Annotated in this window: 45 protein-coding genes, 2 tRNA genes, 1 pseudogene and 1 riboswitch (1 of these 49 running past the window's edge); of the genes and pseudogenes, 27 read left to right on the forward strand and 21 right to left on the reverse strand. The window is 70.8% G+C overall.

The genetic code is table 11. The features are described from left to right. Nucleotides 1–274: 274 nt before the first annotated feature. The 7 genes from ACWCXB_RS19235 to ACWCXB_RS19265 all read right to left on the reverse strand — a co-directional run bounded on the left by ACWCXB_RS19235 (nt 275) and on the right by ACWCXB_RS19265 (nt 5,834). Entirely contained in the window at nt 275–943 is a 669-nt protein-coding gene (locus ACWCXB_RS19235) for an LPXTG cell wall anchor domain-containing protein (RefSeq protein ID WP_450724342.1), read from the reverse strand. 171 nt (nt 944–1,114) lie between these two features. After that, nucleotides 1,115–1,585 (reverse strand): hypothetical protein, encoded by a 471-nt coding sequence (locus tag ACWCXB_RS19240; RefSeq protein WP_450724344.1) that lies wholly within the window; start codon nt 1,583–1,585, stop codon nt 1,115–1,117. Nucleotides 1,586–1,650: 65 nt separating this feature from the next. Next, nucleotides 1,651–2,247 carry an aminoacyl-tRNA hydrolase gene (gene pth / locus ACWCXB_RS19245; protein ID WP_450724574.1) on the reverse strand — a complete coding sequence of 199 codons (597 nt, stop codon included), beginning with the start codon at nt 2,245–2,247 and terminating at the stop codon, nt 1,651–1,653. 86 nt (nt 2,248–2,333) lie between these two features. Continuing rightward, complete coding sequence (locus ACWCXB_RS19250) at nt 2,334–2,936, reverse strand: 50S ribosomal protein L25/general stress protein Ctc (RefSeq protein WP_450724346.1); 603 nt, start codon at nt 2,934–2,936, stop codon at nt 2,334–2,336. A 167-nt stretch (nt 2,937–3,103) separates the two neighbouring features. Further along, nucleotides 3,104–4,078 (reverse strand): ribose-phosphate diphosphokinase, encoded by a 975-nt coding sequence (locus ACWCXB_RS19255; protein ID WP_450724348.1) that lies wholly within the window; start codon nt 4,076–4,078, stop codon nt 3,104–3,106. 117 nt (nt 4,079–4,195) lie between these two features. Continuing rightward, nucleotides 4,196–5,644, reverse strand: a complete 1,449-nt coding sequence (gene glmU, locus ACWCXB_RS19260; protein WP_450724349.1) for a bifunctional UDP-N-acetylglucosamine diphosphorylase/glucosamine-1-phosphate N-acetyltransferase GlmU — start codon at nt 5,642–5,644, stop codon at nt 4,196–4,198. A gap of 115 nt (nt 5,645–5,759) precedes the next feature. Beyond that, a tRNA-Gln gene (locus ACWCXB_RS19265) sits at nt 5,760–5,834 on the reverse strand. A gap of 318 nt (nt 5,835–6,152) precedes the next feature. On the opposite strand from ACWCXB_RS19265, the gene ACWCXB_RS19270 reads away from it, so the two are divergent. Beyond that, entirely contained in the window at nt 6,153–7,475 is a 1,323-nt protein-coding gene (locus ACWCXB_RS19270) for a sensor histidine kinase (protein WP_450724576.1), read from the forward strand. Nucleotides 7,476–7,510: 35 nt separating this feature from the next. Here ACWCXB_RS19270 and ACWCXB_RS19275 read toward each other — a convergent pair whose 3' ends face one another. Together ACWCXB_RS19275 and ACWCXB_RS19280 are read right to left on the reverse strand one after the other, a co-directional pair. Further along, on the reverse strand, nt 7,511–7,999 hold the full coding sequence (locus ACWCXB_RS19275; RefSeq protein ID WP_450724351.1) for an SUKH-3 domain-containing protein: 489 nt from the start codon (nt 7,997–7,999) through the stop codon (nt 7,511–7,513). Nucleotides 8,000–8,007: 8 nt separating this feature from the next. Beyond that, complete coding sequence (locus ACWCXB_RS19280) at nt 8,008–8,511, reverse strand: YwqJ-related putative deaminase (RefSeq protein ID WP_450724353.1); 504 nt, start codon at nt 8,509–8,511, stop codon at nt 8,008–8,010. A 274-nt stretch (nt 8,512–8,785) separates the two neighbouring features. Here ACWCXB_RS19280 and ACWCXB_RS19285 point away from each other — a divergent pair, with 274 nt between their 5' ends. Both ACWCXB_RS19285 and ACWCXB_RS19290 read left to right on the forward strand, forming a co-directional pair. Further along, complete coding sequence (locus tag ACWCXB_RS19285) at nt 8,786–9,763, forward strand: SMI1/KNR4 family protein (protein WP_450724355.1); 978 nt, start codon at nt 8,786–8,788, stop codon at nt 9,761–9,763. An 8-nt stretch (nt 9,764–9,771) separates the two neighbouring features. Further along, nucleotides 9,772–12,486 carry an SUKH-4 family immunity protein gene (locus tag ACWCXB_RS19290; RefSeq protein ID WP_450724578.1) on the forward strand — a complete coding sequence of 905 codons (2,715 nt, stop codon included), beginning with the start codon at nt 9,772–9,774 and terminating at the stop codon, nt 12,484–12,486. Between the two features lie 406 nt (nt 12,487–12,892). Here ACWCXB_RS19290 and ACWCXB_RS19295 read toward each other — a convergent pair whose 3' ends face one another. The 3 genes from ACWCXB_RS19295 to ACWCXB_RS19305 form a co-directional block, all read right to left on the reverse strand. Next, complete coding sequence (locus ACWCXB_RS19295) at nt 12,893–14,512, reverse strand: sodium/solute symporter (protein WP_450724357.1); 1,620 nt, start codon at nt 14,510–14,512, stop codon at nt 12,893–12,895. Further along, a complete protein-coding gene (locus ACWCXB_RS19300) occupies nt 14,509–15,018 on the reverse strand; it encodes a DUF485 domain-containing protein (protein ID WP_450724359.1) in 510 nt (169 codons plus the stop codon). Before ACWCXB_RS19300 ends, ACWCXB_RS19295 begins: the two co-directional genes overlap by 4 nt. A gap of 285 nt (nt 15,019–15,303) precedes the next feature. Further along, nucleotides 15,304–16,932 (reverse strand): MFS transporter, encoded by a 1,629-nt coding sequence (locus tag ACWCXB_RS19305; RefSeq protein WP_450724361.1) that lies wholly within the window; start codon nt 16,930–16,932, stop codon nt 15,304–15,306. Between the two features lie 371 nt (nt 16,933–17,303). On the opposite strand from ACWCXB_RS19305, the gene ACWCXB_RS19310 reads away from it, so the two are divergent. The 5 genes and pseudogenes from ACWCXB_RS19310 to ACWCXB_RS19330 all read left to right on the forward strand — a co-directional run bounded on the left by ACWCXB_RS19310 (nt 17,304) and on the right by ACWCXB_RS19330 (nt 25,900). Continuing rightward, nucleotides 17,304–18,092 carry an ABC transporter ATP-binding protein gene (locus ACWCXB_RS19310; RefSeq protein WP_450724363.1) on the forward strand — a complete coding sequence of 263 codons (789 nt, stop codon included), beginning with the start codon at nt 17,304–17,306 and terminating at the stop codon, nt 18,090–18,092. Beyond that, a complete protein-coding gene (locus ACWCXB_RS19315) occupies nt 18,089–20,662 on the forward strand; it encodes an ABC transporter permease (RefSeq protein WP_450724365.1) in 2,574 nt (857 codons plus the stop codon). Before ACWCXB_RS19310 ends, ACWCXB_RS19315 begins: the two co-directional genes overlap by 4 nt. A 220-nt stretch (nt 20,663–20,882) precedes the next feature. Further along, complete coding sequence (gene mfd, locus ACWCXB_RS19320; protein ID WP_450724367.1) at nt 20,883–24,455, forward strand: transcription-repair coupling factor; 3,573 nt, start codon at nt 20,883–20,885, stop codon at nt 24,453–24,455. A 51-nt stretch (nt 24,456–24,506) separates the two neighbouring features. Further along, nucleotides 24,507–25,106: pseudogene (locus ACWCXB_RS19325) on the forward strand (SCO6745 family protein); the annotation flags it as partial. A 26-nt stretch (nt 25,107–25,132) separates the two neighbouring features. Then, nucleotides 25,133–25,900 carry an HNH endonuclease family protein gene (locus tag ACWCXB_RS19330; protein ID WP_450724369.1) on the forward strand — a complete coding sequence of 256 codons (768 nt, stop codon included), beginning with the start codon at nt 25,133–25,135 and terminating at the stop codon, nt 25,898–25,900. Between the two features lie 29 nt (nt 25,901–25,929). Here the strand turns inward: ACWCXB_RS19330 and ACWCXB_RS19335 are convergent, their stop codons facing one another. After that, nucleotides 25,930–26,592 carry a response regulator gene (locus ACWCXB_RS19335; protein WP_450724371.1) on the reverse strand — a complete coding sequence of 221 codons (663 nt, stop codon included), beginning with the start codon at nt 26,590–26,592 and terminating at the stop codon, nt 25,930–25,932. A gap of 241 nt (nt 26,593–26,833) precedes the next feature. Then, nucleotides 26,834–27,436, reverse strand: coding sequence for a Type-2Aa cytolytic delta-endotoxin (locus ACWCXB_RS19340; RefSeq protein ID WP_450724373.1), 603 nt, complete (start codon nt 27,434–27,436; stop codon nt 26,834–26,836). Between the two features lie 104 nt (nt 27,437–27,540). On the opposite strand from ACWCXB_RS19340, the gene ACWCXB_RS19345 reads away from it, so the two are divergent. Continuing rightward, a complete protein-coding gene (locus ACWCXB_RS19345; RefSeq protein ID WP_450724375.1) occupies nt 27,541–28,305 on the forward strand; it encodes an N-acetyltransferase in 765 nt (254 codons plus the stop codon). An 84-nt stretch (nt 28,306–28,389) separates the two neighbouring features. Here the strand turns inward: ACWCXB_RS19345 and ACWCXB_RS19350 are convergent, their stop codons facing one another. After that, the gene (locus ACWCXB_RS19350) at nt 28,390–29,151 is read right to left on the reverse strand and encodes a hypothetical protein (protein WP_450724377.1); all 762 of its coding nucleotides are present in this window, start codon (nt 29,149–29,151) and stop codon (nt 28,390–28,392) included. A 106-nt stretch (nt 29,152–29,257) separates the two neighbouring features. Further along, on the reverse strand, nt 29,258–30,079 hold the full coding sequence (locus ACWCXB_RS19355; protein WP_450724379.1) for a DUF4190 domain-containing protein: 822 nt from the start codon (nt 30,077–30,079) through the stop codon (nt 29,258–29,260). Between the two features lie 274 nt (nt 30,080–30,353). On the opposite strand from ACWCXB_RS19355, the gene ACWCXB_RS19360 reads away from it, so the two are divergent. The 3 genes from ACWCXB_RS19360 to ACWCXB_RS19370 all read left to right on the forward strand — a co-directional run bounded on the left by ACWCXB_RS19360 (nt 30,354) and on the right by ACWCXB_RS19370 (nt 34,664). Further along, nucleotides 30,354–32,405 carry an N-6 DNA methylase gene (locus tag ACWCXB_RS19360; protein WP_450724381.1) on the forward strand — a complete coding sequence of 684 codons (2,052 nt, stop codon included), beginning with the start codon at nt 30,354–30,356 and terminating at the stop codon, nt 32,403–32,405. Nucleotides 32,406–32,514: 109 nt separating this feature from the next. Further along, nucleotides 32,515–33,138 (forward strand): hypothetical protein, encoded by a 624-nt coding sequence (locus ACWCXB_RS19365; protein ID WP_450724383.1) that lies wholly within the window; start codon nt 32,515–32,517, stop codon nt 33,136–33,138. Next, entirely contained in the window at nt 33,135–34,664 is a 1,530-nt protein-coding gene (locus ACWCXB_RS19370; protein WP_450724385.1) for a serine/threonine-protein kinase, read from the forward strand. The genes ACWCXB_RS19365 and ACWCXB_RS19370 overlap by 4 nt, the downstream gene beginning before the upstream one ends. A 28-nt stretch (nt 34,665–34,692) precedes the next feature. Here the strand turns inward: ACWCXB_RS19370 and ACWCXB_RS19375 are convergent, their stop codons facing one another. Then, nucleotides 34,693–35,586 (reverse strand): class I SAM-dependent methyltransferase, encoded by an 894-nt coding sequence (locus ACWCXB_RS19375; protein WP_450724387.1) that lies wholly within the window; start codon nt 35,584–35,586, stop codon nt 34,693–34,695. A 22-nt stretch (nt 35,587–35,608) separates the two neighbouring features. Continuing rightward, nucleotides 35,609–38,152: a YfhO family protein gene (locus ACWCXB_RS19380; protein ID WP_450724389.1), complete on the reverse strand. Its 2,544-nt coding sequence runs from the start codon at nt 38,150–38,152 to the stop codon at nt 35,609–35,611. Between the two features lie 124 nt (nt 38,153–38,276). Between ACWCXB_RS19380 and ACWCXB_RS19385 the strand changes: the two genes are divergently transcribed. Both ACWCXB_RS19385 and ACWCXB_RS19390 read left to right on the forward strand, forming a co-directional pair. After that, nucleotides 38,277–39,260, forward strand: coding sequence for a glycosyltransferase family 2 protein (locus tag ACWCXB_RS19385; RefSeq protein ID WP_450724391.1), 984 nt, complete (start codon nt 38,277–38,279; stop codon nt 39,258–39,260). Continuing rightward, nucleotides 39,257–39,712, forward strand: coding sequence for a GtrA family protein (locus ACWCXB_RS19390; RefSeq protein ID WP_450724393.1), 456 nt, complete (start codon nt 39,257–39,259; stop codon nt 39,710–39,712). The genes ACWCXB_RS19385 and ACWCXB_RS19390 overlap by 4 nt, the downstream gene beginning before the upstream one ends. Here ACWCXB_RS19390 and ACWCXB_RS19395 read toward each other — a convergent pair. Beyond that, nucleotides 39,690–40,262 carry a DUF4230 domain-containing protein gene (locus ACWCXB_RS19395; protein WP_450724580.1) on the reverse strand — a complete coding sequence of 191 codons (573 nt, stop codon included), beginning with the start codon at nt 40,260–40,262 and terminating at the stop codon, nt 39,690–39,692. The genes ACWCXB_RS19390 and ACWCXB_RS19395 overlap by 23 nt on opposite strands. A 376-nt stretch (nt 40,263–40,638) precedes the next feature. Here ACWCXB_RS19395 and ACWCXB_RS19400 point away from each other — a divergent pair, with 376 nt between their 5' ends. From ACWCXB_RS19400 to ACWCXB_RS19450, 11 genes are all read left to right on the forward strand, one after another. Then, complete coding sequence (locus ACWCXB_RS19400; protein WP_450724395.1) at nt 40,639–41,292, forward strand: SurA N-terminal domain-containing protein; 654 nt, start codon at nt 40,639–40,641, stop codon at nt 41,290–41,292. 30 nt (nt 41,293–41,322) lie between these two features. Next, nucleotides 41,323–42,339 carry a nucleoside triphosphate pyrophosphohydrolase gene (locus tag ACWCXB_RS19405; protein ID WP_450724397.1) on the forward strand — a complete coding sequence of 339 codons (1,017 nt, stop codon included), beginning with the start codon at nt 41,323–41,325 and terminating at the stop codon, nt 42,337–42,339. Beyond that, entirely contained in the window at nt 42,336–43,580 is a 1,245-nt protein-coding gene (locus ACWCXB_RS19410) for a cytochrome P450 family protein (protein ID WP_450724399.1), read from the forward strand. Before ACWCXB_RS19405 ends, ACWCXB_RS19410 begins: the two co-directional genes overlap by 4 nt. Nucleotides 43,581–43,729: 149 nt before the next feature. Further along, on the forward strand, nt 43,730–44,692 hold the full coding sequence (locus ACWCXB_RS19415; RefSeq protein ID WP_450724401.1) for a transglycosylase family protein: 963 nt from the start codon (nt 43,730–43,732) through the stop codon (nt 44,690–44,692). A 281-nt stretch (nt 44,693–44,973) separates the two neighbouring features. Then, nucleotides 44,974–45,140, forward strand: a riboswitch (cyclic di-AMP (ydaO/yuaA leader). Between the two features lie 4 nt (nt 45,141–45,144). Further along, nucleotides 45,145–45,807 (forward strand): transglycosylase family protein, encoded by a 663-nt coding sequence (locus ACWCXB_RS19420; RefSeq protein WP_450724403.1) that lies wholly within the window; start codon nt 45,145–45,147, stop codon nt 45,805–45,807. A 360-nt stretch (nt 45,808–46,167) separates the two neighbouring features. After that, nucleotides 46,168–47,454, forward strand: a complete 1,287-nt coding sequence (eno, locus tag ACWCXB_RS19425) for a phosphopyruvate hydratase (RefSeq protein WP_450724405.1) — start codon at nt 46,168–46,170, stop codon at nt 47,452–47,454. Nucleotides 47,455–47,533: 79 nt separating this feature from the next. Continuing rightward, nucleotides 47,534–47,998: an FtsB family cell division protein gene (locus ACWCXB_RS19430; protein WP_450724407.1), complete on the forward strand. Its 465-nt coding sequence runs from the start codon at nt 47,534–47,536 to the stop codon at nt 47,996–47,998. A 43-nt stretch (nt 47,999–48,041) separates the two neighbouring features. Then, complete coding sequence (locus tag ACWCXB_RS19435) at nt 48,042–48,569, forward strand: DUF501 domain-containing protein (RefSeq protein WP_450724409.1); 528 nt, start codon at nt 48,042–48,044, stop codon at nt 48,567–48,569. Between the two features lie 111 nt (nt 48,570–48,680). After that, nucleotides 48,681–49,595, forward strand: coding sequence for a Ppx/GppA phosphatase family protein (locus tag ACWCXB_RS19440; RefSeq protein WP_450724411.1), 915 nt, complete (start codon nt 48,681–48,683; stop codon nt 49,593–49,595). A 358-nt stretch (nt 49,596–49,953) separates the two neighbouring features. Further along, nucleotides 49,954–51,333: an NAD(P)/FAD-dependent oxidoreductase gene (locus ACWCXB_RS19445; protein WP_450724413.1), complete on the forward strand. Its 1,380-nt coding sequence runs from the start codon at nt 49,954–49,956 to the stop codon at nt 51,331–51,333. A gap of 259 nt (nt 51,334–51,592) precedes the next feature. Continuing rightward, nucleotides 51,593–52,927, forward strand: coding sequence for a class I SAM-dependent methyltransferase (locus ACWCXB_RS19450; protein WP_450724415.1), 1,335 nt, complete (start codon nt 51,593–51,595; stop codon nt 52,925–52,927). Nucleotides 52,928–52,997: 70 nt separating this feature from the next. On the opposite strand, the gene ACWCXB_RS19455 is transcribed toward ACWCXB_RS19450, so the two are convergent. Together ACWCXB_RS19455 and ACWCXB_RS19460 are read right to left on the reverse strand one after the other, a co-directional pair. After that, the gene (locus tag ACWCXB_RS19455) at nt 52,998–55,532 is read right to left on the reverse strand and encodes an ABC transporter permease (RefSeq protein ID WP_450724417.1); all 2,535 of its coding nucleotides are present in this window, start codon (nt 55,530–55,532) and stop codon (nt 52,998–53,000) included. Between the two features lie 50 nt (nt 55,533–55,582). Continuing rightward, nucleotides 55,583–56,353: an ABC transporter ATP-binding protein gene (locus tag ACWCXB_RS19460; RefSeq protein WP_450724419.1), complete on the reverse strand. Its 771-nt coding sequence runs from the start codon at nt 56,351–56,353 to the stop codon at nt 55,583–55,585. A gap of 377 nt (nt 56,354–56,730) precedes the next feature. On the opposite strand from ACWCXB_RS19460, the gene ACWCXB_RS19465 reads away from it, so the two are divergent. Continuing rightward, nucleotides 56,731–56,812 (forward strand) — tRNA-Leu (locus ACWCXB_RS19465). Nucleotides 56,813–57,159: 347 nt separating this feature from the next. Continuing rightward, nucleotides 57,160–57,671, forward strand: partial view of a Bax inhibitor-1/YccA family protein gene (locus tag ACWCXB_RS19470; RefSeq protein WP_450724421.1) — the 5' portion only. Its footprint extends 376 nt past the window's final position; the window shows 512 of its 888 coding nt (coding positions 1–512); its start codon is at nt 57,160–57,162; its stop codon lies beyond the right edge, outside the window.

The raw sequence follows: 57,671 nt of genomic DNA on the forward strand, positions 1-57,671 counted from the left end.
GCACCCTGGAGGACGCCCAGCGCGACAAGCTCGAACTCGTCTGCCGCACCGGCACCTTGCGGTGCCGGGCAGCGGCGTTGTGTGAAGGAGCTTCCGTGGCTGCGCCCCGGCCCCCTGCGCCCTGCGGCGGGGCTGCGCCCCTGCGGCGGCGCTTCGTGTTCGGGGGTTCGAGGGCGTGCCCTCGGTCCTCTGTGGCGCGCGGCGGGGGTATGCCTGGGGACCGCTTCAGGGCCCGGGGGCCCGGGGGGGCTTGCCCCGGACCCCCGACCTGGCGTCAGTGCTGCCGCTGAGCCTTGCGGCGGCGCATGACGAGGTAGCCGCCCGCGCCGAGGAGCGCGGCCGCAGTCGCCGAGAGGGCGCCAACGGGTGCGCTCGAACCGGTCTCGGCGAGGTCTCCGGAAGCACCGTTCACCGACGGGGACGTGGCCGGGGTCGGCTGCGTACCCGCGGGCGCGGTGGCGGCGGGACCGGACGGCTCGTCCGAAGGCTTCTCGCCCGGCTTGTCACTGGGCTTGTCACCAGGCTTGTCGTCCTCGGACTCGCAGTCCGTCCAGAAGACCTTGTGCTTGGCGCTGCCGTGCTCGTTGTCAAAGTTCCAGAACAGCTTGTACTGGCCGTCCGGGAGGTTCATGTCCTCGGTGCGTTCGTGACCGGAGCCGTCGAGCGTCAGCGAGCCGGTCTTGACGGTCGTGCCCTTGGGCAGATCGTTGTTGGCCCAGGCGTCGATGTGCCACTCGACCTTCTGGGCACCGTCGAACTTGAATCCGTCGAGGTAGAAGGTGCAGACCTTGGGCTCGTTCTTGAGGAGCTCCTCGCCGGTCTCGGCGTCGTGGATCTTCGCCGTGCCGTTGTCGCCGGGAGGCGTGGCGTGCGCGGAAGGAGCGAACAGCAGCGCGGAGGCCGCTGCCGTCACCACCGCGCCGGAAGTGATGAGCATGCGCATGGGCAGTCCAACGTGGGAGAGGGGAGGCCGTGGGGGGCGGCTCAGCTTCCTGTCGACCCCGCCGCACCGTCAATACACGCGGTGACTCATCCGTACCAAGCGTTACCACTTGCCCCAATGGTCCCCATAACGATCGGGTGACTGCACCGCCCCGGCGGGGCCTCCGGCGGATCACAGCGCGAAGAACGCCCCCAGCAGCAACGCCCCGCCCGCCGCCGCGGTGCCCCACGCGATACGCGTCCACCGCAGCCCGCCGCCGATGACACACGCGGCCAGAAGGAGCGCGCCGCCGAGGGGGACCCAGGCGTGGAGCGCGCCCGACCAGCCCGTGCGGACCACCTCGTCGGTGCCGGGCTTGACCACGACGGACAGCTTCGCGCCCTTGGTGACGGCGACGGAACGCTCGATCGTCATACCCGCGCGGGACGCCTCGGGGCCCTCCGGGTCGTACGGGCCCGTACACGTCTCCTCGCCGCAGCTGGCGACGGTGAGCGTGCCGTGCTCGCGGCCCTTCTCGAGCAGGACGTGCTGGGCCGTGGACCAGGAGGACCAGGCTCCGGCGACGAGCAGGAGCAGGGCCACCAGCACCATGGCGACACGGCGGCCGTGGTCGAGCATCCGGCCGGAGGAGTTCCGCTTCATGGGGCGCGATCCTTCGGCAAGCGACCGCGCTGGGTCAACCTCAGGCCAGCGCTACGGGGGGCTTGTCAGGAGTTGTACGCACTCTGCGCGCGCTCCAGCCCCTCAGTCACCAGACACTCCACCGCATCCGCCGCCCGGTCCACGAAATAGTCGAGCTCCTTGCGCTCCGCCGCCGAGAAGTCCCTCAGCACGAAATCGGCGACCTGCATCCGGCCCGGCGGCCGGCCGATCCCGAAGCGCAACCGGTGATAATCCGGGCCCATCGCCTTCGTCATCGACTTCAGCCCGTTGTGCCCGTTGTCACCGCCACCCAGCTTCAGCCGCATCGTGCCGTAGTCGATGTCCAGCTCGTCATGGATCGCAACGATGTTCGCCGTCGGCACCTTGTAGAAGTCCCGCAGCGCCGTCACAGGGCCACCGGACAGATTCATGTACGACATGGGCTTCACGAGAATCATCCGGCGGTTCCCGGGACCCGGAGCGCCGATCCGGCCCTCGACGACCTGCGCCTGCGCCTTCGTCGCCCGCTTGAACTTCCCGCCGATCCGCTCGGCGAGCAGATCCGCCACCATGAACCCGACATTGTGCCGGTTCGCCGCATAATCCGGCCCGGGATTGCCGAGACCCACGACGAGCCAGGGGGCGGTCGCGTCCGTCGTCATCTGCTGCATGTCTCCTTCATAGCGCCACCGCCCCCCGCACCGGGCGGTGCGGGGGGCGGTGGCGAGTCGAACGGCTACCGGGAGGATCAGGCCTCGGCGGCGACCTCTTCGCCCTCGGCCTCGCCCTCGCCCTCGGCGGCCGGCTCCTCGGCCTGCGCGGCCAGAACCTGAAGGACGACAGCGTCGTCCTCGACAGCCAGGGTCACACCGTCGGGAAGCGCGACATCCTTCGCCAGGACGGAGGCGCCGGCCACCAGGCCCTCGACGGAGACGGTGAACGCCTCGGGGATGTGCGTGGCCTCGGCCTCGACCGGAAGCGCGTTCAGGACGTGCTCCAGCAGGTTGCCACCCGGGGCCAGCTCGCCCTCGGCGTGGACCGGAACCTCGACGCTGACCTTCTCGCCGCGCTTCACGAGAAGCAGGTCGACGTGCTCCAGGAAGCCCTTCAGCGGGTCACGCTGCACGGCCTTCGGGATCGCCAGCTCCTTCTTGCCCTCGATCTCCAGCGCCAGCAGGACGTTCGGGGTACGCAGCGCAAGCAGCAGCTCGTGGCCCGGCAGCGTGACGTGGATCGGGTCGACACCGTGGCCGTACAGAACACCCGGAACCTTGCTGTCACGGCGGATGCGGCGCGCGGCACCCTTACCGAACTCGGTGCGGGCCTCAGCGGCGAGCTTCACCTCGGACATAAGCACTCCTCGTATGCAGAAACGAACAATGGCCGTCACCCGGCCACGACTGGCCTGCTACGAAGAGCGCGTCGATAACGGACCGCCGTACCGAAAACAGGTACGGCCTCCCTCGCCGAGCAACCCGATGAGTCTACCCGGAGGGAGGCCGCAGCCTAAATCGATCTCTACTGCTCCTCGAACAGGCTCGTCACCGAGCCGTCCTCGAACACCTCGCGCACCGCGCGCGCGATCGTCGGAGCGATCGACAGGACCGTGATCTTGTCCAGCTCCAGATTGTTCGGATCCGGCAGCGTGTTCGTGAACACGAACTCGCTCACCTTCGAGTTCTTCAACCGGTCCGCCGCCGGGCCGGACAGCACACCGTGCGTCGCCGTCACGATGACGTCCTCCGCACCGTGGGCGAACAGCGCATCAGCGGCCGCGCAGATCGTGCCACCCGTGTCGATCATGTCGTCGACCAGAACACACACCCGGCCCTCGACATTGCCGACGACCTCATGGACGGTGACCTGGTTCGCCACGTCCTTGTCACGGCGCTTGTGCACGATCGCCAGCGGCGCGTCCAGCCGGTCGCACCAGCGGTCGGCGACCCGAACCCGGCCGGCGTCCGGGGACACCACCGTCAGCTTCGAACGGTCCACCTTCGCGCCCACATAGTCCGCAAGCAGCGGCAGCGCGAACAGATGATCCACCGGGCCGTCGAAGAAGCCCTGGATCTGGTCCGTGTGCAGATCGACCGTCAGGATCCGGTCCGCACCGGCGGTCTTCATCAGATCCGCCACCAGACGCGCCGAGATCGGCTCACGACCACGGTGCTTCTTGTCCTGCCGGGCATAACCGTAGAACGGAAGGATCACGGTGATGCTCCGGGCCGAGGCCCGCTTCAGAGCATCGATCATGATCAACTGTTCCATGATCCACTTGTTGATCGGAGCCGTGTGGCTCTGGATCAGGAAGCAGTCGGCGCCGCGCGCCGACTCCTGGAAACGAACGTAGATCTCACCGTTGGCGAAATCGAATGCCTTGGTCGGCACCAGGCCGACACCCAACTGGGATGCGACCTCCTCGGCCAGCTCGGGGTGGGCGCGGCCGGAGAAGAGCATCAGCTTCTTCTCGCCGGTCGTCTTGATCCCGGTCACAGCACTGTCTCCTCAGACGTGTAGCTCTGCTGCTGATCCGCCCGTCCCTTGTGCGGCGAGCCAGCCGAATCATGTGCACGTATCACGGTACGCCGAGAATGACGCACCCGTTTCCGGTCAGCCCTCGTCGTCGACCAGCTTCCCCGCCTCCGCAGCAGCCTGCGCCGCCGCACTCCCCGGACGCTTCCGAGCCACCCAACCGTCGATATTCCGCTGCTGGCCACGGGCCACAGCGAGCGAACCCGGCGGCACGTCCTTCGTGATGACGGAGCCCGCCGCGGTGTACGCGCCGTCCCCGACTGTGACAGGAGCAACAAACATGTTGTCCGAGCCCGTCTTGCAGTGCGACCCGATCGTGGTGTGGTGCTTCGACTCCCCGTCGTAGTTCACGAAGACACTCGCCGCGCCGATGTTCGTGTAGTCGCCGATCGTCGCATCACCGACATACGACAGGTGCGGGACCTTCGTCCCCTCCCCGATCGTCGCGTTCTTCATCTCCACGTACGTACCGGCCTTCGCCTTCAGACCGAGCTTCGTACCCGGGCGCAGATAGGCGTACGGACCGACCGACGCCGACTCGCCGATCACCGCGCTGTCGGCGACCGTGTTGTCCACGCGGGCACCCTTGCAGACCGTCGTGTCCTTCAGTCGCGTGTTCGGACCCACCTCGGCGTCCTCCGCGATGTGCGTCGCCCCCAGCAGCTGCGTACCCGGATGGATCACCGCGTCCCGCTCGAACGTGACCGTCACGTCGACCAGCACCGACGCCGGATCGACGACCGTCACGCCCGCCATCATCGCCCGCTCGAGCAGTCGCTCGTTCAGCAGCCTGCGCGCCTCGGCGAGCTGCACACGGTTGTTGATCCCGAGGATCTCCCGGTGATCGCCCGCGACGGACGCCCCCACGCGATGACCGGCCTCACGCAGGATCCCCAGCACATCCGTGAGGTACTCCTCACCCTGGCTGTTGTCCGTACGCACCTTCCCCAGCGCATCCGCGAGCAGCTGCCCGTCGAACGCGAACACACCCGAGTTGATCTCCTTGATCGCCCGCTCGGCCTCGGTCGCGTCCTTGTGCTCCACGATCGCGGTCACCGCACCACTCGCGGCATCGCGCACGATCCGCCCGTACCCGGTCGAGTCCGGGACCTCGGCCGTCAGCACGGTCACGGCATTGCCGTCGGCGGCGTGCGTCGCGGCGAGCGCGGTCAGCGTCTCACCGGAGAGAAGAGGAGTGTCCCCGCAGACGACCACGACCGTGCCGTCGGGAGCCTGCCCCAGCTCCTCGAGACCCATCCGCACGGCGTGACCCGTACCGTTCTGCTCGGCCTGGAACGCGGTGCGCGTACCGGCGTAGTGCGCGGCGAGATGCTCCTTGACCTGCTCACTCGCATGCCCGACGACCACGACGAGCTGCTCGGGCTCCAGCTCACGGGCGGCGGACACGACATGCCCGACGAGCGAGCGCCCGGCGATCTCGTGCAGAACCTTGGGGGTCTTCGACTTCATGCGGGTGCCCTCACCCGCTGCGAGAACGACGACGGCGGCCGGGCGGTTGGCGCTCACGGGAATGCCCTTCGGCTTCGATGCTTCGGGTGGGGGACACCCGAAGGATACCGGCACGTTTCAGGGGTGAAATGAGGGCGGGTCCTGACCGTGAAGGTCAGGACCCGGAAAGTAGTGGCTCCCCCGCCAGGACTCGAACCCGGACATAAGGCACCAAAAGCCTCAGTGCTGCCAATTACACCACAGGGGATGAAACCCGGCGAAAACGGACACTTGGTCAGTCCACCGGACCGGCACCCAACACTATGCCGTACCAAGCCCCTTCCATGCGACGGTAGATCGGCGCTCTTGGTGACGTGGATGACGACGAGGCAGCCCTGGTAGGCCTCCGCCGTGTTCCTGCGCTTGGTCCTGGGTTGTGCCGCTTGGGTGCTGTCTTCCGGGACGTGGAGGCGTCGACCCCCTGTCGGCTCGGCCCGGAAGCCGCAGGTTGCCTTCGCGCTGGATGACGCTTCGTGCTGCTGAAGTCACCGGAAAATCGTTCGCGCGCTTCCGTAGTCTGGGAGACATGACCACAACGGGGGCACACCAGGACTCTGCGGGCGACAGCGCCCGCTCCTGGCTGTGGTGGGGGCGGCGGCGCAGTGCGGTGTTGGACGTGGGGCTCGGTCTCGTGTCCGCGGTGGAGTGTGCGCTGGAGGGGGTCGGGTTCGCGGACACCTCGGCGTTGCCGGTGCCGCTGGGGGTGGTGTTCGGGCTGATCGCCGGGTCGGTGCTGGTGTTGCGCCGGCGGTGGCCGGCGAGCGTGGTGCTGGTCTCGATCGCGATCACGCCGGCCGAGATGGGCTTCCTGATGGGGATCGTGGGGCTGTACACGCTCGCGGCCTCGGAGGTGCCTCGGCGGATCACGGCTGCGCTGGCGGGGATGTCCCTGGTGGGGACGTTGATCGTGACGTTCGTGCGGACCCGGCAGGATGTGGCGTCGGCGGACTTCGATCCGGGGCCGTGGTACGTGCCGGTCGTGTCGCTCGTGATGTCGATCGGGCTGACCGCGCCGCCGGTGCTGCTCGGGCTCTATGTGGGGGCGCGGCGGCGGCTGATGGAGAGTCTGCGGGAGCGTGCGGTCAGTCTGGAGCAGGAGCTGTCGCTGCTGGCGGATCGGGCGGAGCAGCAGGCGCAGTGGGCGCGTACGGAGGAGCGGACGCGGATCGCGCGTGAGATGCATGACGTCGTGGCGCATCGGGTGAGCCTGATGGTGGTGCATGCGGCGGCGTTGCAGGCGGTGGCGTTGAAGGATCCGCAGAAGGCGGTGAAGAACGCGGCGCTGGTCGGTGACATGGGTCGTCAGGCGTTGACCGAGCTGCGGGAGATGCTCGGTGTGCTGCGGGCGGGTGAGGACGTGGTGGCGTCGCGGGTGGCGGAGCCGGTGCCGTTGGCGGCGGTCGGGGCGGCTGCGGCTGCGGCTGCTGCGGCGGCTGCGGAGGACGGGCCGTCGCTGGCGGATCTGGAGCTGTTGGTGGAGCAGTCCCGGCAGGCGGGGATGGTCGTCGAGCTGATGGTGCACGGTGAGGCTCAGGTGTACCGGCCGGAGGTGGAGCAGACGGCGTACCGGGTGGTTCAGGAGGCGCTGACGAACGTCCACAAGCATGCGGCGGGTGCCAGGACGTGGGTGCGGGTGGCGCATCGTGGTGCCGAGATCGCGATGCAGGTGGAGAACGGTCCCTCGGATCGTGGTGCGTCGGATGCGGGTCTTCCGAGCGGGGGCAATGGTCTGGTGGGTATGCGGGAGCGCGTCTCCGCGCTGGGTGGTGTCTTCGTGTCGGGGCCGACGGACGCGGGGGGTTTCCGGGTGTCGGCGGTGCTGCCGATGGATGCGCCGGCCGTGTCGTGACGTGAGTCCGGCGGGTCGGTGGATGGCGGTGTGGCTCAGTCCGTTGTCAGGCGGGTCGGCCGGCTGCCGGTGATGAGGGTGGTGAGGGCCTGGTCGACGTTCGGGCCGAGGTACCAGTCGCCGGTGTGGTCGAGGCTGTAGACGCGGCCTTCGGTGTCGATGGCCAGTACCGCCTGTGCGTCGCCTTCCTCGCCGAGCGGGGTGATCTCGGTGTCGAGGGCGCGGCCGAGGTCGCCGAGGGTGCGGGCGAGGTGGAGGCCGGCGAGGGGGTCGAAGTGGAGGTTGGCGGGGGCGATCTCGCGGCCGGATCCCTGTGGGGTGATGCGGAGGGCGCCGAACTCGGCCCAGGCTTCGACGGCGGCGGGGAAGACGGCGTGGCGGTGGCCGCCGGGGGATTCGTGGGCGCGGAGCGCGTCGGCCCAGTGTTCGGCCTGCTTGATGTCCCAGCGGCCGGGTTGCCAGCCGGCCTCGCGCAGTGCGGCGTCGACGGCGACGGAGAAGCGTGTGGTGTGGTGCTCGTTCACGGTCCGGTTCAGCCGTTCTGGGTCGGGTCGACGGTGCGTACGCCGAAGTGGGCGAGCATCGCGGCGCAGGAGCGGCAGGGTGTGGCGTAGCTGCCGTGGAGGGGGTCGCCGTCCTCGCGGATGCGGCGGGCGGTGAGTTTGGCGTGCTTGAGGGAGCGGCGGGCTTCGCCGTGGGTGAGGGGTTTGCGCTGGGCTCGTTTGGAGCGGGCGTTGTCCGTCGATGTGAGGTGGCGGGAGAGCAGGATCGCCTCGGCGCAGCGGCCGGTGAACCGTTCGCGCTGGCCGCTGGTGAGGGTGTCGAGGAAGTCCTGGACGAGGGGGTGGAGTGCGGGTGGCTGGTCGGTCTTTCCGGCGGTGCAGGTGTGGGTTTCGCCGCGTACGGAGAGTGCTGCTGCCACGGTTGGCAGGATTCCGTCGCGCCGGAAGCGCAGTGTGGGCGCGTGGCCGGTGGCGTCCGCGCTGCTCCAGCTGAGCCGGGGATCGCCGGTTGTGCCTGATGGTGCGGTGTGCATCGTGCTGTGTCCCTCCCGTGCCCGCGGCGTCGACCGCTGCTGTGCACGCCCCCGAGTTGAAGGGACAGCCTGCCAAATGGGACGCCTGGTGTGGAAGCGGGGTGACTGAAACGTGTGCCTGTGTCGGTCGTGCTTCGGCTGAGGGTTACACGAAGGTGACGGTTCGTTACGGAAGCGGAAGGGTTGCGCCCGGGGCGGTACGGGGGCGGTACCGCCTGTTGCGGCACCGCATAGGCTGTGGTCAACCAGCCAGACGCAGCAGGGGGCTACCGCCATGACGACAGGTCGGCTCGGGCAGCAAGCCGCGCCACCGAACGCGGCCTACGCCGGGCAGGTCGTGCACTTCCCGGACCCGGTCCGGGCCGCTCGGCACCCCATGGGGGTGCGGGTGGATGAACACGGCTATCCGGACTTTTCGGCGTATGCGCGTGCCGCCGCGGAGATTGCCGAGCCCCCGGGGGGTTTCGGTGTCGACGAACTGCGGCTCACCGACTATGTGTCGGCGAACGCCGCGCTGGCCGCCGGTGGCCATGAGTTGTGGGACACGATCCCGGCGGTGGCGACGCCGCACGGCTGGACGTGGCACCACGTGGCGGGCGGCCGCCGGCTGGAGCTGGTGCCGGTCGAGGTGAAGGCGCTGCTGCGGCATCACGCCGGGCTGGCGACGGCCGCGGTCGACCACGCCAAGCGCGGTACGCGTCCGCTGCAGGAGACCCGGCCTGCGCACTTCGGTCTGCCCAAGGGTGCGGTGTCGGTGTCCGAGCAGCAACTGCTGGGCGTGGAGGAGGATTTGGGGTATCGCCTGCCGGGTGCGTACCGGTCCTTCCTGAAGGCGGCCGGTGGGTGCGCGCCGGTGGGTGCGGCGTTGGACGCCGAGTTGGGGCTGCTGATCGACCAGCCGTTCTTCACGGTGCGCGAGGAGGCGGCGGTCAATGACCTGGTGTACGTCAACAAGTGTCTGCGGGACCATTTGACGAAGGACTATCTGGGCGTCGGTTTCGTCCAGGGCGGACTGCTGGCGGTGAAAGTGCGCGGCGGTGGGGCCGGGTCGGTGTGGTTCTGTGCGTATGACGACGCGCGGGACCAGGACGGCTGGTCGGTGAACGAGCGGGTGGAGCGGCTGCTGCTGCCGTGCGGTGAGGACTTCGACGCGTTTCTGACGCGTCTCGCGGGCAATCCGCCGGAGCTGGAGACGGTGGCGAACCTGATGGTGGACGGCGGCTTCGCGCGTGCTGTTCCGGTGGGGGAGTGAGCTTCTCGATGGTGACGTTCGCGCAGGCGCAGGAGCGCGCGGAAGAGTGGGTCAACGGTGATGTGCCCGCGTACCAGCATCGCGAGGTGCGGGTGCGGGAGTTCGAGCTGGGCTTCGTCGTGTGGGCGGAGGACCGTGCGGACGGGCCGACGTCGGACGGTGGTCGTCAGCGGCTGGTCATCGCCCGGGACAGCGGGGAGGCCACGCTGTGGCCGGGGCTGCCGGTGGGTGAGGTGATCCGGCGGTACGAGGAGGAGTACGGCACTCCGGACGCGGGGGCGGCTCCGGCCGCGGCGCCGCCGCAGCGGATCGACCTGAACCAGACGTCGTTCCTGCTGAGCCCGCCGGAGTGGCTGCAGGACGCGGCGGACAAGTTGGGCATCCCGAACCAGCGTGCGGATGCGGGTGCGGGCTCGTCGGGTGCGGGTGCGGGTGTCGGTGCGCCTGCGGCCGCGGCTGGGCAGGGTGCTCCGGGTGACGGTGCGTCTGCTTCGGCGGGCGCTGCTCAGGAATCCGGCGCGGGGCAGCCCGCTTCGGGTTCCGGCTGGTCGCAGGGTGGGCCCGGCGGGTCGACCGGTGGGCGTGGTTCGCATGTCGGTGGCGACGCGTGGCCGGGCTCGGCCGCGGCCGCCGCGGCGGGGGCTCCGCAGGGTTCTGCTGCCGGTGGTCCGTCGCTGGGCGCCCCTGCCGGTCCGGATGCGCCCGCCGCCGGCTCCGGTGCCGACTGGCCGGCCGCCGGAGGCCACGGGGGCTACGAGCCCACCGCGTCGGACGGTGTGCCGGCGAGGTCCGGTGGGCCCGGTGGGGCCACTCCCTGGGCCGGGACCGACACGAACGGTGCGTCGGGGGACGGCTCCGTGCCGCTGCCGGCGACCGTGTTCGCGCCGCCGCTGTCGGGGACGGACGACGACGACACCCCGCCGCCGTCGGTGGGTGCGGACGCGCCGACCGCGTTGATGTCGGGCGGCAGCCAGCTGCCGCAGACCGCGGTGGCCCCAGCGGTGGACCCGCAGCCGGGCCCGGCACAGGCCTCCGGGCCACAGCCGCCCGCCGCGCCCGCAGCTCCCTCTGCACCCGGCCGGCCGAGCGCCGGAGACATCGCCGACGCCGCGACCAGCAAGGCCGCGGTGCCGCCGCGTGGGCGTTCTGCGCGCGGGAGCGGCCCGACGACTCCGCCGCCGCCCGCCCCGCCCGGTGTCCCCGGCGCGAGGCCGGGTGCTCCGGGCGCCCCTGGTGCTCCGGCGGGCGGTTACGTACCGACGCAGATGGTGTCGCAGCTCGGCCCGGACGGACCGCAGCCGCCGGCTCCGCCGCACCAGGCGGCGACGATGCTCGCCAACCCCGGTCCGGGCGGCCCGGGTTCGCCTCAGCCCCCGCAGCCTCCGGCCCCGCCCGCGGCGCCGGGTGCCCCGGGCACGCCTCCGGGCGGTGTCCACCATGCCGCCACGATGCTGGCGAACCCGAGCCCGAACCCGGGCCCGGGCCCGAACCAGGGCGGCCCCGGCGCGCCCCAGCCCCCGGGCCCGCCCGGCGCGCCGGGCGCCCCTGGCGCCCCGGGCGGCACTCCGGGTACGCCCCCGGGCGGTGTCCACCACGCCGCCACGATGCTGGCCGGTCCCGGCCCGGTGCCCCCGCCGCAGGCGCCTCCGGGTGCCCCCGGTCCCGTACCGCAGCCGCAGCCGCAGCCGCAGCCGCCACAGGTCCCGCAGCCGCCGGCGTACGGCTATCCGCAGCAGCCGCCCGCCGGTGTCCCGGTCGTCGGCCCCGGCTACCAGGCCGTGCTGCGCTACCGCGCGCCCGACGGTTCCGAGCAGCAGCTCATCCGCCGCTCGGCGCCGGGCACCCCGCATCCGGAGTGGCAGATCTTCCATGAGCTGCGCGGGATGAACGTGCCCAGCGACCAGGTGCTGGAGCTGCACACCGAGCTCGAGTCCTGCGAACTGCCGGGCGGTTACTGCGCCCGGATGATCCGGGAGACGTGGCCCCAGGCGCGGATCACCAACATCGCCCCGTACGGCAAGGACCATGCGAGCCGGCAGGGCGGGATGCAGCAACTGCTCACCCATCAGGGCGAGTTGCACCAGGTCGCGGACGGCCCGGCGCGCCCTGCGCCGGTGCGTGCGCCGCTGCCGCCGGTCCAGCCGGCCCCGCCGATCCCCCCGGAGGGGATCGCCCAGGAGCTGGTGGGTTCCTTCGGGCCGCAGGGCATCTGCCGGTTCGACCAGCGGGCGGTGTCCCGCCAGGGCGTGCCGGAGGTCGTGGCGCGCACGCTGGTGTGGGCGGGGCTGCCGGCCGACTTCGGCCCGTTCTTCTGGGCGCAGCCGGCCCAGCCGGTGGTGCCGACACTGGCGGAGCTTGCCGCTCAGCGGCAGGTGCAGCCCGCATCGGACGCGGGCTCGTATCTGGTCGTGGGCAGCGACTTCGGCAAGGCGATCTGTGTCCAGTACGGCACGGCCCAGATCGTGGCGGTCCCGGTCGAGGGAGGCCCGGGCGGGCAGCCGGTGGCGCCGCAGTTCGTGAACAGCGGCCTCCCGGAGTTCACGCGCTGCCTCGCCCTGCTCGGACGGATGTGGCGCCTGCGCTTCGGCCTGAACCCGGAGCAGGCCGGCCGCTGGACGGTCGACTTCCAGGCCCAGCTCGCGGCCCTCGACCCGGCGGCACTGTCGTCGCCGGAGAGCTGGTGGTCGGTGCTGCTCGAGCAGATGTGGGACGGGCTGCTGTAGCGCGGTCCGCCATACGCGAAGGGGCGCCCGGTCCGCATCGCGGACCGGGCGCCCCGGTGCGTCGGGGCCGGGCCCGGCGCACCCCGCCACGGGCGACGGCGCGCCTGCGGCGGGCTTCTTCCCCACCCCGCCCCTTCCCGAACTGGGGGCTTCGCCCCCAGACCCCGTTCCGGGGGCTCCGCCCCCGAGCCCCCGGCGCCTCGAACTCCCCCTACGCCCTGCGGGCGTGGGGGGACCCCAGCGAGGCGGAGTTTCGGGGCTCCGTCCCGGACCCCGACCCCTACGCCCTGACGGGCGTGGGGGAAGCGCAGCAGGGCTCCTTTGGAGCCGTCCGGCGATCGAGGACGGACACGCGGGCCGCCCGGACGGACCGGGCAGGCTTCAGGGGGTCCGGGGCGTACGCCTCTTACGCGCCCCGCGTCGGGGCCGGGGCGCCCGCCAGGATCGTCGGTTCGACGGACGCGTAGTGCTCGCGCTGGGCCGCGGCCTCGCGTGCGTCGCGTGCGGACAGGAACGTGCCCAGCCAGCCGGCCAGGAAGCCCAGCGGGACCGAGACGAGGCCCGTGGTGGTGAACGGGAACCAGTTGAAGTCGTGTCCGGGGAAGACCGACTGGGGGGACCCGGAGACCAGGTTGCTGCCCGTCATCAGGACGATCGCGCTGATCGTGCCCACGATGAGCGTGCTGAGCAGGCCCGTGCGGGTGTAGCGGCGCCAGAACATGCTGTAGACGAGGGCGGGGGCGACCGCCGATGCGCCGATGCAGAAGGACAGGGTGACCATCGCCTGGAGGTTCCAGTGCCGGGCGAACGCCGCGAGGGTGATCGCGACGAGGCCGACGCCTGCCGCGGCGCCCCGGGCGACGGCCATCTCCGTGGAGTGCTGCAGCCTGGTACGGCGCAGCCCGTGGGCGATGAGGTCGTGGGCCAGGGTGTTGGCGCAGGCGAGGGTGATCCCGGCGACCGAGGCGAGCAGGGTGAGGAAGACCGCCGTCGTCACCGTCGTGAACAGCAGGCTTTCGACGGCGCTCGTGTCCGCGCCGAACACGGCCTGACTGACCAGCAGGAATGCGGTCTTGCCCTGGGGATCGCCCGCGACGAGGCCCTTGTGCCCGACGATCGCGGCCGCTCCGAAGCCGATGACGGCGATCAGTAGGCAGGTCACGACGACGGTCGAGACCGCCCAGGACATCGAGCGCCGCACGGCGGTGGCGTTGCGCGAGCTGAACACGCGCATGGTGATGTGCGGCAGCACCGCGGCACCGAGCACGACCGTCAACTGGGCGCTGATCATGTCCAGTTCGTCGCCGCCGAACTGCAGCCCGGAGGCGAGGTACGCGTCTCCGGCCCCGCTGCCCTTCTTGGCCGCGTCCAGCAGCGCGGGCAGGCTGAAGTCGAAGCGGTCCAGGATCAGTACGGAGATGACGGTCGCGGCGCCGAGCAGGACGACGGTCTTGACGATCTGGATGAAGGCGGTGCCCTTCATGCCGCCGATCGCCGCGTACGCGATCATCAGCACGCCGAGGAACACGATGGCCCCGGTCTTGAAGCCGTCCGCGTCGAAGCCGAGGACGAAGGCGAGCAGATCGCCCGCGCCCGCGAGCTGGAAGATCACCAGCGGCAGCAGCGCGGCCAGCGTGACCGCGGCTGCGGTGATCCGCACGGCAGGGCCCGGGGAGCGGCGGGTGAGGACGTCGCCCATCGTGAACCGGCCCGCGTTCCGCAGCGGTTCGGCGAGCAGGAACATCATCAGGACCAGGGAGAGCACGGTGCTCAGGGCGAGCGTGAGTCCGTCGTAGCCGACGAGGGAGATCACGCCGATGGTGGAGAGCACGGTCGCCGCGGAGATGTAGTCGCCGGCGATGGCGAGACCGCTCTGCACGGGGGAGAGGGAGCGGTAGCCGGTGTAGAACTCGCCGAGGTCGTCCCGGTCGGGTCCGGTCATCACGCACAGCAGCAGCGTCACCGTGATGACCGCGATGAACGCGACGAACGACATCGTCTGGGCGTCGGAGCTGAAGCCGGTCATGCGCGCATGCCTCCCGTGGAGCGCTGCCATCCGGAGAGCCCGGGGCGGCTCTGGCGAACCTGGCGGGACGCGGCCGCCTCCGCGGCCTCCGCCGCCTGTTCGGCGTGGAGCCGGATCGCCGCGGCGAGGGGGTCGACACGGCGGCGTGCGATCCGCTCGTAGACCGCGATCGCGGCGAGCGTCACGGGCAGCTGGCAGAGCCCCAGGAACACTCCTGCGGTGAGGCCGCCGCTGAGCTCGCCGGTCATCAGCCCGGGGGCGTAGCCGGAGAGGACGAGGAAGAGGGTGAAGTAGCCGAGCGCGGTGAGGGTCGCGACGCGGCGGAGTCTGCGGTAGCCCGAGCGGAGGCGTGGCAGGTCGCCGTCGTAGGCGAGGCCGGGGGCGGCGGCGTGGGTGAAGTCGTCGGTGAAGTCGTGGGCGGCCGACGGCGGCACCGGCGGTGGGGGCGCGTGCCAGGGCTGCCGGGCGGAGTGGGGTGGTTCGGGGAATACGTGGTCGTACGACATGGTGCGGCGACTCCTTGCGGCCCTTGCGGGCTGGGGTTCCCCGGGCCCGCCAGGGTGTTGGGGGAGGGTATGCCTGTGGGGGGAGCGCGTACGTTACTTGTCGGTAGTGGGCGGACGTAAGGGGGCTACCGACTGGAAGGTATGTCAGTTCCGCAACGGTCGGGTCACGCCCCCGCACCGGCCGGAGGCGCGGCCGCGCAGCTGGTCGGGCGGCGGGCGGCAGGCGGGTGGTGCGGCAGGCCTCAGGCGTCACGTCAGGCGACGTCAGGCGTCACATGTCACGCGTCATGCGTCGGGCTTCTCCATGATCACCGGGAACTTCCGCGGCGCCAGGAACACCAGCACCAGCAGCGCCAGCCCGCCTGCGCCCGCAGCCCCCAGGTACACGTAGTCCACCGCCGTCGCCACCGCCTGCCGCAGATGCTCCGCCGGCCCGGAACCGCCCCCCGCGAGCGAGCGCGCCACCGAGTCCAGATCGCCCGAGCCGCCGAGCCGGGCGGCGAGCACCGCGTTGGCGAGCGCACCGAACAGCGCCGCACCGACGCTCTGGCCGACCTGGCGGCAGAACAGCACCGACGCGGTCGTCGTGCCGCGCTCGGCCCAGGGCACGGTCGACTGGACGCCGACGATCAGCGGCAGTTGGAAGAACCCGAGGGCGGCGCCGAGCAGCAGCATGATGAGCGCGGGCTGCCACGGCTCGCCCGGGTACGGGAGCAGCAGCGGGAACGCCAGCATGATCAGCGTCGCCGTGCCGATGCCGATGATCGCGGTGTTGCGGAACCCGATGCGGGTGTAGACGCGGTTCGCGTACGCCGCGCTGACCGGCCAGCTCAGCGTCATCACCGACAGTACGAACCCGGCGGCGATCGGGCCGAGTCCGAGGACCGACTGGGCGTACGTGGGCAGGAAGACGGTCGGCGCGACCATCAGCAGTCCGAGCGCACCCAGCGCGAGATTGACCGCGGCGATGGTGCGGCGCCGCCACACCCAGCCGGGGATGACGGGCTCGGCCGCCCGCCGTTCGACGACGACGGTCACGGCCGCGCCCGCCGCGGCGCCGGCGAAGAGGCCGAGCGAGGGTGCGGAGAGCCAGGGCCAGGCCACCCCGCCCTGGACGAGGGCGGTCAGCAGCAGCGTCCCGGTGAGGAAGACGGCGAGTGCGCCGGGCCAGTCGACCCGGGCTCGTGGACCCCGTTCCCGTACCGGCTCGGTCAGATGGCGGGCGACCAGCCACAGCGCCACCGCGCCCACCGGCAGATTGATCAGGAAGATCCAGCGCCAGTCGGCGTACGCGGCGAGCAGGCCGCCCACCGCCGGGCCCGCGACCGCCGACACCGCCCATACCGTGGACAGCTTCGACACGATCTTGGGGCGCTCGTCGAGCGGGTACAGATCGGCGGCGATCGTCTGGATCGTGCCCTGGAGCGCGCCGCCGCCGAGGCCCTGGACGACGCGGAAGGCGATGAGCGAGGCCATGTTCCAGGCGCCCGCGCACAGCAGGGAGCCGACCAGGAAGAGGGCGATGCCCGCGATCAGGACGGGCTTGCGGCCGAAGGTATCGGAGAGCTTGCCGTAGACGGGCAGGGTGACGGTCACGGCGAGCAGATAGCCGGAGAACAGCCAGGAGAAGACCGAGAAGCCGCCCAGGTCGCCGACGATCTGCGGAACGGCGGTCGAGACGATGGTGCCGTCGAGGGCCGCCAGCGCCATGCCGAGCATCAGGGCGGCGACGACGGGGCCGCGGCGGGGGGCGGCCGATGGGGCGGGGGCAGCCGGTGGCGCGGGGGCCGGGCCCGTGGGCGCGGCGGTGTCGCTGTTGCCGCCGCGTGCGCCCGCATCGCCGGCGTCCGTTCCGGCACTGCCGCTGTGCGCGCCGGTACTGTCTCCGCCCGCGTCCGTGCTGCCCGAACCCATCAACGATCCTTTCCCTATGCATGTATCTCCGCGGGACACACCCTCTCACTAGCACCTCGGACGGCGGGAGGGGTCGGCCTCTACGGGTACGGGATCGGCCCTGGGGCGGAGTCCCCTAAGGGTTCCTCCTTACAACCGGCCAGGGGCCGTTCGTCCCGCCGGAGGACGAGAGGGGCGGGCGCCGTTCCTTAACTTGGTCCTACGGCGGCCCGGACGGCGCAGGGGGCGACAGGGGGGTGGGGAAAACCCCCGCTCAAGAGGGTGTTCAGCCCCATCGTGCCGGGGGCCGCCTCCCGCGAGACTCGTGCCGCACGCGGCGTTCCGGCATTCCCGGCTTCGGCATTCCCATCCATCGACATAGGAGACATACCGTGACAACGGCTGTGACTATCCCCGCGCACGGGGCCACCGGAGGGCGTACGGCCGTCGCCGCGCGAGCCCGACAGGTCGTCAAGGCGTACGGCTCCGGCGAGACGCGGGTCGTCGCGCTCGACCACGTCGACGTGGACATCATGCGCGGTCGGTTCACCGCGATCATGGGTCCGTCGGGTTCCGGCAAATCCACGCTGATGCACTGCCTGGCCGGCCTCGACACGGTGACCTCGGGCGAGATCCACATCGACGACACCGAGATCACCAAGCTCAAGGACAAGAAGCTCACGCAGCTGCGCCGCGACCGGATCGGCTTCATCTTCCAGGCGTTCAACCTGCTGCCCACGCTCAACGCCGTCGAGAACATCACGCTGCCGATGGACATCGCGGGCCGCAAGCCGGACGCGGCCTGGCTGAACCGGGTGGTGGAGACCGTCGGCCTCGCCGACCGCCTCAAGCACCGGCCGACCCAGCTCTCCGGCGGCCAGCAGCAGCGCGTCGCCGTGGCCCGCGCCCTGGCGGCCCGCCCCGAGATCATCTTCGGTGACGAGCCGACCGGAAACCTGGACTCGCGCGCCGGGGCCGAGGTGCTGGGCTTCCTGCGCCGGTCCGTCGACGAGCTCGGCCAGACCATCGTCATGGTCACCCACGACCCGGTGGCGGCCTCCTACGCGGACCGCGTGCTGTACCTCGCCGACGGCCGGATCGTCGACGAGATGTTCAACCCCACGGCCGACCAGGTCCTCGACCGCATGAAGGACTTCGACGCCCGGGGACGGACGTCGTGACCGTGCTCAAGACCTCCCTGCGCAACTTCTTCGCCCACAAGGGACGCATGGCGCTCTCCGCCGTCGCCGTCCTGCTGTCGGTGGCGTTCGTGTCCGGCACGCTCGTCTTCACCGACACCATGAACACCACCTTCGACAAACTCTTCGCCGCCACCGCGGCCGATGTCACCGTCAGCCCGAAGAACGCCGCCACCGACGACGAGATGCCGCAGTCCGGCCGGCCCGAATCGCTGCCCGCCTCCCTCGTCGCCGAGGTGGAGAAGGCGGACGGCGTGCGGTCCGCCGAGGGCGTGGTCGTCTCCATGAGCGTCACCGTCGTCAACGCGGACAACAAGAACATGGGGTCCAGCAACGGCGCCCCGACGATCGCCGGCAACTGGACGCAGAACGACCTGCGTTCGATGGAGATCACCTCCGGCCACGCCCCGCGCGGCCCCACCGAGGTGATGGTCGACGCGGACACCGCCGAGAAGCACAAGCTCAGGATCGGCGACGAGCTGCGCACGATCGCCGTCACCGGCGACTTCACGGCTCGTGTCTCCGGTATTGCCTCCTTCAAGGTCACCAACCCGGGCGCGGCCGTCGTCTACTTCGACACCGCCACCGCCCAGCGTCAACTCCTCGGGAAGACCGGTGAGTTCACGCACGTCACCGTGACCGCCGCGCCAGGCGTCGGCCATGAGCAGCTGAAGCGGAACGTGGCCGCGGTCGCCCCGGGGCCGTACAAGTTCCAGACCCAGCAGGAGGCGGCGGACGCCGGCCGCGAGGACGTCAGCGGCTTCCTCGACGTGATGAAGTACGCGATGCTCGGCTTCGCCGGGATCGCCCTGCTCGTCGGCATCTTCCTCATCGTCAACACCTTCTCGATGCTGGTCGCCCAGCGGACCCGCGAGATCGGCCTGATGCGGGCCATCGGATCGAGCCGTAAGCAGGTCAACCGCTCGGTCCTGGTCGAGGCGCTGCTGCTCGGCATCATCGGGTCCATCGCCGGCGTCGGCGCCGGAGTGGGCCTCGCGATCGGGCTGATGGAGCTCATGTCCTCGATGGGCATGAACCTTTCCACCCAGGACCTGACCGTCACATGGACGACCCCGGCCGTCGGCCTCACCCTCGGCATCGTCGTCACCGTCGTGGCCGCGTACATCCCCGCCCGGCGGGCCGGCAAGGTCTCCCCGATGGCGGCACTGCGCGATGCAGGCACCCCGGCGGACGGCAAGGCCGGTCTGGTGCGCGGCATCCTCGGCGTGGTCCTGACCGGCGCCGGAGGCGCGGCGCTGTGGCTCGCGGCGCAGGCCGACAAGGCGACCGAGGGCTCGATGTGGCTCGGGCTCGGTGTCGTCCTCAGCCTCATCGGCTTCATCGTCGTCGGCCCGCTCCTCGCGGGCGGCGTGATCCGGGTCATCGGCGCGGTCGTCCTGCGGATCTTCGGCCCGGTCGGACGGATGGCCGAGCGCAACGCGCTGCGCAACCCGCGTCGCACCGGCGCCACTGGTGCGGCCCTGATGATCGGCCTCGCGCTCGTCGCCTGTCTGTCGGTCGTCGGCTCGTCCATGGTCGCCTCGGCGACGGAGGAGCTCGACAGGTCCGTCGGCGCGGACTTCATCGTCAGCTCGAGCAATATGCAGCCGATCGTGCCTCAGGCCCAGCAGGCCCTGGAGAAGACACCGGGCATCGCCCACGTCACCGAGTACAAGGCCGTCAAGACGAAGCTCACCGCCCCGGACGGCACGACCGAGGACGAGGAGATCGTCGCCGCCGACCCGACGTACGCGCAGGACCTGCGGCGCGAGACCGTCGCCGGCGAGCTGTCGGCGGCGTACGGGAAGAACGCCATGTCCGTCGGCGACGAGTACGCCAAGGCGCACGGCGTGAAGGTCGGCGACACGATCACGGTCGCCTTCAAGGACGGCGGGACGGCGAAGCTGAAGGTCGCGGCGATCACGTCGGACGACGGAAACGTCGACAAGGGCGCGAAGTACACGAACATCGCGACCGCCGCGCAGTACGTGCCCGCCGCGAAGATGCCGAAGAACCTGATCATGTTCGCCACGGCGGAGGAGGGCAGGGCGACGGAGGCGTACGAGGCCCTCAAGAAGTCGCTCGCCGCGTACCCGCAGTACAAGGTGCAGAACCAGACCGACTTCAAGCAGGACCTGAAGGACCAGGTCGGCCAGCTGCTGAACATCGTCTACGGCCTGCTCGCGCTCGCGATCATCGTCGCGGTGCTGGGTGTCGTGAACACCCTGGCCCTGTCGGTGGTCGAGCGGACCCGGGAGATCGGCCTCATGCGCGCCATCGGCCTCTCCCGCCGCCAGCTGCGCCGCATGATCCGCCTGGAGTCGGTGGTCATCGCCCTCTTCGGCGCCCTGCTCGGACTCGGCCTGGGCATGGGCTGGGGCACGGCGGCCCAGAAGCTGCTGGCCCTCGAGGGGCTGGGGGTCCTGGAGATCCCGTGGCCGACGATCCTGACGGTCTTCGTGGCGTCGGCGTTCGTGGGGCTGTTCGCGGCGCTCGTGCCGGCCTTCCGGGCGGGCCGGATGAACGTCCTGAACGCGATCGCCACGGAGTAGTCGCCATGGACGGGCCGCAGTCGCCATGAAGTACGCCATGAAGTAGTCGCGGGCCCTGCGGAGCCGTTCCGTAGGATGGCCGCTCCGGCCCGGTGTGCGTCCTCCACGCTCACCGGGCCGGAGCCGTGTCGCGGGGTTTACGCTGGAAACCCCCGGCCCGTTCGACGTGTCGGGCGGTTCGCGTTGCCCACCCCCATCGGATCCCGGACGGAACCCCTTCATGAGCCTGCACGGTCTGCTCAACGCCGTTGTACGTGACCCGGCGCTCGCCGAAGCGGTGGAGGCCGCCGCCGACGGTCACCGGCGCCACGTCGATCTCGTCGGGCCGCCGGCCGCGCGGCCCTTCGTGGTGGCCGGCCTGGCGCGCGAGGCGGGGCGGCCGGTGCTCGCCGTGACCGCGACCGGGCGGGAGGCCGAGGACCTGGCCGCGGCGCTGCGCTCACTGCTCGACCCGGACACGGTCGTCGAGTACCCGTCCTGGGAGACCCTCCCGCACGAGCGGCTCTCGCCCCGCTCCGACACCGTGGGCCGGCGCCTCGCTGTGCTGCGCCGCCTTGCGCACCCCTCGCCGGACGACCCGGCCGCAGGTCCCGTCAGCGTCGTCGTCGCGCCCGTGCGTTCCGTGCTGCAGCCGCAGGTCAAGGGCCTCGGCGACCTGGAGCCCGTGGCCCTGCGCAGCGGGCAGACCGCGGACCTGAACGAGGTCGTGGACGGGCTCGCGGCCGCCGCGTACTCCCGGGTCGAGCTGGTCGAGAAGCGCGGCGAGTTCGCGGTGCGCGGCGGCATCCTCGATGTCTTCCCGCCCACCGAGGAGCATCCGCTCCGGATCGAGTTCTGGGGCGACGATGTCGAGGAGATCCGTTACTTCAAGGTCGCCGACCAGCGCTCGCTCGAGGTCGCCGAGCACGGGCTGTGGGCGCCGCCCTGCCGTGAGCTGCTCCTGACCGACGAGGTACGGCAGCGGGCCGCGGCCCTCGCCGAGGCGCACCCGGAACTCGGCGAACTGCTCGGCAAGATCGCCGAGGGCATCGCCGTCGAGGGCATGGAGTCCCTCGCCCCGGTCCTCGTCGACGACATGGAGCTGCTGCTCGACGTCCTCCCGGCGGGCTCGATGGCCGTGGTGTGCGACCCGGAGCGGGTCCGTACCCGGGCGGCGGACCTGGTGGCGACGTCGCAGGAGTTCCTGCAGGCGTCGTGGGCGGCGTCGGCCGGCGGCGGCGAGGCGCCGATCGATGTCGGCGCGGCCTCGCTGTGGGGCATCGCGGACGTCCGGGACCGGGCGCGTGAGCTCGGGATGATGTGGTGGTCGGTGTCGCCGTTCGCGGCGGACGAGGAGCTTGCGGAGACATTCGCCGCCGACGGGGCGGGGGACACGCTCAAGCTGGGGATGCACGCCCCGGAGACGTACCGCGGCGACACGGCCCGCGCCCTCGCCGACACCAAGGGCTGGCTCGCGGACGGCTGGCGCACCGTCTACGTGACCGAGGGCCACGGCCCCGCGGCCCGCACCGTCGAGGTGCTCGGCGGCGAGGGCATCGCCGCCCGCCTGGCTGTGCTTGATTCGAAGACGGGCGACCTCGGCGAGATCTCCCCGTCCGTCGTCCATGTCGCGACCAGCTCCATCGAGTACGGCTTCATCGACCCCGGACTCAAGATCGCCGTCCTCACCGAGACCGACCTGTCCGGCCAGAAGGCCGCAGGCAAGGACGGCACGCGGATGCCGACCCGGCGCCGCAAGCAGATCGACCCGCTGACGCTGGAGGTCGGCGACTACATCGTGCACGAGCAGCACGGCGTCGGCCGCTACCTCGAAATGGTGCAGCGCACCGTCCAGGGCGCGACCCGGGAGTATCTGCTCGTCGAGTACGCCCCCGCCAAGCGCGGCCAGCCCGGCGACAGGCTCTACATCCCGACCGACCAGCTGGAGCAGGTCACCAAGTACGTCGGCGGTGAGGCACCGACCCTGCACCGGCTGGGCGGTGCGGACTGGACGAAGACGAAGGCGCGCGCGAAGAAGGCGGTCAAGGAGATCGCCGCGGACCTGATCAAGCTGTACAGCGCCCGGATGGCGGCGCCCGGCCACTCCTTCGGCGCGGACACCCCCTGGCAGCGGGAGCTGGAGGACGCGTTCCCGTACGTCGAGACCCCCGACCAGCTGTCCACCATCGCCGAGGTGAAGGAGGACATGGAGAAGTCGATCCCCATGGACCGCCTCATCTGCGGTGACGTCGGCTACGGAAAGACCGAGATCGCCGTCCGGGCCGCCTTCAAGGCCGTCCAGGACGGCAAGCAGGTCGCGGTGCTCGTGCCCACGACGCTGCTGGTGCAGCAGCACTTCGGGACGTTCTCCGAGCGCTACTCCCAATTCCCCGTGGTGACACGGGCGTTGTCCCGCTTCCAGTCGGACACGGAGGCGAAGGCGACCCTGGAGGGGCTGCGGGACGGCTCGGTCGACATCGTCATCGGCACGCACCGGCTCTTCTCGTCCGAGACCAAGTTCAAGGACCTGGGCCTGGTCATCGTGGACGAGGAGCAGCGGTTCGGCGTCGAGCACAAGGAGCAGCTGAAGAAGCTCCGCGCCAATGTGGACGTACTGACGATGTCCGCGACCCCGATCCCGCGGACGCTGGAGATGGCGGTCACCGGCATCCGTGAGATGTCGACGATCACGACCCCGCCGGAGGAGCGGCACCCGGTGCTGACCTTCGTCGGCCCGTACGAGGAGAAGCAGATCGGCGCGGCCATCCGCCGCGAACTGCTGCGCGAGGGTCAGGTCTTCTACATCCACAACCGCGTCGAGTCGATCGACCGGGCGACGGCGCGGCTCCGCGACATCGTGCCGGAGGCCCGTATCGCCACCGCCCACGGGCAGATGGGCGAGAGCCAGCTGGAGCAGGTCGTCGTCGACTTCTGGGAGAAGAAGTTCGACGTGCTCGTCTCGACGACGATCGTCGAGTCCGGCATCGACATCTCGAACGCGAACACGCTGATCGTCGAGCGCGGCGACAACTTCGGCCTCTCGCAGCTGCACCAGCTGCGCGGGCGTGTGGGGCGCGGCCGCGAGCGCGGGTACGCGTACTTCCTCTACCCGCCGGAGAAGCCGCTCACCGAGACCGCGCACGAGCGTCTGGCGACGATCGCCCAGCACACCGAGATGGGCGCGGGCATGTACGTCGCGATGAAGGACCTGGAGATCCGCGGCGCGGGCAATCTCCTCGGTGGCGAGCAGTCCGGCCATATCGCGGGCGTCGGTTTCGACCTGTACGTACGCATGGTCGGCGAGGCGGTCGCCGACTACCGCGCCTCGCTGGAGGGCGGCGTCGAGGAGGAGCCCCCGCTCGAGGTCAAGATCGAGCTCCCGGTCGACGCGCACGTCCCGCACGACTACGCGCCGGGCGAGCGGCTGCGCCTGCAGGCGTACCGGGCGATCGCCTCCGCCAACACGGAGGAGGACATCAAGGCCGTACGGGAGGAACTCACCGACCGCTACGGCAAGCTCCCGGAGCCCGTGGAGAACCTGCTCCTCGTGGCAGGCCTGCGCATGCTGGCCCGCGCCTGCGGCGTCGGCGAGATCGTCCTCCAGGGCCCGAACATCCGCTTCGCTCCGGTGGAACTGCGCGAGTCGCAGGAACTGCGTCTGAAGCGTCTCTACCCGCGCACGGTGATCAAGCCGGCCGTCCACCAGATCCTGGTGCCCCGCCCGACGACGGGCAAGATCGGCGGCAAGCCGGTGGTGGGGCGGGAACTGCTGGCGTGGACGGGTGAGTTCCTGACGACGATCCTGGGGTCGTAGCCAGGCAGGATCCACAAGACGGCCCCGGCTCTCCGCGGGTGTGGGTGCCTTGTGCTGGCGGCCCGGACGCGCGGCGTCGACCGGGCGTACCGCGCGCTCCTCGGCGAGCGGACCGGCAGCCCCGAGCTCGCCGAGGCCGCCGCGCTCGCCCGCCGCGCCGCCGATGCGGTGAACACGGAGGGCCGCCCGCTCGCCGCCGCCAACGCCGCACTGCCGTGGCCCGACGAGCCGCACCTGGTGCTGTGGCACGCCGCCACGGTCCTGCGCGAGCACCGCGGCGACGGCCACCTCGTCGCCCTCGTGACCGCCGGGCTCGACCCCGTGGAGGCCCTGGTGTCGTTCGCCGGAATCGGCGCGGCGCCCGCCCAGGTCTTCGCGAGCCGCGGCTGGAGCGAGGACGAGTGGACCGGCGCCCGCGAGCGGCTCGTGGCCCGCGGACTGCTGGACGCCGACGGCACGGCCACCGACGCGGGCCGCGCCCTGCGCGCCGAGGTCGAGCGCCGCACCGACGAACTGGCCGCCGCCCCCTGGCAGTCCCTCGGCGCCGAGGACACCGGCCGGCTCGCCGAACTCCTCGGCCCCTTCTGGCTGGAGGTTCTCGGCTCGGGACTGCTGCCCGGCGCAAATACGCTGGGCATCGGGAAGGTGTGACGTCACCCAGGCCCTACGATCCTTGCGTGCCCGACTCGATACGTACGCCGCGCGCCGTCCTGGCCGCCGTCGCCCTGGTCTCCGCCCTCCTCACAGGCTGCACACCGGGCGACGGTGGCGACTTCCCGGATGCCGGCAACGCCCCTGGCCCGTCCGCCGGTCGCGCGGTCAGCCCGCTCGGCAACCCGGACGGCACGAGGCCCGGTCTCGCGCCGGTCACGTCCGAGGCGGACGAGGCCGAGGCCCGTAAGCTCGTCGAGGAGCTGTCCACGAAGGGGCGCGGGCCCAAGACCGGCTATGAACGGGATGAGTTCGGTTACGCGTGGATGGACACGGCGGACGGCGTGCCGCTGGCACGGAACGGGTGCGACACCCGAAATGATCTTATTGATCGCGATGGTCAGAACCTTCGATTTCGTGATGGTTCCGACTGTGTGGTCGTGGCGATGACGCTGCGCGATCCGTACACCGGCACGACCATTGAGTGGAAGAAACAGAAGGCCGCGGCGGTGCAGATAGATCACGTGGTGCCTCTGTCGTACAGCTGGCAGATGGGCGCGGCCCGCTGGGACGACGCCAAACGCCGCCGACTCGCCAACGACCCCCTCAACCTGCTCCCGGTCGATGGCAGCGCCAACTCCGCCAAGAGCGACTCGGGCCCCGCCTCCTGGCTGCCGCCGAACAAGGCCGTCCGCTGCTCGTACGCCGTGCGTTTCACGCAGGTCGCCCTCAAGTACGAGATGCCGGTGACGGCCGCCGACAAGCGGATCATGCTGGAGCAGTGTGGCGGATGAGAAGGCCCGCCGAGGGACCCAGGACGCGCTCAGCGCGGCAGCGTGACGAGCCCCATCTCGTAGGCGGTGATCACGAGCTGGACCCGGTCCCGGGCGCCCAGTTTGGTGAACAGACGTGACACGTGCGACTTGGCGGTGGCCACCGTGATGAAGAGGTCCTCCGCGATCTCGGTGTTCGACCGGCCGCGTCCGACCAGGGTCAGGACTTCCCGTTCCCGCTCGGTGATGCCCTCGACCGGCCGAGGGGAGCGCTCCGGGGCAGCCGCGGGGCGCCCGACGAAGTCCGCGATCAGACGACGCGTCACACCCGGCGCGATCAGTGCGTCGCCGGCGGCGACCACGCGGATCGCCGCGAGGATGTCGTCCAGCGCCATGTCCTTGACCACGAAGCCGCTCGCGCCAGCCCGGAGCGCGCCGTAGACGTGGTCGTCCTCGTCGAAGGTGGTCAGGACGAGGACGCGGGTCGTCGCCGGACCGGCGGTGATCAGGCGAGTGGCCTCGATGCCGTCCATGCCGGGCATCCGGATGTCCATCACCACCACGTCGGGGCTGACATCCCTGACCAGTTGGACCGCTTCGGCGCCGGTGGCGGCTTCACCGACGACCTCCAGGTCGGGGTGATCGGCCATGATCATGCGCAGACCGGACCGCACCAGCGGCTGGTCGTCGGCGAGCACGACCCGGACGGTCATCGGGCCTCCACCGGAACTCCGACGGGTTCGGGCAGCGGCAGCCGCGCCGTCACCCGGAAGCCGCCCTCGGGGCGCGGCCCGGCGCTGATCGTACGGGACAACGCGCCGGCGATGACCGTCCAGCGCGATGAGGAGAGAGAGTGCCGCTCGACCTGTTGCCGGTGGACGGACCGGCCAACAGTGCCAGGAGCGACTCGGGGCCCGTGGCCTCGCGGGGGTGCAGCCGCTCAGGGCGGGAACTCTAGGCCGCGGACCTCAGGTCCTGGCGCACGGTCATCGCGTTGAGGCGTATCGCGTACGACACGGTGTCGTCGACGCCCAGGGAGCGGACCTTGCCCTTCTCGAGCACGAAGGTCACATCGATGCAGAAGGCCATGACGTAGAGGAAACCCTCGGTCTCCTCGTCCTGCAGGGCGAACAGCAGGTTGTAGAACCAGCTCGTGCTGCCGTCCCCGCTGTCCTGGCGGAAGGCGAAGTGCGGTGCGTCCTCCTGCTCGTCCAGGCCGGTGAAGGCGCGGGTGAGCGCCTGCTCGGCCTTGTCCCAGAAGGCCGGATTGGTGAACGGCCGTGAGAGCGCCTGGCGTACGGACTCCTTGAGCGAAAGCACCAGGACGGAGACCGGTGTCGTCTCCTGGAGGCCGAACGCAGGGACGATCTTGACGAGGGAGGTGGCGGGGAGGGTGCTCGCCGCCTTCCGTACGTTCCCGAAGTCGAAGGCCCCTGCGGCAGGATCGATCGCTCGATGGAACGTGTCCTCGATCGCCTGCACCTGGTCCGCGCAGGACGGTTCCACTTCGGCGATCCTCATGAATCTGCTCTTTCCGGTGATGGGCAGGTCGGCCATACGTGCTCCTCGATGTGTCAGGTAGTGATCACTCAGGTCGGAGCCAGTATGGCCAGGGCCGAAAAGCGTTTGGGGGGCCGGGAGTCCGTCGCTAGCCTGCCCCGATGGACACGGACCGTATCCCGGAACTGACGATCACCACCCTCGCCGAGCGCCCCGAACTGGCGGACCCCATGTGGCGGATGCTTGACATCTGGCCTGAGTTCATGCTGAACGACCCTGTGGGCTGGGCCAACATGGGCCGTATCGTCGCCGAGCTGCCCGAGTACGTCCTGGTCGCGACCGACCCCGAAGGCGCTGTCGTGGCCCGGGCGTTCAGCGTGCCGTTCGCGCTGGACGTGGACGGGCGGCGGGAGCTGCCCGACACCGGCTGGGACCAGGCGCTGCTGTGGGCCTTCTCCGACCGGCGGCACGGCCGGACCCCGGACACCGTGAGCGCGATCGAGATCACCGTGACGACGGGCATGCTGGGCCGCGGGATCTCCGCCCGGATGGTCGCCGCGATGCGGGACAACGCCCGCGCGCGCGGTTTCAAGGAGCTCGTCGCCCCCGTCCGGCCGAGCGCCAAGCACCTCGAACCTGAGGTGCCGATGGCCGAGTACGCCTTCCGTACCCGCGAGGCGGACGGCCTTCCGCACGACCCGTGGCTGCGCGTCCATGTCCGTGCCGGCGCCACGATCGAGGCGGTCGCCCCCGCCTCCATGACGATCTCCGGCTCCCTGGAGCAGTGGCGCACCTGGACCGGCCTGCCCTTCGACACGGACGGGCCGGTGGCGGTCCCGGGTGCGCTGATCCCGGTGCACTGCTTCCTCGGGCACGGGTACGCCGTGTACGTCGAGCCGAACGTGTGGGTGCGGCACCGGCTCTGACCGGCCGGGTTCCGCCCAGTACGCAGAGAGCCGGTGAGGCCGCCCCCCTCCGGCGGCCTCACCGGCTCTCTCCGTCCCCCCGGCCTAGTCGATGTCGACGATGTCCTTCGCGGCGGGCTTCTTCGCCGCGACCGGCTTGTTGAACTCCGAGAACGTCATGGAGCCCGGCTCCTTGCCGCCGACCACCTGGAGCTTGAGCAGATACGGCGTGCCCTCGGCGGCCACGTGCGCGATGTACTTCTCGTCCCGGTCCGACTCGGTGAGCATCAGCGTCGGTGTCCCGTTCACGGTCGACGTCCCGGTCTTCTTCGCAATGGTGTCGTTGGCCTCGAAGCCTTCGAGATACGTGTCCAGGTCGCAGAACTGGACCAGGTCCTTCGCGTCGGCGCTGCCGGCGTCCTCCTTGACCCACTTGCCCAGCAGGGTCTTCAGGACGGCGTCGACCTCCGCCTTGGGCCTGCCCTTGCTCTGGTCGCGCAGTATCGACTCGTCGAATCGCAGGTAGGCGGTGTTGCCGGTCTTCACGAGCTCCACGGTGCCGGTGGCGCCCATGGAGACCGTTCCCGCGCACTCGCCCTTGGTGTTGACGGCCAGATAGGCCTTGACCGGCCCGTCGGACGTCTTCAGGTCGATCCCGAGCGCCATGGACTTCGCGCTCTTGGTGGCCTTGATGCCCCGGTTGATGACCTCCGGGCCCGACAGCTCGGCGTACGGGCCGGAGTCGGCGCCGCTCTTTCCCGCGTGGTCGGGGCCGGTCGGGAGGCACCCGGTGAGAGCGAGCGCGACGGTCGTGCAGAGAGGGACGAGGACGAGGTGCTTCAGCCGTACCAGAGTGGTGGCGGACATGAGGGTCTTCTCCGGGAGTGAGAACGCCGGCGGGAGGCGTGGCGCGAGGCGGGGGTGCGAGGCGAGGGTGCGGGGGAAGAGAGCGCGGAGCTGAGAAAGGCGGCCGTCAGACCTTCAGGTCCCAGACGGACGCGTTGTACTCGAAGCCCGGGCTGATCTCGATGGTCAGGTTCTTGGCGTCGGCGGGGGCGTCGAAGGCCCAGGTGGCCGTGATCTTCTTGCCCGGCAGGACCGTGCCCGTGAACGGCTCGCCGACCTTGCCGTCGTAGATCTCCTCGGCCTTGACGCCGTCCTTGCCGGCGCGGGCCTCCGCGGTGACCAGCGCGGCGTCGAACTTCTCCTTGCCGGCGTTCTCGATGACGACGGTGACCTTGTACGCCTTGTTGCCCTTGGTGTGGCCGATGGCGAACTCGCTCGGGGTGTACGGCTTCGGCGCGGACACCGTCACGGTCAGCTCGTCGTCGTACACGGCCGAGTCGTCGGCGGCCAGGGCCTTGCCGGTCGCGTCCTCGCCCTCCTTCGCCTTCTCCAGGGGCTTGCCGTCGCTTCCGGCACCCGGCTTCTTCGAGGCGGAGCTCCCGGACGTGCCCTTGTTGATCTCGTCGACCACGTCGCCCACGGCCTTGAACGTGATGACCGCTCCGACGACCGAGAGGATCAGGGACACCAGGCCGAGGACGACACCGGTGGTGGCGATCCCCTTGTTGGAGGCCTCGCCGCGCTTCACCCGGCCCCGCGCGGAGAGGCCGAGGATCAGCCCGATGAGGCCGAGGATCCCGGCCAGCCAGAAGAAGAACGGAATCAGACCGGACAGGGCGCCGATGATCCCGAGGATCAGCGCGGCGGTGCCGAGGCCGTTGCGGGCGGCCTGCTGCGGGGCGGGGGCGGGCGGCTGGGAGAACTCGGGCTGCTGCGTGTACTGGGACATTCGTGCCCTCCGGGGACGTGGTGAGCGGACGCCGCTGTGCGCGGACGCCGCTTGGACGGACGCCGTTGTGGACGGTCGTTCCTGTTGCCGGGACCGTTCACCCAGTCCCGTGCAGCGACGGGTTAATAAGAGCAGAGCCTGTGAACCGAGTCAACATGGTTCACGGAAAACAGATTCGCTCACACTGTGAAGTGGTCGGTCTCGCGCGCATCGGTATGCTCGGGGCCACATCAGCGCTGACGAGGACCGTCGACGGAGAACAGGAGCCGCCCCCGTGCCGGAGAACGCAGCAGAGGTGACCGCTGCCGGAATCGCCCGGCTCGCGGGAGTGGGGCGCGCCGCGGTCAGCAACTGGCGGCGTCGGCACGCCGACTTCCCCAAGCCCGTCGGCGGCACCGAGACCAGCCCCTCCTTCGCTCTTACGGAGGTCGAGCAGTGGCTGCGGGACCAGGGAAAACTCGCCGAGGTCCCCCTCCGCGAGCGGGTCTGGCAGCAGGTCTCCGGGCACCCCGACGGCGCGGTCGCCGCCCTCGTGCACGCCGGCTGCGCCCTGCTGCTCGTACGGGACCGGCACACGGCCTGGCTGGAGCTCTCCGCCGTCTCCGACGAGCGCATGGCCACGATGCTGCCCACAGCGCTGGAAGCGGTGCTGAGCCCGCGGTTCGGGCCGGCCGGCGAACGCGCCGTGCCCACGCCCGACACCCCGGCCCTGCGCCGCTCGGTCCCGATGCTGCGCGGCGCCGCCGAGCTCGCCGCCGAGCTGGGTGCGCGCCAGGCGTTCGAGTTCCTCGTCGGCCGGTATCTCGACGCCAACCCCCGCCAGTACACGCTCACTCCACCGGGTCCTGCCGCGCTGATGGCCTCGCTGGCCGGCCCCGCCGGCGTCGTGCTCGACCCGGCCTGCGGCACCGGTGCACTGCTCAGGGCCGTCACGCAGCCCACCGCCCTGTACGCGCAGGAGGCCGACCCCGACCTCGTCGCGCTCGCCGCACTCCGTCTCGCCCTGCAGTCCGACGCCGAGGTGCACGCCCGCACGGGCGACTCCCTGCGCGCCGAGGCATTCCCGCGCCTCGCCGCCGACGCCGTGCTCTGCCACCCGCCGTTCAACGAGCGCAACTGGGGCCACGACGAACTCGCCTACGATCCGCGCTGGGAGTACGGCTTTCCGGCCCGCACCGAATCCGAACTGGCCTGGGTCCAGCACGCGCTGGCCCGGCTGCGCCCCGGGGGCACGGCCGTCCTGCTGATGCCGCCCGCCGCCGCGTCCCGCCGCTCCGGCCGCCGTATCCGCGCCGACCTGCTGCGCCGTGGCGCGCTCCGTGCGGTGATCGCCCTGCCCGCGGGAGCGGCGCCCCCGTACGGAGTCCCGCTCCACCTCTGGGTGCTGCGCCGCCCCGTCACCGGCGAACGTCCGGCATCCGAGCTGCTGTTCGTCGACACCGCCGAGCTGACGGAACCGGGCGGCGGACGCGACAAGCTCGACTGGCAGGCCGTGCAGGGGGCGGTGCTCGACGCCTGGCAGCCCTTCGACCGCCACGGCACCGTCGAGGAACAGCCCGGCACCAGCCGCTGCGTACCCGTCATCGAACTCCTCGACGACGATGTCGACCTGGCCCCCGCCCGCCACCTCCCGCCCCCGGCCGCGGGCGGCAGCGCCGTCGAACTCACCGGCGTACGCGAACGGCTCACCGACACCCTGCGCCTCACCGGGGATCTGACCCCGCCGCCCGCCGAGCCCGTCGCGTCCGGCCCCGCCCGCTGGACCGGCACGACCATCGGCGAACTCGTCCGCGCCGGAGCCCTGGAGCTGCGCGCGGGCGGCGTCGGCACGGGCTCCGCCCCGGTCCTCACCGAGCACGACGTCCTCGCGGGCACCGCCCCCTCCGGCGCTCTCCCGGACGCTCACGGACCCGGCGACGACCACGTCGAACCCGTCCTCGTGCAGGCGGGCGACGTCGTCGTCCCCGTCCTCGGCGGCGGCTCGGCCGCACGCGTCGTCGACGAGGCCACGGCGGGTGCCGCACTCGGCCGCAACCTCCAGCTGCTGCGCCCCGACCCGGCCGCGCTCGACCCCTGGTTCCTCGCCGGCTTCCTGCGCAGCACGGCGAACAACCGCCAGGCCAGCAGCTACGCCTCCACCGCGACCCGGCTCGACGTCCGCAGGCTCCAGCTGCCCCGGCTGCCCTTGGCCGAGCAGCAGCGGTACGGGGAGCGCTTCCGGGCGCTCGCCGCCTTCGAGGACACGCTGCGGCTCGCGGGCCGACTCGGCGAGCAGCTGGTGCAGGGGCTGTACGACGGGCTGACGGAGGGCACCGTCGAGGCGTGATCAGTTCAACAACGGTTCGGCACAACCCGGAGCGGGCTGTCGGTGTCGGTGTATACGCTCGAATCCTCGTCCGATCTCATCAGGATCTGCACACCTCTCAGGAGCATGCATGCACGGCCACGGCTATGCGCCACCACAGCCAGGGCGCCCCGCCGACGGCACGCTGGTCGCGCTGCGCGTGATCTTCATCGCGGTGTCGGTGCTGAGCTGCAGCTTCCTCGCGTGGGTACCGATGCTGCGGCTCGCGGTCCTGACCCGCAAGGCTGTGGACTGGGCACTGCTCGTCGCCACGCTCCTGTCCACCATCGGCATCCTGGTCTTCCTGGCCGTCGCCGTTCCGGAGAACGAGGACGAGATCAGCGACGCGACCGCCCTCACCTTCCTCGGCTGGGTCTCGGTGGTCATGGTCGGGGTCATCGCCTACTACGTGACCGCGGAGAGCAGGCACTACGAACGGGTCGCCCCGCGACTGCAGCCGCAGCTGCCCCCCGGCGTCACGGGATACGGCTACCCGCCGGTCGCCCAGCCGCCCGTACCCAATCCGTATGCGCAGCCCGTGCAGCCACCGGTCCAGCCTCCCGTCGGGCAGCAGTACACGCCGCCCGTCCCGCAGCCCCCGGTCGCCGAACCGCAGCAGCAGCACCACCCCCGCATCGACCAGGTCCGCGCCGAGCTCGACGAGTTGAGCGACATCCTCCGCAAGGGCAAGGACCAGCGGGAGGGCGGTCGGTGAACGGACGGGTCGTCGCCGACCGTTACGAACTTTCCACGGTCATCGGACAGGGCGGCATGGGCCAGGTCTGGACCGGGTACGACCAGCGGCTCGACCGCCGTGTCGCCGTGAAGCTGCTCCGCCCCGACCTCATGGCAGCCGCCACCGCGGCCGACGAGATGCGCCGCCGCTTCGTCCGCGAATGCCGGGTCACCGCCCAGGTCGTGCACCCCGGCCTGGTCACCGTCCATGACGCGGGCAGTGACGGCGACGACCTGTTCCTCGTCATGCAGTACGTCGAGGGCGCGGACCTCGCCGACCACCTGGCCGAGCACGACCCGTATCCCTGGGAGTGGGCCGTCTCGATCGCCGCCCAGCTGTGCGCGGTGCTCGGCGCCGTGCACGCCGTGCCGATCGTGCACCGCGACCTCAAGCCGCGGAACGTGATGGTGAAGCCCGACGGCACGGTCACCGTCCTCGACCTCGGCGTCGCCTCCGTGCTCGACACCGACACGACCCGGCTCACCCACACCGGCTCCCCGATCGGCAGCCCCGCGTACATGGCACCCGAGCAGGCGATGGGCGGAGCCGTCGGCCCGTACACCGATCTGTATGCGCTCGGGGTGCTGCTGCACGAACTGCTCAGCGGGAACGTGCCGTTCGCGGGCTCCACCGCGCTCGGTGTGCTGCACCGCCATCTGTACGAACCGCCGCTCCCCGTCCGGCAGTTGCGGCCCGAGGTGCCCGAGCGGCTCGAAACGCTCGTGCTGAGGCTCCTCTCCAAGGACCCGCAGCACCGCCCGGCCGGTGCGCAGGAGGTGTACGAGCAGCTGGCGCCGTTGCTGCCGAGCCGTGGCACGCCGATCGGCCCGCTCGACCCGACGCGTCCCTTTCTGCGCCCGCACGCCCCCTGGCCCGACCGTGCGGGCGCGCATGCGCCGGTGCCGCACCAGGCCCCGGCGACCGTCGTGGTGGAGCGTCCGGATGTCGCCGCGGCCGTCGACGAGGTCAAGCGGCTCCTCGGCGAAGGCAGCATCACCCGGGCCGTGGACATACTCGGCGGCATCCTCCCGGCCGCTGCCGCCGAGCACGGCGAGCACTCACCGGTCGTCAGGATCCTGCGCAAGCAGTACGCGACGACGCTGATGGACGACGGGCAGTACCGGCGCGCCCTGCCCGAGCTGCGCCGGCTGGCCGACGACCGGGCGGCCGAAGCGGGCATGGGAGATCCGCAGACGCTGCAGTTCCGCTACGACGCGGCGCAGTGCCTGGAGCAGCTGGGCGAGGCGGCCGCCGCGCTCGCCGAGTACCGCGCGGTCCTGCCGTACTACGAGAACCACCACTCGGCCGCCGCCGACCGGTCCCGTGCCTTCGGCATCCGCCACCGCATCGGCCATCTGCTCCTCGCGATGGGCGACCACACGGCGGGCCGGCAGCAGCTCCAGAGCCTGCTCTACGACACGGAGCGTCTGTACGGGCCCGGCCACCCGCAGGCGATCGAGCTCCGGCGTGCACTGGAGCGCCAGAGTCGGTTCCGGCCGGCCTGACGGGCCAGGCCGGCCCGCGCCTCGGGCGTCAGCTCGCCCGCAGGAACGCCGTGCCCGCGACCTGCCCGGCGAGCGTGAGCCGGGTGCCGTTCGCGAGGTGCTTCGCCAGGGCCTCGCCCACCCCCGGGCGGGTGTCGTCGCCGTGTCCGTCGAGGACGACGACCGCGCCATCGGCGGCGAGCTCCTCGGCCCACTCCAGATCGGCCAGTACTGCCTGCACGGAGGGATCACCGGCGATGACGATCACTCCGTAGCGGCGGTCGGCGACGGCGCCGCGGACCTCCGGGTCGCCCGAGGCGCCCTGCTGGATGCGGGCCTGGGCGCCGGAACGGCTGCCGCACAGCGCCAGGTTGGCCCGTACGACGTCCTCGCGCACCAACGGGTCGTCGCCCCTCAGCGGGTCGGCACCGGTGAGCGGGTCGACGATCGTCAGCCGCGGCTCGGTGCCCGCGCGGTGGAGCATGCGCAGCAGCGCGGCCGCGAAAAGCCCGTGCCGGGTGCCGATCTCCAGCACGTCCCCGTTCGGCGGGGCCAGCAGCGGAACGGTCGCCAGCTTGCCGCACACATCGGACGTGGAGCCCGCGATCCGGCCCACGCCGAGTGCCTCCAGCGCCACCACCGTGCGGTAGGCAACCGTCAGATCGCGGCGGGCGTCGTCGTCGGCCGCCCCCGTCACCGTGCTCACTTGGCGCACCAGCGTGTCCAGCTGGGTGGCGGTGGGCATCCGGTGTGCGTCCCGCCCGGCGTTGTCGAGGAGCAGCCCGAGTCCGTAGCTCTGACGCCGTAGATCGGCCACTTCGTGGTGGAGGGCGTCGACATCGGCCTGGAGTGCGTTGGTGGCACGCTCCAGGCGCTGCTCGACCAGCGTGAACGCGGGGCGCAGCACCCGCTTGGCCAGCCGGTTGCTCAGGAGGGAAGGCATGGCCGGGAGCGTACGCCGGGCCTCATGCTCGGGGGGCCACCAACGGGTGCTGTGAGGGTGAAGTCTTGGTAGCCGTACGCCGACGCTCACGTGCTCGAACCATCGCCCGTACCCGGCCCGGACCCCGTACCCGTCCCTGCCCCCGTGCCGCGGGCAGCGCGCCCAGCAGCACCAGGACGAGCAGAGCCGCCCCGCCGATCGCCGCACCGGCGCGCAGCCCCGGCGGCCGGAACGAGCAGTCGACGACCGTCGTCCTCCCGTCGAGCGGGACGGCGACCAGCCCCAGGTGCCGGTCGGCCGGTGCGCCGTTGCAGCTCCAGCCCGCGATGCGCAGGGCGGCGAGTACGGCCGTACCGGTCGAGCCCGGGGGCAGTTCGGCCCGCACGCCGTTGTCGCGGACATTGACGGAGACCGCACCCGTGGACTTCAGCCGGTCGACGGCCGCGGCGAGCGCGGCGCGGTCGAGGCAGCCCGCGCTCCACTCGCGCGGCGGGCCGCCGTCGCCGAACACGATCCGCGACCCCGGCCCGGTCGATGTGCCGAGCGCGGTCATCGGGGCACGCCGCTTGGGCGGTCGGCCGATCAGTTTCACCGGCTCACCGTCGCCGAGACGGGCCGTCCCCGCATAGTCGGGCGCCCAGAGGAAGACGTCGGTACCGGCCGGACAGACGCCGTTCACGGGGCTGCCGTACACGGGGGAGCCGAGCAGCAGCTCCTGGTTGCGGAAGGGCGAGTCCCCGTAGCGGGGTTCGGGCCCCCGCGGACGTACGGTCACGAGCGGCAGCACCTCGGCCGCCCGCACCACCTGCGGAGCCGCGCCCGGCGACGCCGAACGAACCCGCGCCCCCACCGAGAAGAGCGCGTCCGTGACCGGGTTGTCCAGGCTCTGCACATTGCGGCCCCGCGAGGTCCACCCGGCGCCGAGCGCCGCCATGGTGCGGGTGAACACATCGGGCGTGTGGCTGCTGTAGTAGCCGCCGCCCTCACCGCCCACCAGCATCGGGTCGTTGCCGGTGAGCTGCTCGCGCCCGGGATCGGTCCGGTAGCGGGGCCAGCCGTCGGCCTCGGCGACAGCGGCGGCCCGGGCGCTGTGGTCCGCGCCCCAGGCCGGATAGTCGTCGAGCCGCCCGAGCCGCTGCCGGTCGGTGTACGCGATGGTCGCGGCCGCCTGTCCGACCAGGCCGCAGCACAGCAGCACGGCGGCCACGACGACGTACCGCGGCCGCTGCTGCCGCCGCGCTGAGCGCTCCGCCAGCACCAGCCCGCCGCCCGCCGCGGCCAGGCCGGCCAGGAACAGGGGGAACGTCCACCCGGTCACCAGGTCGCTGACCGCCGCGCCCAGCGCGATCATCGCCAGGACCGCCGTGCCGGAGAGCAGCGCCCGCCGTCCCGGCCATGCGTGGGCGACGCACACCCAGGCCGCGATCACCAGGATCCCGGCGAGGACGAACGTCTGCCGGTACGGGCTGCCGTTGGGCGTGGCGAAGACATGCCAGGCCAGATGGGTCGGCTCCCACTGGAAGGACACGGCGACCGTCACCGCGAGCGCCGTCCACCACAGGCGCTCGCGCCGCGGCACTCCCCGGTGGAAGAACAGCGCGCAGGCGAGCAGCAGTGCGCCGGTGCCGAGGAACAGGGCCGGGGTGGAGAAGCTGTACGTCGCCGGGAGAGTGCGGGCCAGGACGTCCTTCCAGCCCGCGGGCTGGAACTGCCGGACCACGCCCGGGTAGGCGTGCTTCGAGCCGAGGAAGACGGGCAGCAGTACGGGCGCGGCGAGCGCGATCCCGAGCAGTGTGGTCGCGGCGGCCCGTACCAGCGTCCGGACCCGGTCCCGGGCCCCCGTGTCCTCGTCCAGCAGCAGCCGAAGGACCACCACCAGTGCGGCGCCGAGCGTCGCCATGTAGGCGGTGTAGAAGTTCGCGATCCACGCCACCGCGACGACCGTCGGGCCGAGGACGGGCCGCCGCCTGCCCCGCGCCCACTCGCCGACCAGGCAGAGCAGCGGGAAGGCGATCAGTCCGTCGAGCCACATCGTGTTGTACGTGGCCTCGATGACGGACCAGCCGCAGAGCGCGTACGAGGCGCCGAGCACCGCGGCCACCCAGCGGCGGCCCGCGCCGCGGTGCAGGGTCAGCAGCAGCCAGGTCATGGCCGCCGCGGCGGCCGCCATCTTCAGCACGGTGATCACGTACACCGCGAGGTCGATGTCCTCGCGCGGGAAGAGCCCGACGAGCACCGAGAAGGGGCTGGTCAGATAGGTCCCGAGGTCGGGAAGGAGGCTGGTGCCGTACCCGGACTGCCAGTTGAGCAGCACCCCGCCGCCGGCCCGCCCGTGCAGCAGATCCCACAGATGGGCATGGAACGGGACGAACTGATTCCCCAGGTCGTTGACGCTGCGCGTCTTCGGGCCGAAGGGGAAACTGCGGGCGACGGCGTCGCCGGCGCACACGGCCACCGTGGTGACGAGTGCGGCCAGGGCGGATGCGCGCAGGGAGGTGGCCCGCCGTGGGTCTGCGTTCACGCGGGTGCGGGCAATGGTGTTCCGCGCGAGGTCCAAGGTCGGCATGATTCATCGAATATGCCACGACAGTAAGCGAATTCGGCCTGTGCGAGGCCAGTTCACGCAATGGTCGCCTGTCCGCCATGTGCCGAATCCATAGCGGACATACGGCGCCGCCTAAGGTCTTTCCGTGCTGATCTCGATTGTGGTCCCGTGCTTCAACGAAGAGGAGATCATCAACCGCTTCCATGAACATGTGACCAAGGAACTCGCGCTCCTCGACCAGGAATTCGAACTGGTCTATGTGGACGACGGAAGTCGCGACCGTATGCTCGCTCTCCTCGAGGAGATCGCCGCGGCCGATTCCCGTACCCGCTACGTCTCCTTCAGCCGGAACTTCGGCAAGGAGGCCGCGATGCTGGCCGGACTCCAGCACGCCGGTGGCGACGCGGTGGTCATCATGGACGCCGATCTCCAGCACCCGCCGGAGCTGGTGCACCGTATGCTCCGCCTCCACGAGGAGGGTTTCGACCAGGTCATCGCCCGCCGCACGCGCAAGGGCGACCGGGTCACCCGCACCGTCACGGCGCGCGCCTACTACTGGCTGATCAACCGGCTGGTGGACGTGGAGCTCGTCGACGGTGTCGGCGATTTCCGGCTGCTGTCGCGCCGCACGGTCGACGCGATCCTCGGACTGAGCGAGTACAACCGGTTCTCCAAGGGCCTCTTCGCCTGGGTGGGATTCAGCACCACGACCTTCGAGTACGAGAATGCGGTGCGTGAGCAGGGCCGTTCCAAGTGGAGCTTCGGCAAGCTGCTCAATTACGGCCTCGACGGGCTGCTCTCCTTCAACAACAAGCCGCTGCGGGCAGCCGTTTACCTCGGCCTGCTGCTGCTCTCGGTCGCCATGGCGTACGCCGCCTGGATCGTCGGGTCCGCGCTGGTCAACGGTGTGGACACACCCGGCTATGTCACCCTTCTGGTGACGGTGGTCGCGCTCGCCGGTGTCCAGATGGTGATGCTGGGCGTGGTCGGTGAGTACGTCGGCCGTATCTACTACGAGGTGAAGCGCCGCCCCCACTATCTGGTGGCGGCGACCAACGCCGGCCTGCCGCGGCAGCAGCGCAGCAGGGCGGACCGGGGAGAAGAGCAGGAGGAGCTCGTACGCCGATGACGGTCCAGTGGCAGATGTTCCGCTTCGCCCTGGTCGGCGTCGTCAACACGGGTACGTACTACGGCTGTTACCTGGTCCTGCTGACCTGGCTGCCGTACATCGCCGCGCATGTCCTCGCGTTCGCGCTCAGCATGACGGGCTCGTTCTTCCTGAACTCGTACTTCACCTACCGCACGCGTCCGACGTGGCGGAAGTTCCTGCTCTTCCCGCTCACCAACGCCGCCAATTTCGTGATCACCACCGGCGGTGTCTATCTGCTGGTCGACGTGGGGGGCTTCAGCGACCGGTGGTCCCCTCTGGCCGCGGCCGCCGCGGCGATCCCGATCACGTTCGTGGTCTCCCGCACGATCATGCTCCGGCCCGAGCCGGCCCGAGCCGGCCCGCGGTCCGGGCCCGGAGCGCTCGCCGGTCGGCTGACCCGCGCACGTCTCATGGGCCGTACACGACCCTGACCTCGGTGAACCCGAGCGAATGCAGGAGCCCCTCCAGCATCCTCGTCGTGTTCTGTTCGGCCTGCGCCGTCAGCCGGCTGTCCTTCGCCGCGGTCGCGATATGCCGCACCGCCAGCTGCTGGACGGCCTGTTCGTTGTTGGGGTTGTCGGAGAAGAGGTCGCCGAGCCGGTCCAGCAGGCCGCGCTGCTTCGAGACGGCATAGGAGCGGTCGGGGTCGAGGGCGGGCTTGCCGAGGACGGCGTGCGGAAGCCTGATCGTCGCGGCGGTGCGCTCCTTGTTCACGGTGACGTCCTTCTCGTCGAGCGTCCCCATGTCGACGTACGCGTCCACGGTGCCGGCGCCCACATACAGCACCCTGGTGCCCCGCACCGCGTCCGGCAGGTACTTGGTGTCCTTCTCCAGGTCCACGACGACCTGGAAGTTGCCCGTGGCCGCCTCGTACCGACTGATGTCCTGGATGGATTCGAGCAGCGCGGGTCCCGAACGGTCGCGTGTCTCCTCGCCGAACAGGCCGCCGAGCCCGGGCAGCACGCTCAACCGCAGGCCCATCAGCACCAGCACGGCAGCGAGGGCGACGCCGACCCCTGCCTTGACCCACCAGGACACAGCATTCCGAGCGCTCATCGCTGTCCCTCCCTGCCTTACGGATGCCCGCGCCTGCGACGATCAGGCTTGTCGGGCCGGCCGCATCGATGGGCCGTGGCGGACTGCCGGGTCCGGACGGACCGTGCCGCACACCCCCGCGCTCCCGGATCGTCGACCGAATCAGTGGCACCGAAGTAGTGGCCCACGCCACTCCGACTGCCTACCATCGATCACCGCAAGGTCTTTCTGATCCCGCCCGTCACCCGACCACCACCCCTCAACGAGGCGCTGCGCGCCGCACCCACTGTTCGCACAATCCATCGCACGCCGGGAGGCCCCTTTGCACCGCCGCCGTCGCATCGCGCTCGCCCTGTCCGCCGCGCTCGTCGCAGCGGCCCCCCTGCTGGCCGCCTGCGGGAGCGAGGCGCGCCCCGGGGCCGCGGCCGTGGTCGGCGGGGAACGGATCGAGGTGGCCGCGCTCCAGTCGCAGGTGAGGGAAGCCCGGGCGGCCCAGGAGGACTCCCCCAGGGCCGCGCAGCTGATCAAGGACACCGGGCGGCTCAGCCTGTTCAAGCTGGGCAACATGATCTTCGACCGGGTTCTCGACCACGCCGCGGAGGACGCCGGGGTCACCGTCTCGCGCAAGGAGCTCCAGGAAGCGCGAGCCCAGGCCGCCCAGCAGCAAGGGGGCGAGGAGCAGCTCGAAGCGCTGGCGCTCGAGCAGGGTGGTCTGGCTCCCGGGCAGATCGACGAGGCCGTCCGCAGAGAGGTCCTGCTGGACAAGCTGGCCAAGGCGCTGGACGCCGATCGTTCCACCCCGCAGGGCCAGCAGAAGGTCGGCGCCGCGCTCACCGCCGCATCGAAGGACCTGGCCATCGAGGTGAACCCGCGCTACGGGACCTGGGACGACACGAAGATCCAGCTGGGCGATTACAAGGCCCCGTGGATCACCCAGGTCACCAAGGTGCCGGAGGCCGTCCAGGCCGGGGCCTGACGCCCCCGTACGGAGACGTAAGGTCGAGGCGTGAACGCTGAAGCCCCCGTCGAGCCCGGTCGTATCGTTCTGCTCACCGCCAGCCACCGGGTGGCGCCCGGACTGCTGTCCTGGCCCGCGTGGCAGACGCTGCACGCCGCCTACCGGGTGCTGTGCGCGGACGGCGGCCACCCGCAGCTGCCGTACCTGAGGGACGCGGGGGTCGGCGTGGAGATCGTCGCGCCCACCGCGCAGGAGCTCGTCGACGCCACCGCCGGCGGCCGGACCGTCGTCGTCCTCCCGGCCGGCGAGGGCGACCAGGCCCTCACCGACGGCCTCGCCCGCATGGCGGGCTCCGGCCGCGTCCAGATGCCCGACCTGGAGCTGCTCCCCGGCTCGTACGACCTGCCCGGCGCCCGTCTCCTCGACCTCGTCCAGGTCATGGACCGGATCCGCCGCGAGTGCCCCTGGTCCTCGCAGCAGACCCACAAGGGCCTCGCGAAGTACGGCATCGAGGAGGCGTACGAACTCGTCGAGGCCATCGAGGACGGCGACCGCGACGAGCTGCGCGAGGAGCTCGGCGACGTACTGCTCCAGGTCGTCTTCCATGCGCGCATCGCGCAGGAAGGCCGCGAGGAGGACGGTGCCGAGCCGTTCTCGATCGACGATGTCGCGGGCACGATCGTCGACAAGCTCATCCATCGCCACCCGCACGTCTTCGGCGATGCGCACGCCGAGACCCCCGAGGACGTCAAGGAGCACTGGCTCCGCACGAAGGCCATCGAGAAGCAGCGCGACTCCGTGACCGACGGCATCCCGCTCGGCCAGCCCGGCCTCGCCCTGGCCGCGAAGCTGGCGAGCCGCGTCCGGACGGCCGGGCTCGACGTCGAGCTGCCGACCGGCGACGGCGACCGCGTCGACCGCGGCATCGGGTACGAGCTGCTCGCCATGGCCGTACGGGCCGAGGCCGAGGGCCACGACCCGGAGGCCGCCCTGCGGGCCGCGGCCCGTGCGTACCGCGACGCGATCCGGGCCGTCGAGGAGGACCGGGCTAACGTCGAGGGGTGAACGACGCCGCACCCGCCCCGGAACTCTTCACCTGGGAGTTCGCCACCGACCCGTACCCCGCCTACGCCTGGCTGCGTGAGCACGCGCCCGTGCACAGGACCCGGCTGCCCAGCGGGGTCGAGGCCTGGCTGGTGACCCGGTACGGCGATGCGCGGCAGGCGCTCGCGGATCAGCGGCTCAGCAAGAATCCCGCGCATCACGACGAGCCGGCGCACGCGAAGGGGAAGACGGGGATCCCGGGCGAGCGCAAGGCGGAGCTGATGACGCATCTGCTGAACATCGACCCGCCCGACCACACCCGGCTGCGCCGCCTCGTCTCGAAGGCGTTCACCCCGCGCCGCGTGGCCGAGTTCGCGCCGCGCGTGCAGGAGCTGACCGACCGGCTCATCGACAACTTCGCCGCCGACGGACAGGCGGATCTCATCCATGAGTTCGCGTTCCCGCTCCCCATCTACGCGATCTGCGACATGCTCGGCGTCCCGCTCGAGGACCAGGACGACTTCCGGGACTGGGCGGGGATGATGATCCGTCACGGAGGCGGGCCCCGCGGCGGAGTCGCACGCTCGGTGAAGAAGATGCGCGGCTATCTGGCCGAGCTGATCCACCGCAAGCGGGAGGAGCCGGGGGACGACCTGATCTCCGGGCTCATCAAGGCCTCCGACCACGGCGAGCACCTCACCGAGAACGAGGCCGCCGCCATGGCCTTCATCCTGCTCTTCGCCGGCTTCGAGACCACCGTCAATCTCATCGGCAACGGTGTGTACGCGCTGCTGCGGCATCCGGAACAGCGTGCACGACTCCAGGCGTCCCTGGCCGCGGGCGACACTTCGCTCCTCGAGACCGGCGTCGAGGAGCTCCTCCGCTTCGACGGTCCCGTGGAACTGGCGACGTGGCGGTTCGCCACCGAACCGCTCACCCTGGGCGGGCAGGACATCGCCGTCGGCGACCCCGTCCTCGTCGTCCTCGCGGCAGCCGACCGCGACCCGGACCGGTTCCCCGACCCGGACGTCCTCGACCTCGCGCGCCGGGACAATCAGCACCTCGGGTACGGGCACGGCATCCACTACTGCCTCGGTGCGCCGCTCGCGCGCCTGGAGGGGCAGACCGCACTCGCGGCGCTGCTGACCCGTCTGCCCGACTTGCAACTTGCGGTGGATCCGTCTGAATTGCGGTGGCGTGGGGGGCTCATCATGCGCGGATTGCGCACTCTGCCCGTTACGTTCACCTCCGAATCCAACTGACGGTCCGTCAAATCTGTGACTTTCACGTGATCTCCGCTGCATCGACTTGTGACTGACGTTCGAATGCGGCTACGTTCACGGTCAACTCGGGACTCCTCGGTCCCCTGGGGGCTCACCCGTCCCCTGCAGTCACACGGAAGGCCAACCGCATGCTCTCCGGGAACGGTCGACACCGCCGCCCCCGCCAGGCTCCCGCCCTCGTCGTCGCAGCAGGCGTGACCGGATCCGCCATCGCCATCCCGCTGCTCGGCGCGGGTTCCGCTTCCGCCGCCGACGCCGCCACCTGGGACCGCGTCGCGGACTGCGAGAGCGGCGGCATGTGGAGTGCCGACCTCGGCAACGGCTACTACGGCGGACTGCAGTTCTCCCAGGACGCCTGGGAGCAGTACGGCGGTACGGCGTACGCGCCGCGCGCCGACCTCGCCAGCCGCTCGCAGCAGATCGCGGTCGCCGAGAAGGTCCTCGCCGCGCAGGGTCCGACGGCGTGGCCGAGCTGCGCCGTGATCACCGGCCTCGCGGCCGGCGGGGGCAAGGCCGACCCGGGTGTGACGCCCGGCACCGCCAAGAGCGACACGACCGGCTCGCAGGACGACGAGGTGGACCCGCCGTCGTTCGGCGACGGGGCCGACGCCGTGACGTCGCCCTCGGCCTCGCCCGCGCCCGCGCAGTCCCAGGGCGCCTCCGGGCAGGACTCGGGCAAGACGTCCGCCGAGCCGTCCGCCACCCCCGAGTCGACCGCCCCCACCCAGGATGTGGCCAACGGCGACGGGGCCGACGCCGGTGTCGAGGACGGCTCCGGCAAGCACCGCGGCGCCCCCGCCACCAATGAGGATGAGGCGGGCAATTCGGTCAATGAGCGTGAATCTGGTCGTCATGCCTCACGAGATGACGCATCGGCACGAGACGGTGCTGCTGCGGCAGATGAGTACACCGTCCGCCCCGGCGACAACCTGTGGGCGATAGCGGACGCGAACGAGGTGCCGGGCGGCTGGCCCGCGCTGTACGAGGCGAACCAGGAGACCGTCGGCTCCGACCCCGACCTCATCCTCCCTGGCCAGAGCCTCGACCTGGGCCTCGATCAGGGCCTGGAGAAGGAGCAGTTGGAGAAGTAGTGAGGTAGCGCGCCGGAAGCGCTTCGAGTGCTTATGTCCACTTCTGTGCAAGTGAGATATGGGTCTCTTCCCGTCAACTGACGCGTTGCGCCTGCCAAGTCCGGTCATCCCGCCTCTCACCTGCGAAAACGGACATCTGTCCGCGGCGGTTAAGGGTGATTTCTCCCCGATGTTCGTCTTTGAACATCGGGGAGAAGTGCGTTTACGGTCTGAACCGTTCGCCATCGCGGGCCCCGTCGACCGTCACGCCGAATCCTGCCGTCGGTCGAAGGGAACAGTCGTCGCGTCAAGCGCCGTAGGCAGGAGCGGGGGACCCAAGGTAAGTGCCGCGTCCGCCCGATGAGGGACGGTCACGGCTTGGGGTGAAGCCGCGCGCAGGTCGCGCGGCCGGGCAACTCACTTGGCCCGAACCCGACAGCTCACCTCGTAGGCGTCGGTGAGGGGAAAACTCCATGCTGCTTTCCGGCAAGGGCAAGCACCGTCGCCCGTCCAAAGCCACCCGTCTCGTCGCGCTCGCCGGTGTCACCGGTGCCGTGATCGCCGCGCCGCTCGTGGCGGCCGGCACGGCGTCCGCCGCCACCGCCTCCGAGTGGGACGCGGTCGCCCAGTGCGAGTCCGGCGGCAACTGGTCCATCAATACGGGCAACGGCTTCTACGGCGGTCTGCAGTTCACGGCCTCCACCTGGGCCGCGTACGGCGGCACGGCGTACGCCGCCACCGCCGACCAGGCCTCGAAGGCCCAGCAGATCACGATCGCCGAGAAGGTCCTGGCCGGCCAGGGCAAGGGCGCGTGGCCGCACTGCGGCGTGGGCCTGTCCAACGCCGCGTACACCGGTGGCGCCGCCGAGGCCGCCCCGAAGCCCGCCGCGCCCAAGGCCGAGACCCCCGCCCCGGCCCCGAAGCGCGCCGAGGTCCCGACGACCCGCTCCGCCCGCCCGGCCGCCCCGGTCAAGAAGGGCGACGGTGAGTACACGGTCAAGGCCGGCGACACGCTCAGCAAGATCGCCGAGGCCGAGAAGGTCAAGGGCGGCTGGAAGAAGCTGTTCGACCTGAACAAGGACGTCATCGACGACGCGGACGTCATCAACCCGGGCCAGAAGCTCCACCTGAGCTGACGACCCGACTCCGGGACCGATCCCGGGACCGGGGCTCCCCGACCCGGCCCCCGGGACTTCCGTAGTCGCACCCAGGGGCTCCCGTAGCCCGGTGGACCCGGCGGACCACCGAGCTCCCGCAGTCCGGTGGACCCGGCGGACCACCGGCCGCACGCATCCCCGTCCCCCCCCGGCCCCCCGGCCCGGCGCACCCTTCCCCCGTATGCGCCGGGCCGGGGTTTCTGTCTGTTCCGTACCCTTTTTCGTCCCACGAGGCGGGCACCGGCTGGCCGATGCCCCCGGGCCGGATAGGCTCATGTCGCAAGGCCGAAGCGACCCTGCACTGCATGCGTCACATCTAGCGTCACATCCCAGAAGGAGATGCTCGTGCCGTCCATCGACGTCGTCGTAGCCCGGGAAATCCTGGACTCCCGAGGCAACCCCACGGTCGAGGTCGAGGTCGGCCTCGACGATGGCAGCACCGGCCGTGCTGCCGTGCCCTCCGGCGCCTCCACCGGTGCGTTCGAGGCCATTGAGCTCCGTGACGGAGACCAGAACCGCTACATGGGCAAGGGCGTGGAGAAGGCCGTCCTCGCCGTCATCGAGCAGATCGGCCCCGAGCTCGTCGGCTACGACGCCACCGAGCAGCGCCTGATCGACCAGGCGATGTTCGACCTCGACGCCACCGACAACAAGGGGTCCCTCGGCGCCAACGCCATCCTCGGCGTCTCCCTGGCCGTCGCCCACGCCGCCTCCGAGGCCTCGGACCTCCCCCTCTTCCGCTACCTGGGCGGCCCGAACGCGCACCTCCTGCCGGTGCCGATGATGAACATCCTGAACGGCGGCTCGCACGCCGACTCCAACGTGGACATCCAGGAGTTCATGATCGCCCCGATCGGTGCGGAGTCCTTCTCCGAGGCACTGCGCTGGGGCACCGAGGTCTACCACACCCTCAAGAAGGTCCTGAAGGAGCGCGGCCTCTCCACGGGTCTCGGCGACGAGGGCGGCTTCGCCCCGAACCTGAACTCCAACCGCGACGCCCTCGACCTCATCCTCGAGGCCATCAAGCAGGCCGGTTACGCGCCCGGCAAGGACATCGCCCTCGCGCTCGACGTCGCCGCCTCCGAGTTCTACAAGGACGGCAAGTACCTCTTCGAGGGCAAGGAGCGCTCGGCCGCCGAGATGACCGAGTACTACGAGGAGCTCGTCTCCGCGTACCCGCTCGTCTCCATCGAGGACCCGCTGTTCGAGGACGACTGGGCCGGCTGGAAGGTCATCACCGACAAGCTCGGCGCCAAGGTGCAGCTGGTCGGCGACGACTTGTTCGTCACCAACCCGGAGCGCCTCGCCCGCGGCATCGAGGACGGCGCCGCGAACGCGCTGCTGGTCAAGGTCAACCAGATCGGTTCGCTGACCGAGACCCTGGACGCCGTCGAGCTGGCCCAGCGCAACGGCTTCAAGTGCATGATGTCCCACCGCTCCGGCGAGACCGAGGACGTCACCATCGCCGACCTGGCCGTCGCCACCAACTGCGGCCAGATCAAGACCGGCGCCCCGGCCCGCTCCGAGCGCGTCGCCAAGTACAACCAGCTGCTGCGCATCGAGGAGATCCTCGACGACGCCGCGGTGTACGCGGGCCGCTCGGCGTTCCCGCGGTTCAAGGGCTGACACCCCCGCTTCCGTACGTCCCCGCACCCGGTCCCGTACCGTGTGCGGGGACGTACGTACGTAAAGGGGAGGCGCGCACATGGCCCGGGACCGGTTCTCCACCGCGACCCGACTGCGGCTGCTCGGCGAGCAGACCGCCGCCCGCGTCTACCGCTCGCAGAACCGCCGCCAGGCCCGCCGCTCCCGGCTCACCGGCCGGGCGGCCTTCCTCGCCCTGGTGGTCTGCTCGCTGATCGTCGCGCTCGCGTACCCGATGCGGCAGTACGTGTCGCAGCGGAACGACATCGCCGAGCAGGAGCGGCTGGCCGACGCGGCCCGCGAACGTGTGGAGCGGCTGCGCGACGAGAAGGCGCGGCTCCAGGACGACGCGTACATCAAGCGCCTGGCGCGCGAGCATCTGCACATGGTCCTGCCGGGCGAGACCGCCTACACCGTGATCGACCCGCGGGCCGGTGAGCAGCCCCGCTCCGAGGAGGGCGGCACCGACCGGCCCTGGTACTCGAACGTGTGGGACGGCGTCGACCACGCCGACGCGGGCCGCTAGCCAAGTAACGAAAACGAACGAAGAGACGTACGGACACATACACATGGACACGCCCCCTCCCACGACCGAGCACACCCCGCCCACCGAGGCGGACATCGCCGCGTTCCAGGAGCAGCTCGGCCGCCCGCCGCGTGGCCTGCGCGCGATCGCCCACCGCTGTCCCTGCGGCAACCCGGACGTGGTCGAGACGGCCCCGCGGCTGGAGGACGGCACGCCGTTCCCGACGCTGTACTACCTGACCTGCCCGCGGGCGGCGTCCGCGATCGGCACGCTGGAGGCGAACGGCGTCATGAAGGAGATGACGGAGCGCCTGAAGACCGACCCCGAGCTGGCGGCGGCGTACCGGGCGGCGCACGAGGACTACATCGCGCGCCGCGACGCGATCGAGGAGCTGAAGGGCTTCCCGAGCGCGGGCGGCATGCCGGACCGTGTGAAGTGCCTCCACGTCCTGGTCGGCCACTCGCTCGCGGCGGGGCCGGGGGTGAATCCTCTCGGCGACGAGGCGATCGCGATGCTGCCGGAGTGGTGGGCGAAGGGGCCCTGCGTCTCGCCCGGCGCGGACGAAGCCTGACAGTTCCCCCGCCCCTCGCGGTGCCGGGCACGCTTTCAGCCCGGCCGCCGTTCGAGGGCGGACGCCCGGGCCGCCCGGACGGTAAACCGGTCACCACACCAAGGAGCCACCATGACCCGCGTCGCCGCCGTCGACTGCGGCACCAACTCCATCCGTCTGCTCGTCGCCGACGCCGACCCTGCCACCGGGGAACTGACCGAGCTCGACCGCCGGATGACCATCGTCCGCCTCGGCCAGGGCGTCGACCGCACCGGCCGCCTCGCCCCCGAGGCGCTGGAGAGGACCTTCGCCGCCTGCCGCGAGTACGCCGAGGCCATCAAGGCCCACGGCGCCGAGAGGATCCGCTTCGTCGCCACGTCCGCGTCCCGTGACGCCGAGAACCGTGACGAGTTCGTGCGCGGCGTCCTCGACATCCTGGGCGTGGAGCCGGAGGTGATCAGCGGGGACCAGGAGGCCGAGTTCTCCTTCACCGGTGCCACCAAGGAGCTGCCCGGCCATGAGGAGCGCCTGGTCGTGGACATCGGCGGCGGCTCGACCGAGTTCGTCGTCGGCCACGAGCACGTGGAGGCCGCCCGCTCCGTGGACATCGGCTGCGTACGGCTGACCGAGCGGCACATCCACAGCGATCCGCCGGCGCCCGCCGAGGCCGCCGCCGTCCGCGCCGACATCGCCGCCGCGCTCGACCTCGCAGAGGAGACCGTGCCGATCCGCGAGGCGCAGACCCTGGTCGGTCTGGCCGGTTCGGTGACGACGGTCGCCGCGATCGCGCTGGGCCTCGAGGAGTACGACTCCTCCGTCATCCACCACTCGCGGATCTCGCGGGAGCAGGTCGCCGAGGTGACCCGGCGGCTGCTCTCCTCCACGCACGACGAGCGTGCCGGCATCCCCGTGATCCACCCGGGCCGGGTGGATGTGATCGCCGCCGGGGCGCTGGTCCTGCTGGAGATCATGGAGCGCATCGGCATCGATGAGGTCGTGGTCAGCGAGCACGACATTCTGGACGGAATCGCCTGGTCGATCGCCTAGCGCGGTCCCGTGGCAAAAAACTTCGTGAAGTTCTTCACAAGGAAAAGGGCCCGGCTGGCCGTCGAAAGTGCCCTTCGACGGCCCTCCGGGCCTGCTTTTGTGTCCAACTCGGCCTGAGCGCCCACGGTCCGGCATGCGCCGGCCGCGCTACGTACACGTGGAACAGGGCAGTGGTTCACCTTCATTGCGCCGGATGGGGCCAGCTCAGACGGCCTTGACAACGTTCGCCGTTACATTGTGGTTCCCTGACCGCGCCATGACCTCGGTCACGTGGGCGGCGGAGTGTAGCAGAGGGTTCGAAGGTGCTTGTGAAGGGGCTCACGAGCGACCCCTCCTAGGGGGGTGGATACTCGATGGCATGAGCACCACGGAGCGTCCCAGGATCCTCGTAGTAGGCGGTGGGTACGTAGGCCTGTACGCAGCTCGTCGCATTCTGAAGAAGATGCGGTACGGGGAGGCGACCGTCACGGTCGTCGACCCGCGGTCGTACATGACGTACCAGCCCTTCCTCCCCGAAGCCGCCGCCGGCAGCATCTCGCCGCGGCACGTCGTCGTCCCGCTGCGACGCGTGCTGCCCAAGGCCGAGGTACTCACCGGCCGGGTCACCACCATCGACCAGGACCGCAAGGTCGCCACGATCTCGCCGCTCGTCGGTGAGGCCTATGAGCTGCCCTTCGACTACCTGGTGATCGCGCTCGGCGCGGTCTCCCGCACCTTCCCGATCCCCGGCCTCGCCGAGCAGGGCATCGGTATGAAGGGCATCGAGGAGGCCATCGGCCTGCGCAACCACATACTCGAGCAGCTCGACAAGGCCGACTCGACGACCGACGAGGAGGTCCGCCGCAAGGCGCTGACCTTCGTCTTCGTGGGCGGCGGCTTCGCCGGCGCGGAGACCATCGGTGAGGTCGAGGACCTGGCCCGCGACGCGGCCAAGTACTACAAGAGCGTCAAGCGCGAGGACATGCGTTTCGTCCTCGTCGACGCCGCCGACAAGATCCTTCCCGAGGTCGGCCCGAAGCTCGGCAAGTACGGCAAGGAGCACCTCGAGGCCCGGGGTATCGAGATCTACCTCAACACCTCGATGGACTCCTGCGTCGACGGCCACGTGGTGCTGAAGAACGGCCTGGAGGTCGACTCCAACACCATCGTGTGGACCGCCGGTGTGAAGCCGAACCCGGCGCTCGCCCGCTACGGCCTCCCGCTCGGCCCCCGCGGCCACGTGGACACCGCCGCCACCCTCCAGGTGCAGGGCACCGACCACATCTGGGCCGCGGGCGACAACGCCCAGGTCCCGGACATGGCCTCGCGCCGCGCCGGTGTCGAGAACGCCTGGTGCCCGCCGAACGCCCAGCACGCGCTGCGCCAGGCGAAGGTCCTCGGCGACAACGTGATCTCCGGTATGCGGGGCTTCCCGCAGAAGGAGTACAGCCACGCCAACAAGGGTGCGGTCGCCGGTCTCGGCCTGCACAAGGGCGTTGCGATGATCGTCATGGGCAAGGTGAAGATCAAGCTCAAGGGCCGTCTCGCCTGGTACATGCACCGTAGCTACCACGGCATGGCCATGCCGACCTGGAACCGCAAGATCCGAATCTTCGCCGACTGGACGCTCGCGATGTTCCTCAAGCGCGAGGTCGTCTCGCTCGGTGCGATCGAGTCGCCGCGCGAGGAGTTCTACGAGGCCGCGAAGCCGGCCCCGGCGGCGGCCAAGCCCGCCCCGGAGAAGGCCAACGCCTCCTGAGCCCGCTGCAGTAGTCCCGAAGTATCCCGAAGTACCTCGCATTACCCCGAAGGGGTCGTCCGCCATCCGTGGTGCGGACGGCCCCTTCGGCGTTCCCGTGCACCGTCCAAGGCCGTCAAATGCCGTGAAGGACCGTGAAAGATGGTGAAGACATCCACTTTGCCGTCCATTTGCGTGCTCAGGGGACTGCATCGGAACGCCGACGGTGTTTACGTGGTGTTGGGCATTTCCGGAAACCGTCATCACGGAGGTGTGCGCCATGGCCGATGCCGCTTCGCGGCTCACCACTCTCGCCGAGACCCTGCTGGGGGCGCCGCCCCCGGTCCGTATCCGCGCCTGGGACGGAAGCGAAGCAGGGCCCCCCGATGGACCCGTCCTCGTCGTCCGGCACCGGCGCGCCCTGCGCCGGCTGCTCTGGAAGCCCGGTGAACTCGGTCTGGCCCGTGGCTGGGTGGCCGGGGAGCTCGACGTCGAGGGGGATCTGTACGAGGCCCTCGACCGGCTCGCCGGGCTGATCTGGGACCGCGGCCCCGACGAGGGGCCGGGGTTCCATCCCGTACGCGATCCACGGCTGCGCGCCGCGGCGAGGGAGCTGCTCGAGCTCGCCGGGCCGCGGGTCTGGCTGCCGCTGCCCCCGCCCGCCGAGGAGGTCCGCAGGCGCCACGGTCCCCTGCACACCAGGGTCCGGGACCGGCAGGCGATCAGTCACCACTACGACGTGGGCAACGACTTCTACGAGCTGGTGCTCGGCCCGTCCATGGTCTACTCGTGCGCCTACTGGGACGACGGGGACGACGGGGACGGGGGGGACGGAGGGACCCTGGAGGACGCCCAGCGCGACAAGCTCGACCTCATCTGCCGCAAGCTCGCGCTGAAGGAGGGCGACCGGCTGCTGGACGTGGGCTGCGGCTGGGGCTCGATGGCGATCCATGCGGCCAAGGAGTACGGCGCCCAGGTCACCGGCATCACCCTGTCGCGCGAGCAGGCCGCGTACGCCCGCAAGCGCATCGCCGAGGAGGGCCTGACCGACCGCATCGAGCTCCGCGTCCAGGACTACCGGGACGTCAAGGACGGGCCGTACGACGCGGTTTCGTCCATCGGTATGGCCGAGCACGTCGGCTCCGAGCAGTACCGGGAGTACGCCGACGTCCTGTACGGGCTCCTGAAGCCCGGCGGCCGGCTGCTGAACCACCAGATCGCCCGCCGTCCCGCGCCGGACGAAGCGGCCTACCGCGTGGACGACTTCATCGACGCGTACGTCTTCCCGGACGGGGAACTGGCACCGCTCGGCAGGACCCTGTCGATCCTGGAGGAGGCCGGATTCGAGGCCCGGGACGTGGAGTCGATCCGCGAGCACTACGCCCGCACCCTGCGGGCGTGGGTGACCAATCTGGAGTCCGCATGGCAGCGCGCGGTGCGGCAGATCTCACCGGGACGGGCACGGATCTGGCGGCTGTACATGGCCGCGTCCGCCGTGTCCTTCGAGCGGAACAGGATCGGGGTGAACCAGATCCTGGCGGTGAAGACCCCGGAAGCGGGCGCTTCCGGGATGCCCCTGCGGGCACGCAAGTGGAGTGAGCCCGGGAGTCGTTGATCCCGGCGCAGGCCGAAGGGCCGGGCTTCCCCCGTTGGGGGAGGCCCGGCCCTTCGATTCCCGACCGCGGTTACTCGGTCTTGATCGCGTTCAGCATGTTCAGCTTCGCGGCGGTTCGGGCCGGCCACAGCGCGGCCAGCACGCCGACCAGTCCGGCGAGGACCAGGAAGATCCCGATCCGGTCCCAGGGCAGGACCAGCGCGTAGCCCGGGATCTTGTCCGCGAACGTCTCGCCGATCGCCCAGCCGAGGAACGAGCCGAGGCCGATGCCGATCACCGCGCCGAAGACCGAGATGACCACGGCCTCCAGCCGGACCATCCGCTTCACCCGCCGCCGGTCCAGACCGATCGCGCGCAGCATGCCGATCTCCTGCTGCCGTTCGAAGACCGACATCGCGAGGGTGTTGACGACGCCCAGCACCGCGATGATCAGGGCCATCGCCAGCAGGCCGTACATGATGTTCAGCAGAGTGTTGATGACGCCGCCGAACTCGTTGCGGATGTCCTGCTGGTCCATGACGGTGATCGCGGGGTTGTCGCCCAGCGCGTCGATGAGGACCTTCTCGTTCGCCGAGGTCTGGCCGCCGTCCATCTTCACGAAGATCTGCGGGATGTACGGCTTCACCTCGTGCGGGTTCGTCACCTTCGTGTCGACGAGGACGGGAGAGAGGAACTCGCTGTCCTTGAAGACGGCACCGACCGTCAGCGTGTCCTTCTTCTTGTCGTTGAAGGTGACGGAGACGCTGTCGCCGGTCTTCCAGCCCTTGCTCTTGGCCGTCTTCTCGGCAACCGCGATCTGGCCCTTGGCGAGCGAATCGATGCTGCCGCTGACGACCTCGACGTTCAGGACCTGCTCGATGTCGCCCGGCGTGACCGCCGACGCGGACACGTAGTCCTCGTTCCCGAGCTCGAAGTAGACGGACTGCTGCGGCGAGACCGCGGTGACGCCCTTGGCCTTCTCCAGCGCCGTCAGTGAGGACTGGTCGAGTTGCCCGCCGTTCGCCATCGAGACCATGTAGTCGGCCTTGATGTTGTCCGTGGTCATCTTGTCGATGGCCGTGCCCACCGTGACGCCGAGCACCGTCAGGCCGGTCACCAGCGTCAGGCCGATCGCCAGCGCCGAGGCGGTGGCGCCGGTACGGCGCGGATTGCGGACCGCGTTCTGGCCGGCCAGCTTGCCGGACACCCCGAAGGGGCCCACGAGCAGCGGACGGACGAGCGCGATGACGGGCCGGGACAGAAGCGGGATCAGAATGATCACACCGATCAGCGCGAAGAACGCGCCCGCCCCGATCAGGATCCGGCCGTCGTCGCCGCCGGTGGAGGCACCCGCCACGATCCCGGCAGCGCCGAGGCCGGTGATGACCGCTCCGATGGAGTTGCGCAGCACCAGCGACTTGGTGGTGGCCACCGCGTGGACGCTGCTCATCGCCGCCACCGGCGGGATCTTCGCTGCCCGGCGGCCGGGCAGCCAGGCGGCGAACATCGTGATCAGCACACCGACGGAGAGCGCGGCGATCACCGGCGTGGCCGAGAGGACCAGCGGGCCGTCCGGAATCTTCATGTCGAACGCGGCCATTCCGGACCGCAGACCGGTCGCCAGCCCGATGCCGAGGACGAAGCCGATCACCGACGCGACCAGGCCGACCACCGCGGCCTCGGCGAGCACCGAGCGGGTGATCTGCTTGCGTGACGCACCGACGGCGCGCATCAGCGCGATCTCCTTCGTGCGCTGGGCGACCAGCATCGTGAAGGTGTTGGAGATCAGGAAGATCCCGACGAAGAGCGCGATGCCCGCGAAGCCGAGCAGGACCTGCTTCAGAGAGCCCAGACCCTCCTCGATCTGCTTCGCCTGCTCCTCGGCGAGCGCCTGGCCGGTCCGGGCTTCGGCGGCGTCCGGCAGCAGCGGCTCGACCGCGTCCAGGATCTTCGCGTCGTCGGCGCCGGGGGCGGCGGTGACGGTGATGTCCTCGAAGTAGCCCGGCTTGAGGTACTGCTTCTGGGCGACCTCGGTGTCGAAGAGCACCAGGCTGCCGCCGGCGTTCACGGCGCCGTCCTCGGTGGTGAACACACCACTGAGGGTGTACTCCTTCACCGGCCCGTTGGTCGCGACCCGGACCCGGTCGCCGACCTGGTACTTGCCCTTGGCCGCGGACTCCTTGTCCAGGGCGATCTGATCGTCCTTCACCGGGCCCGAGCCGTCGGTGAATGTGTAGGCGGGGTCCTTGCCGTCCTTGCCGGGGGCGAAGTTGGAGCCCTTGTTCGACCAGCCGACGCCGATCAGTTTCCCGTCGGGGTCGGCGACCCCGGCGAAGCCGTTGACGCGGCCGTACGCGGCGGTGACGCCGTCCACCGCGGAGACCTTGTCGAGGGTCTCCCGGGAGAGGCCGGGCTCTGCCTTGGGGTCGTCCGGGTCGGCGTACGAGGTGATGGCGACGGCGACGTTGTCATAGCTCTTCGCCGACTGGTTGCGGAAGGCGTTGGAGAGGGTGTCGGCGAAGACCAGGGTGCCGGAGACGAACGCCACGCCGAGCATCACGGCGAGTACGGTCATCAGCAGCCTGGCCTTGTGCGCGAGCACATTGCGCAAGGCAGTACGGAACATGGTGTGTCAGTCCTGAGGTGAGGGCCGGAAGTCTTCGGTGAGGCCGTCGGTCAGCTGGTCCGGCCCTTGGCGTCGAACGCCTTCATGCGGTCCAGTACGCCGTCCGCCGTGGGGGCGAGCATCTCGTCCACGATCCGGCCGTCCGCGAGGAAGATGACGCGGTCCGCGTACGAGGCGGCCACGGGGTCGTGCGTCACGATGACGACGGTCTGCCCCAGCTCCCGTACCGAGTTGCGCAGGAAGCCGAGGACTTCGGCGCCGGAGCGGGAGTCAAGGTTTCCGGTCGGCTCGTCACCGAAGATGATCTCGGGCCGGGACGCGAGCGCGCGGGCGACGGCGACGCGCTGCTGCTGACCGCCGGACAGCTGGGCCGGCCGGTGACCGAGCCGCGCGGACAGCCCGACCATGTCGATGACCTGCTGCAGCCACTGCTTGTCGGGCTTGCGGCCCGCGATGTCCATCGGCAGCGTGATGTTCTCGAGTGCCGTCAGCGTCGGCAGCAGGTTGAACGCCTGGAAGATGAACCCGATCTTGTCCCGGCGCAGCTGCGTCAGCTGCTTGTCCTTGAGCGAACCGAGCTCGGTCTCCCCGATCCGTGCGGAGCCGCTGCTGAAGCTGTCGAGACCGGCGACGCAGTGCATGAGCGTGGACTTGCCGGAGCCCGAAGGCCCCATGATCGCGGTGAACTCGCCCTGCCGGAAGTCCACGGTGACCCGGTCGAGGGCGACCACCTGGGTCTCACCCTGTCCGTAGACCTTGGACAGATCCATGGCGCGGGCGGCCACCGCGGTGGCGCGGTGGGCGGTGGGGGTGGTGGTCACGAGACGACTCTCCTGTCACGGCGTTCTTCAGGGACCACCCCATCGTGCTGCCCGCCCGCCGCCGGATCGTCCGTCCCGGTGCCCGTTCCCGAGGCCCTCTTGGGTCTGACGGCGTTGCCCGCCCGTCCTCCTTTGGGATGACGGCGCCCCTGGGGCCGCCTCGGGGACGCGATCGCGCCTGCGGCGGCGACTTTCCGTCATTCCCGGGCACCGTTCCGGTCGTGCACGGGCCGGGTAACGCCAGGTGAAAACTGCCGGTTACCTGGGCTGATGCACCCTCAGAAGTCAATAAAATAAGACAACATCGGGTCGGGCGTTCGGCTGTTCGGGGGATCTGCCCGGATAGGCTCAGGTGCCAACGCGGAGCCGCGCGCCAAGCCCGGATGGTGGAATGCAGACACGGCGAGCTTAAACCTCGCTGGCCTTCGGGCCGTGCCGGTTCGAGTCCGGCTCCGGGCACGTCTGCGGCCGGTGGCGCGAGCGGGAATTCGTTGAATACTTAACGCTTGCTCGCGCCTTCGGCCCGGACCCGACGGGGAGCCGGTGCGGACGGCACGGTCCGCGCGGGGCGGACGGCACGGTCCGCGCGGGCGGGCGGTCCTGCATCAGCGCACGGCTCTGGGGGCCTGCTGGTCCACGGACGCCGCGCCGGGCGCGCCGGGTGTCCGCGGGAAGGACCGCCAGGTCCAGGAGGGTGACCGTCCCGTCACGATCCAGGAAAGATCCTCCCTCAGCACTAGGCCGACCTCTTTGCCCTCGCATTACTCTTGTGGGAAGGCCGCGCAGGGTGGCCATGGAGGAGTGAGATGAGGAGCAGCAACCCGGTCTTCTCGCGACGGGGGTTCAGCCGCGACAACGGCCACGCGGGCTTCAACACCGCGCCGCAGGCCGGGGGCCCCGCCGTCGGAACCAACCCGTACGCCCAGGGCGCCGGCAACCCGTACGCCACCAACCCCTACGCTCCGGCGGACGCCCAGCTGGGTGCCCCGCCGCAGGCGCCCGCCCGCACCAATGTGATGACGATCGACGACGTCGTGGCGCGTACCGCCATGACGCTCGGCACGGTCGTGCTCACGGCCGTCCTGTCGTGGGTGCTCCTTCCCGTCGACCCCGCGAACATCAGCAAGTCGTACGGCATCGCCGTCGGCGCAGCGCTGGTGGCGTTCGTGCTGGCGCTCGTCCAGTCCTTCAAGCGCAAGGCCTCGCCCGCGCTGATCCTGGCGTACGCCGCGTTCGAGGGCGTCTTCCTCGGTGTCATCTCCAGCGCCGTCTCGACGTACATCGCCGACGGCGTGGTCGCCCAGGCCGTGCTCGGCAC

The organism is Streptomyces sp. NPDC001514, assembly GCF_053597075.1.

Excerpts from the sequence above, each read along its gene's own strand:
- ACWCXB_RS19380 (WP_450724389.1), bottom strand. The coding sequence starts at position 38,152 with ATGCCGACCTTGGACCTCGCGCGGAACACCATTGCCCGCACCCGCGTG.
- ACWCXB_RS19375 (WP_450724387.1), bottom strand. The coding sequence starts at position 35,586 with ATGCCTTCCCTCCTGAGCAACCGGCTGGCCAAGCGGGTGCTGCGCCCC.
- mfd (WP_450724367.1), top strand. The coding sequence starts at position 20,883 with ATGAGCCTGCACGGTCTGCTCAACGCCGTTGTACGTGACCCGGCGCTC.
- ACWCXB_RS19290 (WP_450724578.1), top strand. The coding sequence starts at position 9,772 with ATGGTGACGTTCGCGCAGGCGCAGGAGCGCGCGGAAGAGTGGGTCAAC.
- ACWCXB_RS19420 (WP_450724403.1), top strand. The coding sequence starts at position 45,145 with ATGCTGCTTTCCGGCAAGGGCAAGCACCGTCGCCCGTCCAAAGCCACC.
- ACWCXB_RS19295 (WP_450724357.1), bottom strand. The coding sequence starts at position 14,512 with ATGACCGGCTTCAGCTCCGACGCCCAGACGATGTCGTTCGTCGCGTTC.
- ACWCXB_RS19395 (WP_450724580.1), bottom strand. The coding sequence starts at position 40,262 with ATGGGCCTGCGGTTGAGCGTGCTGCCCGGGCTCGGCGGCCTGTTCGGC.
- ACWCXB_RS19365 (WP_450724383.1), top strand. The coding sequence starts at position 32,515 with ATGCACGGCCACGGCTATGCGCCACCACAGCCAGGGCGCCCCGCCGAC.
- pth (WP_450724574.1), bottom strand. The coding sequence starts at position 2,247 with ATGACGACGGACGCGACCGCCCCCTGGCTCGTCGTGGGTCTCGGCAAT.
- ACWCXB_RS19435 (WP_450724409.1), top strand. The coding sequence starts at position 48,042 with ATGGACACGCCCCCTCCCACGACCGAGCACACCCCGCCCACCGAGGCG.
- ACWCXB_RS19445 (WP_450724413.1), top strand. The coding sequence starts at position 49,954 with ATGAGCACCACGGAGCGTCCCAGGATCCTCGTAGTAGGCGGTGGGTAC.
- ACWCXB_RS19305 (WP_450724361.1), bottom strand. The coding sequence starts at position 16,932 with ATGGGTTCGGGCAGCACGGACGCGGGCGGAGACAGTACCGGCGCGCAC.
- ACWCXB_RS19345 (WP_450724375.1), top strand. The coding sequence starts at position 27,541 with ATGGACACGGACCGTATCCCGGAACTGACGATCACCACCCTCGCCGAG.
- ACWCXB_RS19355 (WP_450724379.1), bottom strand. The coding sequence starts at position 30,079 with ATGTCCCAGTACACGCAGCAGCCCGAGTTCTCCCAGCCGCCCGCCCCC.
- ACWCXB_RS19335 (WP_450724371.1), bottom strand. The coding sequence starts at position 26,592 with ATGACCGTCCGGGTCGTGCTCGCCGACGACCAGCCGCTGGTGCGGTCC.
- ACWCXB_RS19300 (WP_450724359.1), bottom strand. The coding sequence starts at position 15,018 with ATGTCGTACGACCACGTATTCCCCGAACCACCCCACTCCGCCCGGCAG.
- ACWCXB_RS19285 (WP_450724355.1), top strand. The coding sequence starts at position 8,786 with ATGACGACAGGTCGGCTCGGGCAGCAAGCCGCGCCACCGAACGCGGCC.
- ACWCXB_RS19455 (WP_450724417.1), bottom strand. The coding sequence starts at position 55,532 with ATGTTCCGTACTGCCTTGCGCAATGTGCTCGCGCACAAGGCCAGGCTG.
- ACWCXB_RS19340 (WP_450724373.1), bottom strand. The coding sequence starts at position 27,436 with ATGGCCGACCTGCCCATCACCGGAAAGAGCAGATTCATGAGGATCGCC.
- ACWCXB_RS19440 (WP_450724411.1), top strand. The coding sequence starts at position 48,681 with ATGACCCGCGTCGCCGCCGTCGACTGCGGCACCAACTCCATCCGTCTG.
- ACWCXB_RS19415 (WP_450724401.1), top strand. The coding sequence starts at position 43,730 with ATGCTCTCCGGGAACGGTCGACACCGCCGCCCCCGCCAGGCTCCCGCC.
- ACWCXB_RS19235 (WP_450724342.1), bottom strand. The coding sequence starts at position 943 with ATGCGCATGCTCATCACTTCCGGCGCGGTGGTGACGGCAGCGGCCTCC.
- ACWCXB_RS19250 (WP_450724346.1), bottom strand. The coding sequence starts at position 2,936 with ATGTCCGAGGTGAAGCTCGCCGCTGAGGCCCGCACCGAGTTCGGTAAG.
- ACWCXB_RS19240 (WP_450724344.1), bottom strand. The coding sequence starts at position 1,585 with ATGAAGCGGAACTCCTCCGGCCGGATGCTCGACCACGGCCGCCGTGTC.
- ACWCXB_RS19350 (WP_450724377.1), bottom strand. The coding sequence starts at position 29,151 with ATGTCCGCCACCACTCTGGTACGGCTGAAGCACCTCGTCCTCGTCCCT.
- ACWCXB_RS19270 (WP_450724576.1), top strand. The coding sequence starts at position 6,153 with ATGACCACAACGGGGGCACACCAGGACTCTGCGGGCGACAGCGCCCGC.
- ACWCXB_RS19450 (WP_450724415.1), top strand. The coding sequence starts at position 51,593 with ATGGCCGATGCCGCTTCGCGGCTCACCACTCTCGCCGAGACCCTGCTG.
- ACWCXB_RS19280 (WP_450724353.1), bottom strand. The coding sequence starts at position 8,511 with ATGCACACCGCACCATCAGGCACAACCGGCGATCCCCGGCTCAGCTGG.
- ACWCXB_RS19430 (WP_450724407.1), top strand. The coding sequence starts at position 47,534 with ATGGCCCGGGACCGGTTCTCCACCGCGACCCGACTGCGGCTGCTCGGC.
- ACWCXB_RS19390 (WP_450724393.1), top strand. The coding sequence starts at position 39,257 with ATGACGGTCCAGTGGCAGATGTTCCGCTTCGCCCTGGTCGGCGTCGTC.
- eno (WP_450724405.1), top strand. The coding sequence starts at position 46,168 with ATGCTCGTGCCGTCCATCGACGTCGTCGTAGCCCGGGAAATCCTGGAC.